A 55,807-nucleotide genomic window follows, 5' to 3' on the forward strand; every position below is an offset into this window, starting at 1 on the left:
GGACATGGTCATACAAATACTGACGCGCCTTGAACACCACTTCCTCGTCGAAATCCAGCTGGTTCGTACGCACGCATGGCCCGGCGTGCAGCACCGAGGACATGTTGTGGTACCAGCTTGGTCGCACGTCAGGCTCATCCCAATTCACGGCCCAGCCGTAGTCGGCCGGGTAGATATCGCTGGTCAGGCGTTCCTCATAGCCGTGCAGTTGATCAGGCCCGCAGAAGTGCATCTTGCCGGACAGCGCCGTGCGGTAGCCCAGGCGGCGCAGATAGTGGGCGTAGGTGGGGATATCGGCGGGGAAGTCAGCCGCGTTGTCATAGGCCCCAATACGGCTAGGGAGCTGACCACTGACAAGGGTGAAACGCGAGGGGGCGCACAGCGGGCTATTGCAGTAAGCCGAATCGAACACCACGGCCTGTGCAGCCAGACGAGTGAGATGAGGCATCTGTATGGGTGAGTCGGCGTAGATGGGCAGCAAGGGTGCTGCCATTTGATCGGCCATGATGAACAGGATATTAGGGCGTTTCATGCAAGCTCCCATCGTTGAAGGTTATGCGCAATGCTTGCCTACCACGATGCGGCGGTGCATAACGTGGGTAAAGCCCCTTTAGGGCAATGGGTGGGATTAGCCAGACTTATGTTTGAACACCTTGCTGGATTGTCGTTGGATACCTTACGCGTGTTCGAGGCGGCCGCCCGCTTGCGCAGCTTTACGGCAGCTGCCTTGGAGCTGGGCACCACGCAACCGGCAATCAGTCAGCAGGTAAAGCGCCTGGAGGCGCAACTGGGCGCGCGGCTGTTCGACCGCATCTACCGGGGCATCGAGCTGACCGAGGCGGGCCAAGTGTTGTTCGAGTACGCCAGCCAGGGGTTGCAAACCATGGACGATGGCGTGGCCCGCGCAAGCGGGCGCCATCAGCGTGAAGTACTTCAGGTGGCGACGGATTTTGCATTCGCTGCGTTCTGGTTGATACCCCGTCTGCAGCGCTTTCATGAAGCGTATCCACAGGTCGATGTAAGCCTGGTGACGGGTGAGCGAAGCCAAGCCATGTTGCGCCCGGACATTGACGTGGCGGTGCTATTCGGCGATGGGCGTTTTCATCAAGGCGAGAGCCGTTGGCTGTTCGATGAGGAGGTTTTCCCGGTATGCAGCCCTCGCCTTGTCCATGGCAAACCCTTGTCTGCCGCGGCTTTGCAGCGTTTGCCGCTGCTGCATCTCAAGGGTGAGCAGGCGAGCCGGTGGTTCGACTGGGCAGGTGTCTTTCGCGGGCTCGGGGTGACCAGCGCGCCGCCTGCGGGGCAGCTGCGGTTCGACAACTACACGTTGTTGATCCAGGCCGCCATCGCGGGCCAGGGCATGGCGATCGGCTGGCGGCATCTGGTGGATGGGCTGGTCGATCAAGGGTTGCTGTGCCGGCCGTTGGAGGGCACCTTGCGGTCGGCACGTGGGTATTACGCCGTATTGCCGCCGCGCAAGCGTCGCGGGGCGTTGATCGCACGCTTCGTGGATTGGCTTGAGCACGAGCGTTGCCTCTGAGATGCTGGGCCCGCTTGTGGCATGTTGTCAGAATCGACGCACATCAGGAGTAGCTGTGCAGAGAATCAAGGGTTATCACGCCCACGTGTACTACGACGCCTCCACCTTGGAGCAGGCGCGAGCCTTGTGCGAGGAGGCAGCCGCGCTGTTTCCGGTCACCATGGGGCGTATGCACACCAGGCCTGTTGGGCCGCATCCGGACTGGAGCTGTCAGTTGGCGTTCGAGCCTGAGCTTATTGGCGTGGTGCTGCCCTGGCTGGCGTTGCACCGCAGGGGGCTGGTGGTCTTTTTGCACCCGCTTACCGGAGATGAGCTGGCAGACCACCGCGATCATGCGATCTGGATGGGGGCGCTCCGGCCTCTGGACTTGTCGGGTTTTGGCGAAGGGCGTTAATTGAGCGATCCAATCTTAGGCGCGTTCTTGCCGGAGCGGCCGCGATGACTGCGAAGCAGCCCCAGGATTTCAGCTTCGCAGCTCATATTGCTGGGGCCGCTATGCGGCCCATCGCGGCACAAGGCCGCTCCTACAGGTATACGCATCCCTCAAGTTCGCCGCGATGGGCCGCGCAGCGGCCCTAGGATATCCGCGTTGCAACATGAGCTGCCGCTCAAGATAGCCTTGGGCAACCGAGCGACAACCATCCCTTAGCGCCGAGCGCCACGTACCCCTTCTGCCAAGGCCGAGCACAGGCTCAACACATCGTCTACCGCCTGACCGGGGTTCTGCGCGTGGGCAATTTTGTCGACCAGGGCTGAGCCTACCACCACACCGTCGGCGAGACGGGCGATGTTGGCCGCCTGCTCGGGGGTGCGAATGCCAAACCCGACGCTGATCGGCAAATCCGTATGGCGACGCAAGCGCGCAATGGCTTCGGTCACATGTTCTGTCGTCGCCGAGCCTGCGCCGGTCACACCGGCCACCGACACGTAGTAGACGAACCCGGAGCTGCGCTCCAGCACGCGGGGCAGGCGCGCGTCGTCGGTAGTCGGGGTGGTCAGGCGGATGAAGTCGATACCCGCAGCCTGGGCCGGGCTGGCCAGTTCGTCGTCATGCTCAGGCGGCAGGTCGACGATGATCAGGCCATCGACACCGGCTTCGTTGGCCTGGGCCACGAACGCTTCCACGCCAAAGCGGTGAATCGGGTTGTAGTAACCCATCAGCACGATCGGCGTGGTCTGGTCATCCTCTCGGAATTCGCGAACCATCTGCAGCGTCTTGGCCAAGGTCTGGCCAGCCTCGAGTGCACGCAGGGTGGCCAGCTGGATGGCCACGCCGTCGGCCATGGGGTCGGTGAACGGCATGCCCAGTTCGATCACGTCGGCACCTGCCGCCGGCAGGCCCTTGAGAATCTGGAGCGAGGCGTCATAGCCTGGATCACCTGCAGTGACGAAGGTGACCAGTGCTGCGCGGCCTTCGGTTTTCAGCTCGGCGAAACGTTGTTCAAGACGGCTCATGCCTGTTTCTCCTGGGCGGCCATGTGGTTCATGACGGTGTGCATATCCTTGTCTCCACGCCCCGACAGGCAGATCACCATCAGGTGGTCCTTGGGCAAGGACGGGGCGCGCTTGATGGCTTCGGCCAGCGCATGGGCGCTTTCCAGCGCGGGAATGATGCCTTCGAGCCGGCAGGATGCGTGGAAGGCATCTAGGGCCTCGTCATCGGTGATGCTGACATATTCGACCCGCTTCACTTCGTGTAGATAAGCGTGCTCGGGGCCGATGCCCGGATAGTCCAGGCCTGCTGAGATCGAATGGGCATCGGTGATCTGGCCGTCGGCGTCCTGCAGCAAGTAGGTACGGTTGCCGTGCAGTACCCCAGGCACTCCGCCGTTCAAGCTGGCAGCGTGCTTGTCGGTCTGCACGCCGTGCCCGCCCGCCTCTACACCGATGATCTGAACGCTCTGATCTTCGAGAAACTCGTGGAACAGGCCCATGGCATTGGACCCGCCACCCACGCAGGCCACCAGGCTGTCCGGCAGTCGGCCTTCCTTTTCCTGCATCTGGGCGCGGGTTTCCTTGCCGATGATCGACTGGAAGTCCCGAACCATGGCTGGGTAGGGGTGCGGGCCGGCTACGGTGCCGATCAGGTAGAACGTGTCGTCGACATTGGTGACCCAGTCGCGCAGGGCCTCGTTCATGGCATCTTTCAAGGTGCCGGTACCAGCGGTGACCGGCACGATTTCAGCGCCCAGCAGTTTCATGCGGAACACGTTGGCCTGCTGCCGCTCGATGTCGGTAGCGCCCATGTAGATCACGCAAGGCAACCCGAAACGCGCCGCCACGGTGGCGGTAGCGACGCCATGCATGCCGGCACCGGTTTCGGCGATCAGGCGCTTTTTGCCCATGCGCTTGGCCAGCAGTACCTGGCCGATGCAGTTGTTCACCTTGTGCGCGCCGGTGTGGTTGAGCTCCTCGCGCTTGAAGTAGATCTTGGCACCACCGCAGTGCTCGGTCAGGCGCTCGGCGAAATACAACGGGTTGGGACGGCCAATGTAGTCGCGTTGGAAGTAAGCCAGTTCTTCGAGAAATGCAGGGTCTGCCTTGGCCGCTTCGTACTCACGGGCCAGGTCCAGTACCAGTGGCATCAGTGTTTCGGCCACGTAGCGGCCGCCGAACGAGCCGAACAGGCCATTGGCATCGGGGCCGGGGCGATATTGGGACTGGGTCATGAGACGCTCCAAGGCATAACGAATGAGTGATGGGCTTTACTGTAACCATGACCTGCTCCGATGAAAACCGATAAGATTGCGCTGACCTGTCAGGAAAACTCACACGTAATGGCCAGTGATCTCCCGCCCCTCAATGCCTTGCGCGCCTTCGAGGCGACTGCCCGGCTCAACAGCGTCAGCCAAGCAGCTGAAGCGCTGTACGTGACCCATGGCGCAGTTAGCCGGCAAATCAAAGCGCTGGAAGCGCACCTTGGCGTTGCCCTGTTCGCCAAGGATGGGCGAGGTGTGAAACTCACAGATGCTGGCGTCAGGTTGCGTGACGTCAGTGGTGAGGTCTTTGATCGGCTGCGCGGGGTATGCCGGGAGCTGGTCCGCGAAGTGGAGCACGCACCTTTTGTGCTTGGCTGTTCCGGGAGCTTGCTGGCGCGTTGGTTCATCCCGCGTCTGGGGCGCTTGAATGCCGACTTGCCTGAGCTTCGCCTGCATCTTTCTGCCGGTGAGGGCGACCTTGACCCGCGTCGCCCCGGGCTGGATGCGTTACTGGTGTACGCCGAACCGCCGTGGCCAGCGGACATGCAGGTTCACGTACTGGCGCAGGAACGTATTGGGCCAGTCGTCAGCCCGCACTTCGAGGGCACTGGGCGCCTGCGCAAGACGGCGGTCAGCCAGCTATTGGAAGAATCCTTGCTGCACACCACGTCGCGCCCGCAAGCCTGGCCTACATGGGCGTTGGCCAACGGCCTCGATGCCCAGGCGCTGAAATATGGGCAGTCGTTCGAGCACCTGTATTACTTGTTGGAAGCGGCAGTCGCAGGATTGGGGGTGGCCATCGCGCCTGAGCCATTGGTGGCCGATGACTTGCGTGCAGGGCGCCTGATTGCGCCATGGGGCTTTAGCGCAACGCCTGCAGCGTTGGCACTGTGGGTGCCACGGCGCGCCGCAGATGGGCGCGCCGAGCAGCTGGCGCAGTGGTTACGCGCCGAGTTGGCCGGGCAGAGCGCTTAGTTGCGCTTGCACAGCAGGTAGGCAGCCAGCAGGCCCAGTGCGCCTACGGCCACGCCAGCGGTGGTGTAGGGGTGTTCCTGGGCGTAATCGCGGGTAGCGATGCTGGTCTTGACCGTGCGGTCTTTGACTTCTTCGTAGGCGTCGCTCAGTAGGCTGCGCGAGTGCTTCAGGGCCGTCTCGGCATTGCTGCGGATAGCCTTGAGGGACTTCTGGGATTCCTCGGACGCGTCGTTCTTGAGGCTTTCCAGGCTTTTCAGGAGGCTCTCGATCTCGGCTTCCATGCTTTCCAGTGATGTTTTACGCAGCGAGTTGCGGGGCATGTTGACTCTCCTTCGCGTTATGGGCTCTAGAGATTGCGACTATCAAGCGAAGCGAAAGTGCGATCGAACTTTCTGCCGCTGCGCCTGCTCGCAGGTAAACCAGCACTGCGCTGCTAGGCTCAACGTTATCGCCATCCAAGGAGTCAACACATGTCCGATCACCACACGTACAAAATGCTCGAACTGGTAGGTTCTTCCACCACCGGTATCGAGGATGCCATTCAGAATGCCCTGGCCGAAGCCTCCAAAAGCGTGCAGATGATGGAGTGGTTCGAAGTCGTCAGCACCCGTGGTCACATTCGTGACAACAAGGTCGAGCACTTCCAGGTGACCCTGAAGGTCGGCTTCCGTATCACCAACAGCTGATACAGTTCCGGGCTGGATGTGCCTGGCGCGATGGGGTAAGACTTAGACGAGGCGCCTGATGGGCGCCTTTTGCGATTTCATCTGCACAAGGAAAGCAAGTGATGAACAAAGTGGTTCTGGCGTTGGGCCTGATGACCCTGGCGGGCGGCGCGATGGCTGCCGGCAAGCCGTGTGAAGAGCTGAAAGCGGAAATCGCTGCCAAGCTCGATGCCAAGGGCGTGCAAAACTACACGCTGACGGTCGTGGACAAGGGCGATCCCGCCGGCAAGGTGGTGGGCAGTTGTGAGGGCGGTACCAAGGAAATCGTTTACAGCCGCAACTAAGGGCCACCGAACCCTGCGGGTTGACCGCGGGGTTCGGGCATATGACCGGTTGCCAGGCTATCGGTCACCCGTCAAGACGCCGAGTCAGCCCGGTCCGCTCCACGGGGCACCCTGCTCGACAGCTAGGCTTGCTGCAGTGCCTGAGCCAGCAACTCGTAGGAGCGTATCCGGTCTGCGTGCTCGTACAGATCGCAGGTAAAGATCAGTTCATCGGCCCCTGTCTGCTCCAGCAGCACCTCGACCTTGGCGCGGACCTTATCAGGGCTTCCGATCATCGCCAGCCCCATGAAGCTGCCCACCGCGTCGCGCTCATGGGGCAACCACAAGCCGTTCATGGTTTCTACCGGAGGCTTCTGCATCAGGCTCTGGCCGCGAATCAAGGCCAGGATGCGTTGATAGACCGACGTGGCCAAGTACTCGGCCTTCTCGTCGGTCTCGGCCACTACCATGGGAATGCCGAGCATGACGTAAGGCTTGTCCAGCGTGGTGGATGGCTTGAAGTGATTGCGATAGACCCGAATCGCCTCATGCATGTAGCGCGGCGCAAAATGCGATGCGAAGGCATAGGGCATGCCACGCATGCCAGCGAGCTGGGCGCTGAACAGGCTGGAGCCCAGCAACCAGATAGGCACATCGGTGTCGTGCCCCGGCACGGCAATCACTTTCTGGTCATCGGTGCGTGGGCCCAGGTAGCGCGACAACTCTTCGACGTCATCCGGGAAATCGTCCGCACTGCCGGCTCGGTCGCGGCGCAGTGCATGGGCGGTCATCTGGTCGGACCCTGGTGCGCGGCCCAGGCCCAAGTCGATACGACCGGGGTACAGGCTGGCCAGGGTGCCAAATTGCTCGGCCACCACGAGCGGCGCGTGGTTGGGCAGCATGACGCCTCCGGAACCTACCCTGATACGCGATGTACCCCCCGCTAGGTAGCCGATCAGTACCGAGGTGGCCGAGCTGGCGATGCCGTCCATGTTGTGGTGCTCGGCTACCCAGAAGCGGTTGTAACCGAAGCGCTCGACATGCTGCGCCAGGTCCAGCGAATTGCGCAGCGATTGCGCGGGCCCTTGGTCGGCGCGCACTGGCACCAAGTCAAGGGTGGATATTTTCAGATTTCGCAACTGCGTCATGAAGCCTCCGCAATGATGGTTGGCCTGAGGCCTTTTGACTCTGTATGGGCGCAATCGTTGGATTCAATGTCCCCTGTCGGATTGAGCTGAACTCTCATCAGGCTACCAGCCTCTAAATCGATAGGTATTTAACCAATGACCGGGAGGCATCATGAAGAAGACAGCATCGGCAATCTGGGAAGGTGGTCTCAAGGACGGCAAGGGCCAGATCTCCACGGAAAGCGGCGCGCTCAAGAACAACCCTTATGGGTTCAACACCCGTTTCGAAGACACGCCGGGCACCAACCCAGAAGAACTGATCGGCGCCGCCCACGCTGGGTGCTTCTCGATGGCGCTGTCGATGATGCTGGGCGAAGCCAAGCTGACGCCCGAGCGTATCGACACTAAAGCCGAAGTCACCCTGGACAAGCAGGACGATGGTTTTGCCATCACTGCGGTGCACCTGGTGCTGAGCGCCAAAGTACCAGGGGCGAGCGAAGAACAGTTCCTGGAAATCGCCAACAAGGCCAAGCAGGGCTGCCCCGTGTCCAAGGTGCTCAACGCCAACATTACCCTGGATGCCAAGCTGGTGAGCTGATCGCTCCAGCCGTGGGCGGTTTGCGGTAATCTGAAAACCCGGCAGCCTCGCTGCCTTTACTGGAGCCGCCCATGATTCGCATCGCTACCGCTTTACTGGTCTCTCTGGTGACAACTTCGGCACTGGCAGCAATCAAGCCATGCGAGGAGTTGAAGGCAGAAATCGAGGCCAAGATCCAGGCCCAGGGTGTGCCGTCCTATACCCTGGAAATCGTGCCCAACAGCGAAGTGCAGGACCCCAACATGGTGGTCGGCAGCTGTGATGGAGGTGCCCGCAAGATCATTTATCAGAAGAATGATCAGTAAGCCTGGCAACCGCTGGGACCCGGAGGGGGCCTAGGGTATGCAGAAGACCCTGCTAGGTTCGTTGACGACCACGGTCCTGGCTGAGTCATACAACAGCACCTGCGGTTCCATTACCGGCGCCCTTGCCTCAAGCCTATAACGCTCGCCCGCCTCGAAGTGATCGTAACGCACCGTCAGGTAGCATGTACGGTCCCTGGGGTCGGTAGAGAACCCGCCCGCGTAGATCTCATAGTCGAAACGTACGATCAGTTCGTGCTTGCCGGGCGTCACCTGAAAATAACGGCCGTCGTCCAGGCGTTTGCCATCGAGGCGGTCGGCCATGATGACTCTGCCGGGTGTCATGGTGTAAAGGTCTACCCAGGCCTGTTTAGGGTCCTTGGGCGGTAAGGGGCTAGCACAAGCTCCCAGTGCACTGAGGGCGATCAGCATCATGGGCTGGCGCATGGCAGGTTTTCCACTTGCAGTGAATACCTGACAAGCATAGCGCTGTTTTGGATGCTTCACGTGCGCTGGCAGCCTGCCGGTTCACCCTGGCTGACCAGGTTCTGTTGCTGATCATAGAGCTTGATCCAGGGACGGAAGCCGATGCTGCCAGCCTGCAACTGGTAACGCTCGCCAGCATCGAAGCCCTTGAAGGCCACCTTGACCTGGCAATCACGCCACAGCGGGGCGTCAACGGGGCCGATGTTACTGGGCGCCACCGGGAATTGATAGCGCACGGTCAGCTCATGGTCGCCGGGCGGTATTTGGAAATAACGGTTGTCGTCCCAGTCCCTTGCATCGACTTTTACCGCGTCCAGGGAGGTTTGCTCGCCTGGTTCAAGGTCGACCCACGCTTGAGAGGGGTCGGGGTCAGGCAATGTCGAACAGGCCGTTGTCAGCAGCAATGAACCGGCGACCCACAATGCGCGCATGGCGAAACTCCCCTTCGGCGAGATAATCTTTAGGCGAATGGGGTTGAGCGAATCAGACGGTAGACGATGCTTGGAACAGTGCTTGTGCAACGCTCAGACCCTGGGGCACTCGACCGTGTTTTCACCCGGTTTGTTCCGCTACTGCTCGTCGCGCTGCTCAACGGTTGCAGCAGCGCTGGCTACTATGGCCAGCTGGCAGTCGGCCAGTGGGAGCTGCTGCAGGCGCGTCGGCCCCTGACGAAGGTGATGGCCGACCCTGCCACGTCCGAGCCGTTGCGCGCTCGGCTGGCGTACGCCCTGCAGGCACGGACATTCGCCACCCGGCAACTGAAATTACCCGACAACCGAAGCTACACGACGTACGCCGATTTGGGCCGCCCGTACGTTGTATGGAATGTATTCGCCACCCCCGAGTTGTCGCTGCAGCCGGTCACCCACTGTTTTCCCATTGCAGGGTGCGTGGCCTACCGTGGCTACTACCGTCAGGGCGCAGCACGGGGTGCAGCGGCGTTGATGCGCCAGCAGCACCTTGACGTCTATGTGGGCGGGGTAGAAACCTATTCGACCCTGGGCTGGTTCGATGACCCGATCCTGTCATCGATGATGGGCTGGGGTGAAGAGCGTCTGGCCACGCTGATCTTTCATGAGCTGGCTCATCAACGTGTCTACGTGCAGGACGATACGGCCTTCAACGAGTCGTTCGCGTCGTTCGTCGAACAGCAAGGCACGCGGCAATGGCGGCTGAGCCGTGGGCTGGCGGCCACCGGCGAAGACCATGGCCCCCAGCGCGAGCAGTTCATCCGCCTGGTGCTGGCCATGCGGGCACGGCTACAGGCGATTTATGCGGCGCCCACCGATGATGAAACCAAGCGCTTGGCCAAGCGGGCCGAGTTCGAGCGGCTACGGCGCGATTACCGTTTGCTGCGCGATGGCCCCTGGAGAGGCGATGCGCGTTACGACGCCTGGGTATATGGGCCAATGAACAATGCGAAATTGCTGCCATTCGGGCTGTACGATCAGTGGGTGCCGGCTTTTTCGGCTTTATTTCGCCAGGCCGAAGGTGACTGGGAGCGATTCTATGAGCGCGTCGGGCAACTGGCGTCATTGCCCATCGGAGCGCGCACTGCAGCCCTGCAAGGGTTGATGCCCAAGGGCTAGCCCGCGCTAGCCGGTTGCCCGTCCCTTCAGCGCGATTGCATGCTGAACGCCTCGTGCAGCTCGGCCAGGGACGCGAAATGAAACGCCGGCGCTTCTGCCATCAGTTCCTCGCGGCTTCCGAACCCATACCCAACTGCCACGGCCTGCACGCCGTTACTGCGGGCACCGATCAGGTCATGCTTGCGATCGCCGATCATGAGCGTGTGCGCCGGGTCCAGCCCTTCTTCGTCCAGCAGGTGGCGAATCAGCTCGACCTTGTTGGTTCGCGTACCGTCCAGCTCGCTGCCGTAGATCATTTTGAAATGTTGATCGAAGGCGAAGTGGCGGGCGATTTCGCGCGCGAATTCCCACGGCTTTGAAGTCGCTATGTAGAGCGTGCGGCCTTGGCCATTGAGGGTTTCGAGCAGCTGCGGCACCCCGTCGAACACGAGGTTTTCGTACAGGCCCGTGACGCGAAAGCGCTCACGGTAGAAGTTGACGGCCTCCCAGGCCTTGGCTTCGTCAAAACCGTAGAACTGCATGAACGCCTGCAACAGCGGTGGGCCGATGAAATGTTCAAGGCGAGAGAGGTCTGGCTCGTCGATACCCAGCTTCGCCAAGGCGTACTGGATGGAACGGGTGATACCCAGGCGTGGATCGGTCAGGGTGCCGTCGAGGTCGAACAGGATGTTTTGCTGGTGCATAGGGAAGGTGTCCGCTTGGTTGCTGCGCCGCATGCTGGCGGGCGAGCCGATGCCCGCATGGCTGAGTCAGAGCCCGATACCGGCAGCTGCGCGGCCGGCGGGCTGTGGAAAAACGATCAGTCCGGCTGATCGAAGCCCTCGGCCAGGTGCTGGTCCTTGAGCTTCACGTAGTTGCCGGCGCTGTAGGCGAAGAAGGCACGTTCCTGGTCGTTCAACAACCGGACCTGCCTGACCGGGCTGCCCATGTACAGGTAGCCGCTGACCAGGCGCTTGCCCGGTGGCACCAGGCTTGCGGCGCCAATGATCACCTCGTCCTCGACGATGGCGCCGTCCATGACGGTACTGCCCATGCCGACCAGGATGCGGTTGCCCAGTGTGCAGCCGTGCAGCATGACCTTGTGCCCGATGGTGACTTCGTCACCGATGATCAGCGCAAAGCCATCCGGGTTGAACAGGCTGGCGTGGGTGATGTGCAGTACGCTGGCGTCCTGCACACTGGTGCGCGCGCCGATACGGATGCGGTGCATGTCGCCACGCACTACCACCAATGGCCAGACCGAACTGTCTTCGCCGATCTCGACATCGCCCAGTACCACCGCCGAGCGGTCGACGAAGGCCCGCGCTCCGAGCTTGGGACGGTGTTGCTGGAAGCTTCGAATGGCCATGATAGTGTTCCTCATGTGTGCCGATAGGCTGGCTGCCTGCTGCGGTCGGCGTCGATTGTAATTAAGATGGGGCTGTGTTTCTTCTGCCAAGGTATCCAAACCGTGACTGCGAACAACCCGCTTCTGCAATCCCACGATCTGCCGCCCTTCTCGCAAATTCGTGCAGAGCACGTGCTGCCGGCGATCGAAGCGATCCTGGCCGACAACCGTAAAGCTATTGCCAGGATTCTTGAAGAACAAGGCGCAGCGCCTACATGGGCAGGCCTGGTGCTGGCCATGGACGAACTGAACGACCGCCTCGGGGCCGCCTGGAGCCCGGTGAGCCACCTCAATGCAGTGTGCAACAGCCCAGAGCTGCGTGAAGCCTACGAGGCCTGCCTGCCAGCGCTGAGCGCCTACTCTACGGAGCTTGGGCAGAACCGTGCGTTGTTCGATGCCTACCAGGCACTGGCTGCAAGCCCCGAGGCTGCCACGTTCGATGTGGCGCAAAAGACCATCCTTGAACATGCGTTGCGTGACTTCCGCCTGTCGGGCATCGACCTGCCTGCCGCAAAGCAGCAGCGCTACGCCGAGGTGCAGAGCAAGCTCAGCGAGCTGGGCAGCCGGTTCTCCAACCAGCTGTTGGATGCCACCCAGGCGTGGAGCAAGCACGTCACCGACGAAACCGCGCTCGACGGCCTGCCGGACTCGGCCAAGGCCCAGATGGCCGCCGCTGCCACCGCCAAGGGCCTCGATGGCTGGCTGATCACCCTCGAATTCCCCAGCTACTATGCGGTGATGACCTACGCCAGCGACCGCGCGCTGCGCGAAGAGCTGTATGCAGCCTACTGCACCCGCGCGTCGGACCAGGGCCCGAACGCGGGGCAGTTCGACAACGGTCCGGTGATGCAGCAGATTCTCGATCTGCGCCAGGAGCTTGCCCAATTGCTGGGCTACGAGAACTACGCCGAGCTGAGCCTGGCGACCAAGATGGCCGAGTCCACCGACCAGGTGTTGAGCTTCCTGCGCGATCTGGCCAAGCGCTCCAAGCCCTTCGCCGCCCGCGACCTGGCCCAGCTCAAGGCCTATGCTGCCGAGCAAGGTTGTCCGGAGCTGGCCAGTTGGGATGCCGGGTACTTTGGTGAGAAGCTGCGAGAGCAGCGCTACAGTGTGTCCCAGGAAGCACTGCGCGCCTACTTCCCCATCGACAAGGTACTGGGTGGCCTGTTCGGCATCGTGCAGCGCCTGTACGGCATCGAGATCAACGAGCTCAAGCAGTTCGACGCCTGGCATCCGGATGTACGCCTGTTCGAGATCAAGGAGAACGGCCAGCATGTAGGGCGCTTCTTCTTCGACCTCTATGCCCGCGCCAACAAGCGTGGCGGTGCATGGATGGACGGGGCGCGTGACCGTCGCGTAACGGCGCAAGGCCAACTGCAAAGCCCGGTGGCCAACCTGGTGTGCAACTTCACCCCTGCCGCGCCGGGCAAACCTGCCCTGCTGACCCATGACGAGGTCACGACGCTGTTCCATGAGTTCGGCCACGGCTTGCACCACCTGTTGACCCGCATCGATCACGCCGGGGTGTCTGGTATCAACGGCGTGGCATGGGATGCGGTAGAGCTGCCCAGCCAGTTCATGGAGAACTGGTGCTGGGAGCCCGAAGGCCTTGCCTTGATTTCCGGCCATTACGAAACCGGCGAGGCGCTGCCGCAGGACCTGCTGGACAAGATGCTGGCGGCGAAGAACTTCCAGTCCGGCATGATGATGGTGCGTCAGCTCGAGTTCTCGCTGTTCGACTTCGAACTCCACGCCAGCCACGGTGACGGCCGTACGGTGCTGCAAGTGCTCGAAGGGGTGCGCGATGGAGTGTCGGTCATGCGCCCACCGGCCTATAACCGCTTCCCGAACAGCTTTGCGCACATCTTTGCGGGCGGTTACGCAGCAGGCTACTACAGCTACAAATGGGCTGAAGTGTTGTCGGCCGATGCCTTTTCGCGGTTCGAGGAAGAAGGCGTGTTCAATGCCGAAACAGGTCGGGCGTTCCGTGAAGCGGTGCTGGCTCGAGGCGGCTCTCGTGCGCCGATGGTGTTGTTCGTCGACTTCCGCGGGCGCGAGCCGTCCATTGACGCCTTGCTGCGCCACAGCGGCCTGGCCGAAGAATCGGCAGCATGAGCGAGGACGCCGTGAACAAGACCAAGAAGCGCTTCATCGCTGGCGCGGTATGCCCGGCATGCAGTGAAGCCGACAAGCTGATGATGTGGAACGAAGACGGCGTGCCGCACCGCGAGTGTGTGGCGTGCGGTTTTACGGACACGCTCAATGAGCAGGGCTTGTCGGTGCCCAGCGAACTGGGCACGCGGGTCAACCAACAAGCGCCCAAGCCGGCAGCGGCGAAGGTGCAGACCGTGCAGTTCTTTCCCAATCCGAAGCTGAAGAAACCGGCCGATTGACCGCTGCACCGCTCGGGCGCAAGGCCCGGGCGGTGGGGCTGGTGGTAATTAATCGCGACCTGCACGCTCACGCAGTCGCCCACGCTTGCCAGCTCCCATTATCGAGCAAGGTAAAGCGTGATGAGCAACCCGCTTCTGCAACATGGCAACGTGCCCGTTGACTACCCCTCCATCACGGTCCAAAGCATGCAGAATGCGTTCGACCAGGTCCTTGAGCTGTATGCACAAGGCATCGAGCGCGTGATCAACAGCCAGCCATCAATGCCAACATGGGATGACCTGGTGTTGGCCATGGATGATCTGGACGCTCAGTTGTACGCAGTGCTTTATGGGGTAATGCCATTTCTGGGCAAAGGTCAGGCCTGGAGTGACCCTATCCTGGCGTTTCACATTGCTGCCAGCTCCGCGTTGGACTCAAGGTTATGCAACGAGCAGCTTCAGTCGCTGTATGAACAGCTGGCGTACAGCGATATCGGCCGTAACCTCGATAGCCGCCAGCGGGCAACATTGCGCTGGCACGTGGAAAGGTTTCGCGTCAGTGGCGCTTCGCTGCCCAAGAGTGACAAGGCGCGGTTACTCGACTTGCAACGCCAGATAACCGAGCTTGAAGAACGGTATCTGCTCAATCTCGATCATCCGGACGTGGTCGTCGATGATATCACTCAGCTGCGCGGTCTATCCCAACGCAGTCTCGACGAGTTGAACGAACGGGCAAGGCAGCGTGGCAGTAACGGGTGGTCCATACCCTGCGAAAGCTGGGCTGCCGAGCGTGTGCTGGAAGAGGCCGAGCTAGGTGCTATCCGTGAGCAGGTGTACCGGGCTTTCCATGGACGTGGCGTCAATACCGGTTCGTCACCAGATAATGGTCAGGTGCTGCAGCAACTGGCACTTCTGCGCCATGAACGAGCGACGCTGTTGGCGTTTTCCGATCACATGAACCTGAGCTTGGCGCGCAAAAGTGCAGGTTCGCCAGGCCAGGTTCGTGCATTCCTGCAAAGTTTGGCTGCTGGCATGAAACCCCTGGTGCAGCAGTGGCGCTCAGACCTTGAGCGTGACGCACAGAAATTGGGTCTGGATGACATGCAGCCCTGGGACCTACGCTTTGCCCAAAAGCAACTGCGAGACGCGGCCAAGATAGTGTCGAAGGAGGCGCTGCGCGAATTTTTCCCAATGGCTGCCGTGATCGACGCGCTGATCCAGCTGGCCAGGCGGCTCTTTGGCCTGGAGTTGAGGGCCACCCCTGCCCCTGTATGGGCACCCTCAGTTCTGGCTTTTGAGGCATTCCAGCACAACGCACGCATTGGCTTGCTCTATCTCGATGCTGTACAGCATGCCGGTAAGCAGGCAGATGCGGTGTTCACAACCTATGTGCGTAACCGCCGGGTCGACGCGGAAGGGATTTACCAGCAAGCGGTGGTGATGGTCTTCAGTGATGTGCCCGAAGGTAGCGCAGGCGCACAGCCATTGTTGGATCACCTCGCGCTGCGCAAGCTGTACCACGAGTTTGGCCATGCGTTACATCACCTTCTGGTGCGTACCGACAACCAGGTTCAGTCGGGCGTGATCGAACTCGGTACGGACGGGACGGAGCTATTTGGCAAGCTTTTCGAACGTTGGGTGTGGAACGCCGCCTATCTCGTCAGCATTTCCTCCCACCATTCGGACGGGCATCAGATTGATAGGGAGCAGGTCGAGCAGTGCATCGAGCGCTACAAGCGCGAAGCCATCGGCGAAGCCGCGCTTGAGCTGAGCAAGGCCTTGTTCGATGTGGACCTGCACACGAACCCAGGTGACGGGAAAACCGTTCGCCAGCGATTCGCTCAATCGCGCGAACACTGTGGTTATTGGCCCCTGCACGCCCATGAGCACCCGGCCCACACCTTCGACCACCTGGTTACCGGCTATGACGCCGGCTATTACGCCTATCTCTGGGCAGATGTATGCGCCGTGGATATCTTTACCCGCTTCGAGCAAACGGGGGTACTTGATCGTGCACTTGGACAGGTGCTGTTCGAGTCACTTATCGCCCCAGGGGCATCGCGCCCATTGCGTGAAGGGGTGAGACAGTTTCTAGGCCGTGAGATCAGCCTGCACCCTTACCTGCAGTGGCTTCAGGCTGCCGGATGATCGGGCTGGCAATTACCCGGTCCGCCCTTTACTGTACATGTGTACAGTAAAGGGTTTAGCCATGTCATATCCACCTCCATTGAAGGGCCGCGGCACTGCGCATAATCCGCATAATCGCTTCGGCCCTACCCACTCATCGTATGAGGATGATGGCTGGTATCAAGATGTGCCGATCACGCAAGGGACCGAAGTGCGGATCGAGACGGCCAAGACCGTGATCAGCCGCAATACCTCGCCCGACCTGCCCTTCGACCGGTCGATGAACCCTTATCGCGGTTGCGAGCACGGGTGCATCTATTGCTATGCACGCCCTTCCCACGCCTATTGGGACCTGTCGCCGGGTCTGGATTTCGAAACCAAGCTGATCGCCAAGACCAATGCGGCCGATGTGCTGGCACAACAGCTGAGCAAACCTGGGTACGTGTGTGCGCCGATCAATCTGGGGGCCAACACCGACCCTTATCAGCCGATAGAGCGCGAACACTTGCTGACCCGGCGTTTGCTGGAGGTGCTGCTGAAATTTCGCCACCCAGTGACCATCGTCACCAAGGGCGCTTTGATTCTGCGTGACCTTGACTTGTTGACCGAAATGGCCAGCTTGCGCCTTGTGCGCGTGATGATCAGCCATACCACCCTTGATGCTGGCCTTAAACGTGTGCTGGAGCCCCGTGCCGCTTCGCCTGCTGCGCGCTTGCGGACCATACGCCTGCTGCGCGATGCCGGCGTACCTGTAGGTGTGCTGTGTTCGCCGATCATTCCCATGATCAACGACTGTGAACTGGAGCAGTTGCTGGAGTCGGCGCAAGAGGCCGGGGCGCAAAGCGCGGCCTACATGATGCTTCGCTTACCGCTGGAGGTGGCCCCTCTGTTCGAGCAGTGGTTGCACGATCACTATCCGCAGCGCGCAGCCCATGTGATGAGCCTGATTCGGCAAAGCCGGGGCGGAGCGCTTTATGACAGCCGCTTCGGTGTTCGTATGCGGGGTGAAGGTGTTTTTGCCCAGCTGTTGGCGCAGCGTTTCGACAAGACTGTACGCAAGCTGAACTTGGAAGAACGTGAATCTTTACAACTCGATTGCTCATTGTTCAGCCTGCCAGGCAGGCAGCTGCAATTGCTTTGAACCAATTAGCGTATATGTTGTCTTTCGCGAAAATTGATATCTAAATGCCATTATTGGATAGCCCGCGTATATCAACTCATGACTGACGGCTGTGATGTCTATGAAGTGGGCAACTGTGAACTGGGCCACAAAAAAATGTTTTGGTTAATTGTGAATTGCCTCTCATTTTTTGTGAAAGACGATCATTCGATGGTAGTGGCGATTAGCTGCCAGCATTACTGGCGCTCATGGTAGAGACCAGCTACGGCGCGGGTTTCACGTAGGAGCGTGTAGCCAATTCGAAGAACGCTCGTACCAATTTTGTAGGAAAAGGCTTACATGCTTGTAAGATATCCACCATTTCGTTAGCAATTGTTGCTCGGGTAACCTCCGCGCCATTGTGGATCGTCTCACGCAACTTGAAAGCATCTGGTCAGCCTGGGTGGATATTCGAGCGAAGAGCTTTTTGCCCGTTATCAGTAATTGAAGACCTGTAACACGCGCTCGGTTGAATACCGTGTGACAGGGTCAGCGTTTAATTCATGGACGAACAGTGTGGATATTGCAGAAACTGCCAGCCTGAAAGATCGCGCCAAGAAAAAACTTGAACGCGATGCCGGCCCGCTCATTATCGATGCGCTCAACCACCCGCAGACCGTCGAGTTGATGTGTAACGGCGACGGCAAGCTTTGGCTCGAACAATTGGGCCAACCGATGAGGCACATTGGCGATCTGCGTCCGGCGCAGGCCGAGTCCATCATCAAGACCGTGGCTGGCTTCCATGGCAAGGAAGTGACCCGCAGCAAACCGCTGCTCGAAGGCGAATGGCCCCTGGACGGGTCGCGCTTCGCAGGCCAGCTTCCGCCGGTGGTGCGCGCCGCCACGTTTGCGATCCGAAAAAAGGCGGTCGCCATCTACACCCTGGACCAGTATGTGGAGTCGGCGATCATGACGCCGGCCCAGTGCGATGCCATCAAGCGGGCCATCCGTGATCACCGCAATATCCTCGTTATCGGTGGTACGGGTACCGGCAAGACCACCTTGGTCAACGCGGTCATCAACGAGATGGTCATCGAATTTCCCAGTGAGCGCGTATTCATCATCGAGGACACCGGTGAGATTCAGTGCGCGGCCAAGAACTTCGTGCAGTACCACACCACCGTCGACGTGAGCATGACCCACCTGCTCAAGACCTCCCTGCGTATGCGCCCTGACCGCATCCTGGTCGGTGAGGTGCGTGGCGAAGAGGCACTCGACCTGATCGATGCCTGGAACACCGGCCACCCTGGCGGCGCCGCCACGCTGCATGCCAACAGCGCCAGTGAAGGGCTGACCCGTCTCAAATCCCTGGTTTCCCGCAACAAGTCGGCTCCGGCCGACATCGAGCCGCTGATTGGCGAAGCGGTTCACGTCGTCATCTCCATCGCCAGAACCCCAGAAGGCCGCCGCATCCAGGAAATCCTCGAGGTTTCCGGGTACGAAAACGGCCGTTACATCATGCGCAACCTCTAGGAAAACATCGCACATGCAAGCCAACATTTCTCTGTCCCGCATCAATGCCCAAACGTTTGGCTACCTGGCGCTCTGCCTGTTGATGCTCTACGTAATGGTCACCCCGGAAAATGCCTTCGCCTCTACCGCCGGTAGCGGCACCCTGCCTTACGAGAGCTGGTTGGAATCTCTGCGCAAATCGGTAACCGGCCCAGTTGCCTTCGCCTTGTCGATCATTGGCATCGTGGTAGCGGGCGGCGTATTGATCTTCGGCGGCGACCTGAACGGCTTCTTCCGCACCCTCATTTTCCTGGTGCTGGTGATGGCCCTGATCGTTGGTGCCAACAACATCATGAGCAGCTTCTTTGGTACTAGCGCAGAGCTGGCGCAATTGCTGCCACTGCCTCAGCACACCCTGGTACAGGGTCAGGTCTGAGCCATGGCACTGCGCACGATTCCCATTCGGCGAGCCGGTAACCGGGACAACCTGTTCATGGGAGGTGACCGTGAGCTGGTGATGTTCTCCGGCCTGTTGGCCTTCGCGTTGATCTTCAGTGCCCAAGAACTGCGCGCCACGGTAGTCGGGCTAGTGCTGTGGTTCGCTGCGCTGTTCATTCTGCGGGTGATGGCAAAGGCCGACGCGAAGATGCGCCCGGTATACCTGCGCCATCGACGCTACAAGTCTTATTACCCGGCGCGTAGCACTCCGTTCAGGGACAACCCTCCAAGTCAGGGAAATCAATACAAATGATCGAAGGTATTGCGTATGCCATCGCAGCCCTCGGTGCGTTGCTGGTCCTACTGCTGGTCCAGCGTCTCCTGCAGGTCGATGCCGAGCTGAAGCTGAAAAAGCACCGCTCCAAAGATGCCGGGCTGTCGGACTTGCTGAACCATGCCGCGTTGGTCGACGACGGCGTGATCGTTGGTAAGAACGGCGCCTTCATGGCAGCGTGGCTGTATCGTGGCGATGATAATGCCAGCAGCACCGACGCCCAGCGCGAGCTGGTATCGCTGCGTATCAACCAGGCGCTCGCTGGGCTGGGTAGCGGCTGGATGATCCACGTCGATGCTGTTCGGCGTCCGGCGGTCAATTATTCCAGCAAGGGTTTTTCGCACTTCCCGGATCGGCTTACTGAAGCGATGGACCAGGAACGTCGCAGCTTCTTCGAATCTCTGGGTTCATTGTATGAAGGCTACTTCGTTCTCACATTGACGTTCTTCCCGCCGATGCTGGCGCAACAGAAATTCGTCGAGCTCATGTTCGATGACGACACGCCGCCGCCCGATCACAAGGCGCGCACACGCAACCTCATCGAACAATTCAAGCGTGACTGCGTAAGCGTTGAAGGCAGCTTGTCATCAGTGTTGAAGATGACCCGTCTAAAAGCCAATGCGCTGGTCACCGAAGAAGGTGCACAGATCACGCATGACGACTTGCTCAGCTGGGTACAGTTCTGTGTGACGGGTATCAGTCAGCCTGTGCAACTGCCGAGCAACCCCATGTACTTGGATGCTGTCATCGGCGGTAAGGAAATGTGGGGGGGTGTTGTGCCGAAGATCGGCCGAAACTTCATCCAGGTCGTAGCCATTGAAGGCTTCCCGCTCGAATCCGCACCCGGCATTCTCTCAGCATTGGCCGAACTGCCATGCGAGTACCGTTGGTCCAGCCGTTTTATCTTCATGGATACGCACGAAGCGGTCCAGCACCTTGAGAAGTACCGTAAGAAGTGGAAGCAGAAGGTGCGCGGTTTCTTCGACCAGGTGTTCAATACCAACAACGGCAACATCGACCAAGATGCCATGTCGATGGTGCAAGATGCCGCTGACGCAATCGCCGAGGTAAACAGCGGGCTGGTCGCTCAAGGCTACTACACCAGCGTCGTTGTTCTGATGGACGAAGATCGGCAACAACTGGAAGAGTCGGCGCGTAGCGTTGAGAAAGCCATTGAGCGTCTGGGCTTTGCTGCACGTATCGAAACGATCAATACCTTGGATGCCTATCTGGGCAGCTTGCCTGGTCACGGCGTGGAAAACGTTCGTCGCCCCTTGATGAACACCCTGAACCTGGCTGACATGCTGCCTACCAGCAGCATCTGGACGGGCAGTGCCGAGGCGCCTTGCCCGCTTTACCCACCACTGTCGCCAGCACTGATGCACTGTGTGACCAGTGGAGCCACGCCGTTCCGTCTGAACCTGCATGTACGTGACCTGGGTCACACCTTCATGTTCGGGCCAACCGGTGCCGGTAAGTCTACACACCTGGCTTTGATCGCCGCGCAGCTGCGTCGCTACCAAGGTATGTCGATCTTTGCCTTCGACAAAGGCATGTCGATGTATCCGCTGGCAGCCGGTATCCGCGCTGAAAGCGGTGGCCAGTCGGGTCGTCATTTCACGGTTGCGGCCGATGACGAGCGTTTGGCCTTCTGCCCGCTGCAGTTTCTGGAGACAAAGGGCGATCGCGCTTGGGCCATGGAGTGGATGGATACGATTCTGGCGCTAAACGGCCTGGAAACGACTGCTGCTCAGCGTAACGAAATAGGCCACGCGGTGATGAGCATGTACCGCGATGGCTCGCGTACCCTTTCGGAATTCTGCTTGGTCGTCCAGGACGAGACCGTTCGGGAAACGCTGCGTCAGTACACCGTTGACGGGACCATGGGGCACCTGCTCGACGCCGAGGAAGACGGGTTGGCGCTGTCCGACTTCACCGTCTTCGAGATCGAAGAACTGATGAACCTGGGTGACAAGTACGCTCTGCCCGTGCTGCTGTATCTGTTCCGCCGTATCGAACGCGCGCTCAAGGGGCAGCCGGCGGTGATCATTCTCGACGAAGCCTGGCTGATGCTTGGCCACCCCGCTTTCCGCGAGAAAATCCGCGAGTGGCTCAAGGTATTGCGTAAGGCCAACTGCCTGGTACTGATGGCTACTCAGAGCCTGTCGGACGCCGCCAACTCCGGCATTCTCGACGTCATCGTCGAATCGACGGCTACCAAGATCTTCCTCCCTAACGTCTACGCACGCGACGAGGAAACCTCGTTGCTGTATCGGCGCATGGGCCTGAACGCCCGGCAGATCGAAATCCTCGCCACCGCCGTGCCTAAGCGTCAGTACTACTACGTATCGGAAAACGGCCGCCGGCTATATGACCTTGCCTTGGGCCCGCTTGCCCTGGCCTTCGTCGGTGCCTCCGACAAAGAGTCGGTTGCCGCCATCAAGCGACTGGAAGCCAAGTATGGCGACGGTTGGGTAGACGAATGGCTGGCCGCCCGTGGCCTCAGACTGAATGATTATGGAGTGGCCGCATGAGCTTCGCTGAACGCATGAAAGCGATGGTGCGCAAACGCCCCGCTGAACCTTCCGATAGCACCTCGAGAATTCCATCGCCGCAAGGTGCGGTATTGGACAACCCTTACCTGACCGCCCGCCGTACCTGGAATGACCATGTCGGCAGCGTCGTGACCTCGCGTCTGATGTGGCAGGTGGTTGCCATCCTGTCGATGATGATTGCGCTGGCCTGTGTGGGCGGGCTGATTCATATTGGCAGCCAGTCCAAGTTCGTGCCCTACGTGGTCGAAGTGGACAAGCTTGGACAGCCATTGGCGGTAGCGCCGGCGCAGGTGGCGCAGCCAGTCGATCAGCGCGTTGTGAAATCGCAGGTTGCCAGCTTCATTGCCGATGCGCGCACCGTCACCCCGGATGTGGCGCTATTGCGCAAGTCGATTTTCCGCATTTATGCGCTGTTGGGGCAGAACGATCCGGCTACGCAGAAGATGAACGAATGGCTCAACGGCACCAAGGAGTCCAGCCCCTTCGTGCGCGCTGCCGAGGAAACCGTCAGCGTTGATATCCGCTCGGTCATGCAGCAGACCCCGGAAACATGGCAGGTGGACTGGGAAGAAGTCACTCGCGATCGACAGGGCCTGGTCAAGAGCAAGGCCAACTGGCGTGCCCTGGTGACCACCTATACCGCCGAACCCACAACTCAAACCAGCGAAGAGCAACTGCGGATGAACCCGATCGGGACCTATGTGCGCGACTTCTCCTGGTCTAAGCAACTCTGAAGGACCGACCATGAACCGTTATCTTTGCGCTTTGCTCGCCGCCGCACTGCCTGCGTTCGTTCAGGCCGCGCCCGGCACCAGTCAGGCCGACCTGTACTTCTCGGACGCCAACCCCACCTTGACCCCGCAGGAAAAGGCCGCCCTGGCCATTTCCCAGCGTTGGCAGCAGGCCAGTGCCACCGGCATCAAGCCGGTCGACGGTGGGGATGGCACTGCCCGCTTCATCTTCGGTGCCCAGCAGCCGAGCATCGTCTGCGCCGTGTTGCAGGTGTGCGACATCGCCCTGCAGGCCGGTGAGCAGGTCAACTCGATCAACCTGGGCGACACCGCCCGCTGGACGGTCGAGCCGGCCATCACCGGTGTTGGCCCGAGCGAAGTGCAGCACCTGATCATCAAGCCCATGGACGTGGGGCTGGAAACGTCGCTGGTGGTTACCACCAACCGCCGCACCTACCACTTCAAACTCCGCTCGCACCGCACCCAGTACATGCCGCAGGTGGCCTTCACCTATCCGGAAGAGGCGCTGGCGAAGTGGAACATGATCAAGCAGCGCGAAACCACCGAGCGCAAGCGCGCGACCATCCCCGAAACCGGCGAATACTTGGGTAACCTGAGCTTCGACTACACCGTCGAGGGCGACACTGCCTGGAAACCCGTGCGGGTCTACAACGATGGCAGCAAGACGATCATCCAGATGCCGCAGACCGTGGCTCAGACCGAGGCCCCGTCGCTGATGGTGGTGCGCAAGGACGGCGGCTGGTTCCGGGATGACGAAACCGTGATGGTCAACTACCGCGTTCAGGGCGATCGCTACATCGTCGACACTGTTTTTGACAAGGCCATCCTGATTGCCGGCGTGGGCAAGTCCCAGGACCGCGTCACCATCCAGCGGGGTAAATGAGCATGCGCGTTTGTCTAGCACTGTTCGCCACCTTGTGGCTGGCCGCCTGCGCCAACGGGCCTTATGGCAACTTCGCCGAGCGCACATCGCCTGCGGTCAACCAGCAGCTGGCGCAGGCCACCGTTCGCCAGTTGGCGGTGGTGCACCCGCCGGCCAGCACCCGCTTGCGTTTTGCCCAGGAAACCCGTGATGGTTTTGGCACTGCCCTGTTGAGCACCCTGCGGGCGTCCGGCTATTCCGTGCAGGAGTTCGACCCCAAGGCCCAGCCAGCGCCTGCCGCGCGCGGCGTGGTACCTGCGCTGCCGCTGAACTACGTGGTCGACACCCCCAAGGACACCCAGCTGCTGCGGGTGATTCTGCGGGTCGGCCCAGAAACCCTGAGCCGTGCCTATGGCGTGCAGAACGATCGCCTGCTGGCCGCTGGCGCCTGGGTTCGCAAGGAGTGACATGGGATGAGTAAAGCTAACGATGCCATGTCCCCGGACGCCTCCCCCGGCAAGTTGAACCGCAGCAGCGGTGTGCGGCGTGTGAACAACTGGCCGATGTACATCATCGGCGGTGCCGCTGCCATTTTCCTGTTGATCATGATTCTTGTGGCAGCAGATCGGGCGGACAAGCAACACGACCCCGAGGACAAGAAGGCGGAGAAGACCGGTAACAGTAGTCTGTTCGCCAATCAGATCAGCGGAATGGATTCGGACGGGATCATCCCCAGCAAGGCCGAGCCACCAGCGGTACCTTCACTGAGCAATACACCTGTGCAAGAGGCGCCTGAGCGGCTTCAGGTTGTGCGTCCGGACAACCTCGATGCACCGCCCCTGCCCCCGCGTGGCGGGCAGCCGAGTGCCGACGCTGAGGAAGTGGAGCGCATTCGGCGCATGAAGGCGCAGCAGTTCCAGGAAGCAGTGATGGCCAAGAGTACGGTACGGGTCGACGCGTCTCGCAGCCCAGGCTCTTCAAATGCCCCCCAGGACCCGCAGGATGCATTGGCGCGTATCGCAGCTGCACAGCAGCGGCTGACAGAACAGTCGCGCAGCGACCCGAACGCAGCGTTCAAAGCACGTTTGGCTGAGATACGTCAGATGCGTAATGAAAACAGCGGAATTGGAGGCCAGGACGACTCACCCTTCCTCGTTAAATCCGAGAAAAGCTCAGGGAAAAGCCTGAGCCAATTCAACGCCCAAGGTGGTGAAGATCGCTGGGAACTGGATACCAAACTCGAGGCCCCACGCACTCCTTATACGCTGCGCGCCGGGTTTGTCGTGCCAGCGGTCCTGATTTCTGGCATCAATTCGGATCTACCTGGCCAGATTACGGGCCAAGTCACGCAGAGTGTCTATGACACCCCCACCGGCAAGTATCTGCTGATCCCGCAAGGCTCGCGGTTGGTCGGTTCGTATTCTAGCGATGTGGCCTACGGACAGGCCCGTGTGCTGGTTGCCTGGCAGCGTATTGTCTTTCCAGATGGCAAGGCGATGGATATCGGTGCAATGCCAAGCGCCGACGGCCTAGGGTATGCCGGCATGTCGGACAAAGTGAACAATCATTATGTCCGTGTATTCGGCTCGGCATTCCTGATGTCTGGCGTTGTGGCAGGTATCAGCCTTAGCCAGGACCGCAATACCAACAGTGGTTTTGGTGGCGGCAATCAGCAACAGACCGCCAGCAGTGCGATGAGTGAGGCGCTTGGGCAGCAACTGGGTCAGGTGACCGCCCAGATGATTGCCAAGAACCTGAACATTGCGCCAACACTGGAGATTCGTCCCGGGTTCCGTTTCAACGTGATGGTGACCAAGGACATGGTGTTCTCCAAGCCTTATCAAGCGTTCGACTACTGATGAACCCAGGAGGAAAGATGAGGACTCTACATTATCTAAAGCCCGTGGCAGGCGTCATGGTTGGTCTAGGCCTTGCCATGCGGGCGGTCGCGGGTATCCCCGTGATTGATGGCTCAAACGCTATGTTGAACGAAATCACGTCCGGATCAACTTACGCGCAGATGCTTCAGCAGATTGATGAGTACAAGACGCAAGTTAAGCAATACACCACGCAGCTCGATCAATATCGAAACATGGTGCAGAACACTGCCAAGCCCATCGGCGAAGTGTGGGGGCAGGTTCAAGGCACCATTGATCGTGTCACGGAAATGACCGACACGCTGTCGTATTACAAACAGCAGGCTGGCGATCTCGATCGCTACCTGGCCAAATTCAAAGATATCAATTACTACAAGAACAGCCCTTGCTTCAATGGCGGTCGTTGCTCTGACGCTGATCGTGAGGAGCTATTCGAAAGCCAAGAGATTGCCAGTCAGAGCCAGAAGCAGGCCAACGATGCCGTTTTCAAAGGCATCGAGGAGCAGCAGGCAACGATCAAGCGTGACTCTGCCAGGCTGCAGGAACTCCAGAGCTTGGCCAACGATGCTGATGGGCAGATGAAGGCGCTCGGCTACGCGAACCAACTGGCTAGCCAGCAGGCTAACCAGCTCATGCAGATTCGATCTTTGATGATCACGCAACAAGGCGCAATTGCTGCGCAGCAACAGGCGGCCGCTAACAAAGAAGCGATGCAGGATGCTGCGAGTCGACGTCTTTGGACGATATCTAAACCCGATAGAAGCTTGGATAAAGGATTCACGCCATGAAACGTATACTGATCGCTACTCTGGTTACCACATTTGTTGCCCTGCTGAGTGGGTGCTGGGAGTCAAAGGACGAGCAGAAAGCCAAAGCCCAGCAGGAGGCAAGTGACAAGCTGTGGAATATTCCCAAGCCTGATCGTAGTAAAGATAAAGGATTCACGCCATGACAAGACCGGCCATCCGGTTAGCAATTATTGTAGGTGCACTGCTGCTATCAAGGATAGCGGCAGCTGCGCCCTCAGACACCGGTGGCGTCCTGAATGATGTCACAACTGAATTTTTAAAAAGTTCTGCGGAGTGGGCAGAGATCATCATGGTCTACGCCAAAAGACTATTCTGGACTTTGGCTGTGATTTCATTGGTTTGGACATTTGGCTTTATGGCCATGCGTAAGGCGGATATCGGTGAATTTTTTGCCGAGTTTATTCGTTTTATAGTGTTCACTGGTTTTTATCTGTGGTTGTTGACAAACGGTCCTGACTTCGCAATATCCATTGTCAGGTCATTTATGCGTATAGGTGCAGAAGCAGGCGGCGTCAAAGAGCTCAACCCGTCTACGCCCATTACCATTGGTTTCGAGATCGTAGGAAAGGCTGCAAAAAGTTTAAGTGTATTCAAGCCTGGCGATAGTTTAGCAATCGTACTCGTCTGTCTTATTATTCTGCTCTGCCTAGCTGCCGTCGCTGCCAATGTCTTGCTGGTGTTAGTGACTGCCTGGATCATGTCGTATGCCGGCATGTTTGTGCTAGGGTTCGGGGGTTCGCGTTGGACTTCAGATATCGCTATTGGCTATTTCAGATCAGTAGCCGGTATTGCATTAAAGCTGCTTACAATGACGCTGATGATAGGTATCGCTACATCGGTAATGGACAGACTTCTACAAAAAATGGATGAAGGAGCCTCCGTTGAGCAGCTACTGGTGCCCTGCATTGTCGCTTTTGTCTTGGCGCTTCTTATCCACACGCTCCCTAATATTATTGCCGGTTTGATCCCCGGTGGTGGTGGCGCCGCCAGCGCCGCAGGCTCGTTCAGTGCCGGAGCAATCGCTGGAGCCGGCATGCAAGCCGCCTCCACAGCTGCCAGGATGGCCAGTGCCACAGCTTCTGGCGGGATGTCGGCGGTTACCGGCATGGCCGGAATGGCGAAAGGCATGATGGGTGGCGCCCAGAGCATGTACTCGGCATTCAAGGGCATGTCATCGGCCACCTCGGGTGGTGCCGGTATGGTGTCTCAGCTGGGCAGCTTGATGGGTGGAGGCGGCAGCGGCGGTGGCAGTAACGCTGGCGGTGGAGGCTCCAGTCCACTCGGTGGCGCAATGGGACTGAGCTCGTTAGGTGGCGGTGTCGGTGGAGCCTCTGCCATGGCGAGCATGGCCTCCGCGATGGGGCAAGCATCTGGAGGCGGCTCGGGCGACTCAGGTGACTCGGGCGGCAGCGCAAGTGGAGGTGGCGAGCAAAGCGGCTCGTCACAGTCCGGTAGCGCAGAGCTTGGCGGTTCCTCTGGTGGTGGTGAGGGTAATGGTGGGGGTGATGGCGCAGGTGCTTCTTCCGCACCTGCCGAAGGGGGTAGAAGTGCCACAAGTGCTTCTTCTGCTGCGTCCAACGCTGGCGCAAGTTCGATGAGTCCCAGCATCGGCGCAGAAACTGCGACTTCTGGCGGTAAGCAGGGCGGTACAACCAGCGGAGGTACGCCAACGAGTAGTGGCGGCGCCGCTGCAACTTCGAGCAAGCAATCAGCTCCGTTGGACACGCGTTCTACTAGCCGCAGCTTTGATCCCTCTGCCGAGGTTGCCAGTTTTACAAAAAGTAAAAAGACATGAAATTAGGAGTGCAGTCATGAAAGCCAAGAAATTATTCCCGGCAGTCGCTCTGGCGGTCACCGCCTTGGTCAGTACTCCTACGTTTGCTGGTGATCCTTGTGCCACCGTCCTTTGCATGTTTGGCAAATTCAAAGGCGCCGGTGTCGTTGAAGGCTGCGAGGGTCCGGTAGCGGACTACTTCAATATCGTGAAGAAAAAGAAAGGCAAAATCAGGCTGGATAAGACCGCTGACGCAAGACAGTCTTTCCTTGACAGCTGCCCAGCAGCTGACTCGGATAAGACCAAAGAAATTAACAAGAAATTTGGCAAAGTGATCTAGGCCTACGCGCATGCCCATCGACGCCCCGCCTTCGCTCCCGCCACTTGAAGAGCCGATCGTATGCTCGGTCATGGCCGCCGTTAAGTACGAGCTGCCCGTGAATATCGTGCTCGCGGTGGCCGCTCAGGAAGGCGGAAAGCCGGGGCAATGGGTGCGCAACACCAATGGCACCTACGACGTAGGCCCCATGCAATTCAATACCAGCTACCTTCGCGAACTCGCCCGTTACGGCATCACTGCCCAGGATGTGGAGCAAGGTGGCTGCTATGCCTATGACCTGGCCGCCTGGCGCTTGCGCGGCCATGTGCGCAACGACCGTGGCGATTTGTGGACGCGGGTCGCCAACTACCACTCGCGTACCCCCGCGATCAATGCCCGCTATCGCCAGCAGGTGATGCGGCGTGCGGCCTGGTGGGCCGATTGGCTGGATGAGCGCTTCGCCACGCAGCAGATAGCACAAGCCGCCGTCTTGTCTGGCGCACCGGGCCAATCGCCTGTCGTTGCGGCGAACATCTCTTCTGGAGCGACGCCGGTCGTTGAAACGCAGCCAGCCGTGGCCCAGCCTAAGGCAGCGACCGCGTATGTGCCGCGAGGTCTGATAGTAGGCGGCAAGTGATGGATTCTGTAGCGGTGAAAGTACCCAAGCCGTGGGAGATAGAAGCCTTAGGATCTGAAGCATTTACCTTGATGAACATCAAGGTGATGGCCCTGAGCCGAAAAATACTCAGTATTCTTCAATCAACCAAGCGGCTGGCAGCGTATCACGTGATCAATGAGGCCTACCTGAGACTAAGGTAAAAAGCTGAGATGGAAAAAAACGAACATTTGAGTGTCACGGCTTCTGCCGCTGGAATTGACGCTACCCTACACCGCTGGCGTTGTCCAAAACGGAGCTTGCTCGTTCCCCTCGTTCTGGGTGCGTTACTGCTGCTGCAAGGCCTTTCTATGCCACTTCAAGCCAAGGAGCTTTTCATGAACGACAATCAGGAGCACTACCAGCCATACACACCGGGTATGAAGCTGCCAGAGGGTGTATTCCCACCCATGCAAGGATATACCCACGAGGACTTGATAGGCGCGGCCGCAGTCCGTGCGGAAACAGTGCTCAACAATGGTGGAATCGATCCGACGCTAGTCAAGGAATCGCTGTTTGCCATGGGGAAATACCTCAAGCAAGCTTTTGAAGCCCAGAATGTCGAGTACCAGATCTCCACGTGGTACCAAAAACCTTATGCGGATCCTGCAGATCGTGGTCGAAGCGTTGCCGACATGGCGGAGACTTTTGGCGCGCTTGCGGTACGCGCCACCACCGAATCGCTCAGAGGCTCTCCGTTACTAGATAAGGATTGGGAGTTCATTCGCGAATACATTAGCAATGCTGGTGATGGTGTTCATGATTTAATCGCCAGTTTGGAAAAATAGACCTCTAAATCGGGCTGCAAGTCGTCATCATTTTGAAAGGGACTTCGAACGTTATAGGGATATAAGATGGGCGACGCCAAGCGTATTACGATTTATTTCGATGGCACTGGAAATAATAAGGACTTGGGCGCTGCCAAGGGTATCCAAACCAACGTAGCGCGCCTTTTTGAGCTCGACACGGCCAAAGGCACCAACCTCGCCCGTAATTCGGGGCGTGCACCAAGACACTATGACACCCATGACCGATCAGGCGAATCCGAGAAGATTTATTTCGATGGAGTTGGCAGTCAGCGCCAGACATCCGGAAGGTCCATTATCGAGGGCGCCACCGGCCTTGGTGCTCAAGGACGGATTGACCAAGCTTACGATGTATTGGTCGCTTTTCATAATAAGTATCCGGATGATTCTATAAACGTTAATATCGTGGGGTTTAGCCGCGGCGCCTCTCAGGCAAGAAGCTTGGCTAACAAATTCATCCAGAATGGTGTGCCAAAACTTGATGAGCAAGGTAAGCGTACGGGTGAGTTTTTAATAGCCCCGGGTCAGGCTCACGTCAATAAATTAGGGATATTCGATACGGTGGCTACCGATGGGTTGCCCAATACGGATACTCATTTGGGTAAGAACTTGGAGATCAACAAAAATGTTGATTCGACGACCCATTTGGTGGCCATGAATGAATACCGTGACACGTTCAGATTGACCAGTGCGCTGCGCAGAGATGACAACGCGAATATTGAAGAAATCAGGTTTGCAGGTGCACACTCTCAGGTTGGCGGAGGCTATCGAAATGACGTGCTGGCAGCCGGTCCACTGGCACTAATGTATGAGCGCTTGGGTACTGCAGGCATTGAGCTAAACCCGATGCAACATGAAGATGTGCAGCGTGTTGCGCAATATAACGAGCTTATCGAAGATCCGCAAAACGTTCAGCGCGCGCTGATTGATTCACGCCTAAAACACGGCGACCGAGCGTTCGTACTGGGTGAAGACGGCACATTTAAAACTATCAATAATCGACCCTTTCCTTTGGAAAGGGGAACGTTGAATATTTTTGATCGTCAAAATCAGCCGTTTAAACATGAAGCCGCTGGCAGGCTGGTCATTTTTGAGCAGGGTGATCGGCTCAGCCGCAGCGCTCCATCTCGGCTATTTGAAGAACTGGGTACCAGCCTGAAGGAGCTTGGCAAAAACGTATTGGCTGCGGCTGCACGCTTTATCGGGATGGATACCCGGAGCGATGCTATCGAAGAAAGTAAGGATGTCTATGAGCTGCTTAAGACAGAGCGAGCAGTGACTGCGCAGGAGCAGATGTCGTTATTATCAAGTGAGCTCACTACTTCACGTCCTACTGCTGCGTACATCGAGAGCCTTGATTTGAAGCCTGTGCCGACCCCTCTGCGCAATGTGTTAGATCATCAACCGCTCTTGCAAGACCCGCAACGTGTCCAGTCTTTTAAAGTGATGGAGCAAAAAGCGGTTGATATGAATCCATCTGCCATCGTCAGTGCAGCCTCAGAGACTGAGCGTAAAGCGACCAGTGGGATGCTGATCGCCATGGACGACTATCACGTTCTTCAGAAAGTTGGTCAGTCAGAAAATTTTGTCATTCATGATCGGCGTGATCTAAAACCCAGTCAAACGATTGAAGTGGGCAGGAGCACTGCAATTTTGCATAGTAAAGGTAACGAGGATCGGCCGCTGAGGCCGTCGGTCATGGAGGGGATCACTCATGATTCACCAAGTTTCAAACGTCGTTGAGCAATAGGCATGCTGCTTGCGAGGCGCTAGGGCATTCGAACACTTGCACTAGTATGGCACTCTCAAAGGGTCAAAAAAATGGCCAGCCTTTAGAGCATTTTGAGATCAAAACATTATGGCGGGAGTCAACGATGAACCCTGTGAAACTACGACCTCGATGGCACTACCAACCCTCACGCATCGGCCTTGTGGCCCTTGCACTGACTACCAGTCTGGTAGCGCTGCTGATCAATTCCCCTGTTCACGCAAAGGAGCCAACCATGGCTGATAAAGACTACACCTACCACCCCTACACCCCTGGCATGAAGCTCCCCGACGGTGTCTTCCCGCCCATGGAGGGTTACACCCATGGTGACCTGATCGCAGCTGCTCAGGTCCGCGTTGAGGCGTACATGAAAGCGCACGATATCGACCCGACGCTGATACGTGAGTCGTTGATCGCACTGGCGGCGCGCATGAATGAAAAGTTCGAACGTGAAGGCGTCGAATACCAAGTGTCGAGCTGGTATCAGAAACCCTACGACGATCCTGCCGCACGAGCGCGCAGTGTCGAGGCGATGAGCGAAGAGTACGGTTCTGCGACCGTCGAAGCGGCCGCAGAATCGATGGACGGTTCGCCATTACTGCATCAGGGCAGGGAGTTCTACAAAGGTTACATCGGGGCGGCAGGTGATGCAGTTCGTGATCTCATCATCACGCTGAACAAACGAGACGCCTGACCGCGTACCGGCGTGGTATGCACGCCGGCTCGCGACCACTCAAGCCTTACAACTGCATAGGGACGTGACATGAGCGACGCTCTGCGATTTTCGGTCTTTTTTGATGGCACCGGGAATAACAAAGACCTGGACCAACCTAAAGGCATGCACACGAACGTGGCTCGCCTGTACGACCTGGATAATGCCCAAGGTACCAACTTGGCCAGAAACTCCGGTCACGCGCCCGCTCAGTACGACAGTACCTTGCGTACGGGACAGTCCGAGAAGGTGTACTTCGACGGCGTCGGCAGTCAGGCACAGACGTCCGTTCGCTCGGCACTGGAAGGTGGGACGGGCCTGGGCGGGCAGGAGCGGGTTGAGCAGGCGTACAACGCCATCGTGGCGTTCCATAACAAATACCCGGATCAGAAAGTCGATGTAAACATCGTCGGTTTCAGCCGTGGTGCTGCCCAGTCGCGTGCCTTGGCCAACGAGTTCATCGATCGTGGTGTGCCCAAGCTCGATGACCAAGGCAAAAGCACGGGCGAATACCTGATTCCTCCCGGACAAGCTCACGTTCACAAGTTGGCGATCTTCGATACCGTTGCTTCCTATGGGAACGCCTTGTCCGACGAGCACTTGGGCAAGAACCTGGAAATCAGCAAGAACGTCGACTCCACCACTCATCTGGTGGCCAGTAACGAATACCGCGGTACGTTCCGGTTGACCAGTGCGCTGCGCAATGATGACAACTCCAAGATCGAGGAAGTGAAGTACCCTGGCGCGCATTCGCAGGTTGGGGGTGGGTATAGAAATGATGACCTGGCGGCGGGGCCACTTGCCCACATGTACAACAGCCTTCAGGACGCAGGCTTCGATCTTAAGCCCATGTTGCCAGAGGATCTTCAACGCGTCGGCCGCTACAACGACATCATCAAGGACCCTGCAAAGGTTCAGGAAGCGTTGATCGATTCCCGGCTCACGGCTGGCAACGAGGCGTTCAAGCAAGGTGAGGACGGTTCATACTCCGTGCTGGACAATACGCCGTTCATCGGTGAGCGAGGCACGGTATTGAGTTCCAACCGCCAGACTCGGCCGTTCGATCACGAGACCAATGGTCGAGGCGTGATTTTTGAAAACGACGACTCGCTGAGCAAAACGCGGATCCAGCGTGGCGTGGAGACGGTCGGGACATGGTTCGAGAAAGCGGGCGATCAACTCAAGAACCGGGCTGCGGAATTCGTGGGTAAGCGTCCCGAAGTCAGTCAAACTGTCGACAAGATGGGCGACGACCTCTTCGATAAGCAGCTCAAGCAGTTGAATGCGCAGTCCACGGCGCAGAGCCAAGCCATGAAGGCTGCAATGACGCAGTCCAGGCCCGACCAGGCCTACATCTCTAGCCTGAACCTGCAACCTGTTCCCATACCCGGTCAGAAAAATCGCCCGGGCGAGGAAGACACTCAGGCCCGCCAACGTAGTGAATCCCACAAGGCAATGGAGGAAAAGGCTAAGTCGCTAAACCCTGGGGCCAGCATTCGCGACGCTGGGCAAGAGGGCCGCTCTGCCACCAGTGGCATGGTCGTGGACATGGATGATCACCACATCTTGCAGAAGGTGGGGCGCTCCGATCAGTTCGTGATTCACGACCGTCGTGATGTGGACCCCAATCGTAATTTCCAGATTGGTAAAAGCACGGCCATCGTCAACGAGAAGGGGCTTGGCGAGGTCGCGCGCGACATGACACCCAAACTCTCCCTCGAAACAGGACTGGGCCAGGCGATGCGCAGATGACACTCACCAGCACGCATTGCACCCCCGCCCCTGCCGATCAGGTAGCAGCCCCGGGCATTCGATTCCAGACCGGTGCGCTCGAAGCGTTGAAGTGGCTGGCATTGCTGTTGATGACCGGCGATCACGTGAACAAGTACCTGTTCAACGAGACGCTTCCCTACCTGTTCGAAGCTGGCCGTATCGCGATGCCGCTGTTCGTGATGGTGCTGAGCTACAACCTGGCGCGCCCAACGGCTTGGCCCAATGGCGGCCACCGGCGTACCGCCTGGCGCCTGCTGGGCTTCGGCGTGCTCGCCACGCCGCCGTTCATCGCCTTGGGCGGGCTGTGGTGGTATGGCTACTACCCCTTGAACATCCTCTTCACCCTGCTGGTGATTACGCTCACCCTGGCCGCCTGCGAGCGCGCCTTGGCAGGCCAACGCTGGGCGTGGTTCGTGGCGCTGATGGTATGCGTGCTGGGTGGCGCACTGGTGGAGTTCTGGTGGCCGGCGGTGCTGCTGGGGCTGTGTACAACCTGGTTCGTCCGCCGTCCCAATCCGATAGCCGCATTGGGCGCAGTGCTCTCGTTGGCATCGCTTACCTATATCAATGGCAATGCCTGGGCCATGGCTGCCCTGCCCCTCGTGCTGCTGGCGCGCGGCCTGTCACTGAACGTGCCGCGGTGGCGCTGGCTGTTCTATGCCTATTACCCCCTGCACCTTGCGGCGCTTTGGCTGATCCGTATCCCCATGGCCAAGGCCGGCTACCTGTTCCTGATTTGAGGAGTGCTTGATGAAAATGCCCACCCCCATCAACCCGCCGGCCGATGATGCCGGCCAAGGGATCGAGGCGCAGGTCCAGGCATTGGCAGCCGAGCAGGCTGCACTGCTGCAGGGCAGTTCGGTGCAGGCCCGCTATGATCAGGCCCTTGGCGAACTGGTGGAGCAGAAAGCCGATCAGGCGGGTGCGCTGGAACAGCGGCTGGAGAACATGCTCGATCGCCAGCAAGCGCAATTGCAGCAGAACATGGCTTCACGCCCAGGCATGATCGCCCTGCCCTCCACGCGTGCTGCCTGGGAACAGGCGAACCAGCGCTGCCAGGCACGCCTGCAACAGTTGCAGGCACGCCTGGAGCGGGTGCAGGACCTGCACCATGGCATGGGTCTGTACTCCCCTCGTATCGAGGAAATGGCAGCGCGCCAGTTACGAGCCCAGCAACCTGAGCTGGTCGAGCAATGGAGCCTGCAACGCCAGGCTGAGCGCAGCTTGACCGAAACACAGCGCCGCAGCCTCACCCAAGAGCTGAGCCGTGGCCGGACACCATCGCCATGATTCCAGCCCTTTTTCCCACTCACTTCATCCTTTCCGGAGCCCATCCATGAAGCACAACAACGCCGTTGGGCCGCAAATTCGCGGCGAGAGACGCGGCGGCGCCAGCCGTTGGCAAGCTTTGCTGGCGCTGGCGTTTCTGCTCGCCGGGTTGGCCACTGCCACGCAATATTTCGCCTATCTGTTCAACTATCACGCCGCCCTTGGGCCTAACCTCAACGGGGTCTATGCCCCTTGGATGATCCTGGTGTGGGCCGCTCGCTGGTCGACCGAACAGCAGGACGCGCTGATGACCGCAGGCTCCGTCGGAGTACTGGTCACAGGGGTTGGCCTGATTGCCGTGGTGGTGGTGCGCATGATCACCAACAACAGTGTCCAGGCCAACGCCTTCCTGCACGGTTCGGCGCGCTGGGGTGGGCACAAGGACATCCAGAGCGCGGGTTTGCTGGCCGATGAAGGCGTGTACGTCGGCGCCTGGCTCGATAAGCGCAACAAGCTGCATTACCTGCGTCACAACGGGCCGGAACACATCCTCACCTTTGCCCCCACGCGCAGTGGTAAGGGCGTGGGGCTGGTGATTCCTACCTTGCTGTCGTGGAAGCACAGCGCTGTGATCACGGACCTCAAGGGTGAGCTGTGGGCGTTGACCGCAGGGTGGCGCCAGCAGCATGCGGGCAACCGTGTGCTGCGTTTCGAACCGGCGACCGCCAATGGCTGCGTGGGTTGGAACCCGCTGGAAGAGATTCGCCTGGGCACCGAGTTCGAGGTGGGGGATGTACAGAACCTGGCCACGCTGATCGTCGACCCTGACGGCAAGGGCCTGAACGACCATTGGCAGAAGACTTCGCAGGCCATGCTGGTCGGCTGCATCCTGCACCTGTGCTACCGCGCCCAGGATGAAGGGGGCGTGGCCAGCCTGCCGATGCTCGATGCCATGCTGGCCGATCCGTCCCGGCCCATTGCGGAGCTGTGGGAAGAGATGACCCATTACGGTCACCTGGACGGCGAAAACCACCCGCTGGTGGGCTCTGCCGCGCGTGACATGCTCGATCGGCCGGCCGAGGAAGCCGGCTCGGTGCTCTCTACCGCCAAATCCTACCTGTCGCTGTTCCGCGACCCGATCGTGGCCCGCAACGTGGCGCGCTCGGAGTTCAAGATCCGCGACCTGATGAACCACGATGACCCGGTCAGCCTGTTCATCATCACCCAGCCCAACGACAAGGCGCGCCTGCGCCCGCTGGTGCGAATTCTGGTGAACATGATCGTGCGGCTGCTGGCCGACAAGATGGACTTCGAGGACGGCCGGCCCAAGGTCCACTACAAGCACCGCCTGTTGATGATGCTCGATGAGTTCCCAAGCCTGGGCAAGCTGGACATCATGCAGGAGTCGTTGGCGTTCGTGGCCGGCTACGGCATCAAGTGCTACCTGATCATCCAGGACTTGTCGCAGTTGCAGGAATTCTACGGGCAGAACGAGAGCATCACCTCCAACTGCCATATCCAGAACGCCTACCCGCCTAACCGCGTGGAAACCGCCGAGCATCTGTCCAAGCTGACAGGCCAGACCACCATCGTGAAAGAGCAGATCACCACCAGCGGGCGCCGCTCCAGTGCGTTGCTCGGGCAGGTTTCGCGCACTATTCAGGAGGTCCAGCGCCCCTTGCTCACCACCGACGAAGCCCTGCGCATGCCTGGCCCGCGCAAGGACAGCCAGGGCAACATTCAGGAAGCCGGCGACATGGTGGTGTACTGTGCAGGTTACCCGGCGTTCTACGGCAAGCAGCCGTTGTACTTCCAGGACCCGATCTTCCTGGCCCGCGCCAAGGTGCCTGCGCCGCGCGAGAGCGATCGCACCATCGACCTGCGGGACACTGCGACCCCGGCATGAAACGACCGCTGAGCGTGGCTGCCGCCGTGGCGATCCTGTGTTTCCTGCTGTTGCCCCTGGCGCTGCACTGCGGCGCCAGGATCAACGTGACCAGTAGTTTCCCGCCCGGTATCTATTGGGTAGTCGACAAGACGCCGGCCAAAGGCGACCTGGTGATGTTCTGCCCGCCCGAGCAACCTCTGTTCGATCTGGCCCACAGCCGTGGCTACCTGGGCAGCGGATCATGCCCTGGCGGCTACATGCACATGCTCAAGCGCCTTGTGGCCGTGGCGGACGACGAGGTGGACTTTGCCGAGACGGGCGTGCGGGTCAATGGTCAGTTGCAGGTGCGCAGCCAGCCGCTGGCCAAGGACCCCAGTGGGCGGAGCATGCCACGCCCGCCTCAGGCTCACCTGCGCCTGGCGGACAGCGAGGTGCTTCTGCTCTCCGACTACAGCAGCTTGTCGTTCGACGGTCGCTATTTCGGGGTCTTGCCGCGCAAGCAGGTGAACGAAGTGGTCAGGCCTTGGCTGGTATGGCAGCGCGAGCCACGTTGAGCGCTGGGGGTTTAATCCCCAGCCTCACTAATCCAAGCAAATAATTGCAGTCATGGTACTTGGCAATTGATGCTTTTTTGCTACTATTGAAGCACCCTCCTGATCATCTGGAACGCCCGTTCTAGAGCCTCCGAATTAAGTTTCAGTTAAGTTTTCCCGGCTAGCGTAGGAAATCAGTCCACACCGACTGTGATTTATGCTCAATGCCTGTCATCTAAATCCCAGCATTGCCAGAATCTTTCACCGGTAAAATGGATTTGCCTACTCACCGTCAAGAGGATGAATCATGCCCGTAAAGGACCCATCCAAGGTCGTGCCGCAGGTCCCTGCGGAAAGCGCCGATGCCGCCCTGAAGCACATTGTCGACGGCTTCCTGCGCTTTCATCATGATGTTTTTCCTGAGCAGCAAGAGCTGTTCAAGAAACTCGCCACGGCGCAAACGCCGCGCGCCATGTTCATTACCTGCGCCGACTCGCGCATCGTGCCGGAGCTGATCACGCAGAGCTCGCCGGGCGATCTGTTCGTCACCCGCAACGTCGGTAACGTGGTCCCCCCTTATGGACAGATGAACGGCGGCGTTTCCAGCGCCATCGAGTACGCCGTCATGGCGTTGAAAGTGCATCACATCATCGTCTGCGGCCACTCCGACTGCGGCGCCATGCGCGCCGTGCTCAACCCGCAGTCGCTGGCCAAGATGCCGACCGTCAGCGCATGGCTGCGTCATGCCGAAGTAGCCCGCACCGTGGTAGAGAACAACTGCTCGTGCGAAACCGAGCATGAGAACATGCAGGTGCTGACCAAGGAAAACGTCATCGCCCAGCTGCATCACCTGCGTACGCACCCCTCCGTCGCCTCGCGTCTTGCCGCGGGTGAGCTGTATATCCATGGCTGGGTGTACGACATCGAGACCAGCAAGATCGAAGCCTACGACGCCTTGAGCGACAGCTTCCTGCCGCTGTCGGCAGACCAGCCAGTGCCCTGCGCCACGCCGAGAGGCCGCTACTAAGCGACCCGACCACCGCTGAACCTTGATGGCCGGCTACACCCCGTTGGGGTGTGGCGTGGCCGTCTGCTGCCCTGAATTCCCTGACTGGTGTGCCGGCTGCTGCGCTGGCGGCCTGCTGCTGCGCGCCTGTCGGGGCTAAACGTGCCCACGGCCAGAGGAATGGCCGTGCGATAGAGAAAGGAGTATTACGGTGAACATTACACAGCTGAAAGCGGCCCTGCCGCGTGAGTTGCTGGCCTCGGTAGTGGTCTTTCTGGTGGCCCTGCCCTTGTGCATGGGCATTGCGATCGCCTCCGGCATGCCGCCGGCCAAGGGGCTGATCACCGGTATCATCGGCGGCATTGTCGTCGGTTTTCTCGCCGGCTCCCCGTTGCAGGTCAGCGGACCGGCAGCTGGGCTGGCGGTGCTGGTCTTCGAACTGGTGCGCCAGCACGGCATGGCCATGCTCGGGCCGATTCTGCTTCTGGCAGGCTTGCTGCAGTTGCTGGCCGGGCGCCTGCGCCTGGGCTGCTGGTTCCGAGTAACGGCGCCGGCGGTGGTGTACGGCATGCTGGCGGGTATCGGGGTACTGATCGTGCTGTCGCAAGTCCATGTGATGTTCGACACCGCGCCTCAACCGTCGGGCATGCAGAACCTGCTGGCGTTCCCGGCAACCGTCGCTGGGGCGTTGCCGCTGGAAAGCGCAGGCATGGGTTGGCAGGCCGGTGCATTGGGGTTGGGCACCATGCTCATCATGTGGGGCTGGGAGCGATTGCGGCCACAACGCTTGCGCTTCATTCCGGGAGCGTTGCTGGGCGTGACAGCCCTGACTGCCATCAGCCTGTGGCTGGCGCTGCCGGTGAACCGCGTAGAGGTACCGGCGGACTTGTCCGAGGCCATCGACTGGATTCGCTTCGATGACCTGATGAAACTGACTGACCCTGGCCTGCTGGTGGCGGCCTTTGCACTGGCATTCATCGCCAGCGCCGAAACCTTGTTGTCTGCCGCAGCGGTGGACCGCATGCACAGTGGCCAGCGTTCGGATTTCGACCGGGAACTGTCGGCCCAAGGCATCGGCAACATGCTGTGCGGGATACTGGGCGCGCTACCCATGACCGGCGTGATCGTGCGTAGCTCGGCCAACGTTCAGGCCGGCGCACAAACCCGGGCTTCGGCGATTCTGCATGGCGTGTGGCTGTTGGCGTTCGTGGTCGTGCTCAGCAGCATCCTGCAGCAGATTCCGATTGCGAGCCTGGCCGGTGTGCTGGTGTTTACCGGGATAAAACTGATCGATCTCAAAGCCTTCAGGGGCCTTGGGCGTTATGGCCGGATGCCGATGTTCACCTATGCGGCTACCGCCCTGGCGATCATCTTCACCGACCTGCTCACGGGCGTCTTGTTGGGCTTTGCTCTGACGTTGCTCAAGCTCGCCTTCAAGGCCGCACGCCTCAAGATCAGCCTGGTGGACCTGCCCAAGGCCGGGCACATGGAACTTCGCCTGAGCGGCGCGGCAACCTTTCTCAAGGTGCCGGCGCTGACCAAGGTGCTAGACGGCGTACCCGCCGGCACCACGTTGCATGTGCCGCTGGGCAATCTCAGCTATAGCGACCACGCGTGTCTGGAATTGCTCGAAGACTGGAGCCGCAGCAATGCGGCCAGTGGTTCCAAGCTTCGAGTCGAGCACAAGCGCTTGAAACGACGGGTGGAAGGACGGTTACGCACCACGTCCGGCGTGGGCGCCTGACCTCGGGCTATGGCCCAGGCTGGCCATCGCACGATTGGCCAGCCCGGCCATGCTCAGGCCGGCTGGCCGAGCTCCACGCCCAGCTGACGTGACAGGCAGGGCCAACGCTTCCAGGCCGCGCCGGTTTCGGGGCTGCTCAGTTTTTCACGGTAGGCTTCCACAGATTCTGCGGCGAAGCTCTCGTCGTCGAGCATTTCATCGACCGAGTGGTGCACCACTTCATCGAGCTGATTGGCAAACGCCTCGCCGATCAGCTGGTGAGCGATCAGGTTGGCAACGGTGGTATCGACGGGGATGAGTGGCTGCTGGAAGTGCCGGATATACAGGTCGTTGACCTCCTCCACCAGGCGATGGGCCAGGTAGGCCTCGTCCAGCAGGCAGTCCAGGCCGACATGCCCTTGCATAACGCTAGGCGGCTGCAGGAAGTAGGCCTCGGCAATCTTCAGTACGGGCTTGATCTGCGACTCAATACCGGCTTCACGCGCCACCTCGTGGGCCGCTTCAAGCAGTTCCGGCACTTGATCGATGTAGGCACCCACAAAGCGCGCCAACGTGTCCTGAGCACCCTGCTCCGGCAATTGGATGGAAGGGTGCAGGTGCGGCAGTTGCAGCGCGAGGCGTTTTTTCAGCTGGCCGGTCTGGCCTTCATGTTGGTGGGCTTGATTCACCTGCTCGCGTACAGCAGCGATGTTCATGACAACTCCAAGGACAAATCGTTTCAAACGGAAGACACTAACTTAGCTGGATATTCAATTAAGTTAAGATCCATTTGTTATAAACGGATCCGATGCCTGTCGTATCCAGCATATATGGCGCTTCCTGCGTGACTGTTCCCCTTCAATTACACCGATTTAGAGCCATTGGGCTGTTGATGAAGTTCATTTCATGAAAACCGGGTGCACTGTGCTAATCGTCCCGCACAGCCCATTAAGACCAATGCAAACCGTGGCGCCGCGCCGCATGCGTAGCACGCCGGCATGGCGTACCCTAGCGCCTACCTTGTGCGCTGTTCATTGCAGTTATCGTCGACCTCAACCTGTTATCGAGCCCATGACCCGAACCCAGAAAGCCGTCTTCCTCATCGCTGCCCTGATCGTCGTGATCATGGGCCTGATCCTCAACAATGTGCTCAACGCCAAGCGCCCACCGAGCGCTACCGAGCTCATCGATGCCGGCATCATCCTGCTGCCGCAAAGCCGGACGGTGGCTGACGTGACCATGACCAACCAGAACGGCCAGCCGGTGCAGCTGGATGAGTTGAAAGGCAAGTGGTCGCTGTTGTTCTTTGGCTATACCTACTGCCCAGATATCTGCCCCACCACGTTGGCGCAGCTGCGACAGGTAAAGAGTGAACTGCCCAAGCAGGCGCTGGACCGCTTGCAGGTGGTATTGGTGAGCGTGGACCCCAACCGCGACACGCCGAACCAGCTCAAGCAATACCTGGGTTACTTCGACAAGGACTTCGTGGGGTTGGCCGGTTCCGTGGAAGATACCCAGAAGCTGGCCAATGCGCTTAGCATCCCCTTCATCCCTGCCGACACCAGCAAGCCCGGTTACACCGTGGACCACAGTGGCAACCTGGCAATCGTCGGCCCGGACGGCCGTCAGCGTGGCTTCATTCGTGCGCCGTTCGACAGCAAGAAGTTGGTGGCCCGCCTGCCCGGTCTGGTCCGGGGCGACTGAGCATCTGTCAGGGCCCTGCGCGGGACCTGGCCTCTGGAGCGATAGCACAGGCGCATGACCCCCGTGCTTGCGTCACGCTCCAAATGGCAACCTCACCCTGGGCCGCTTGGCGACCCAGGGTGCAGGCTCAGAACGCGGGTACTACAGCGCCTTTGTATTTCTCGGTGATGAACTGCTTCACCTCGGGCGAATGCAGGGCGGCTGCCAGCTTCTTCATGTCTTCACTGTCCTTGTTGTCCGGACGCGCGACGAGGATATTCACGTAAGGCGAATCGCTGCCCTCAATGGCCAGCGCATCCTTTTCCGGGTTCAACTTGGCTTCCAGCGCATAGTTGGTGTTGATCAGGGCGGCATCGACCTGGGTCAGCACGCGCGGGATGGTGGCCGCTTCTAGTTCGCGGAACTTGATGTTCTTCGGGTTCTCGGCAACGTCTTTCACGGTGGAGAGGATGTTGCTGTTGTCCTTGAGCTTGATGACGCCGGCCTTGTCCAGCAGCAGCAGGGCACGGCCACCGTTGGTGGCATCGTTGGGGATGACCACGGTAGCGCCGGATGGGAGTTCGTCGAGCTTCTTGATCTTTGTGGAATAAACGCCCAGCGGTTCGATGTGCACGCCAGTCACGTTCACCAGATCGGTACCCTTGGCCTTGTTGAACTCATCGAGGTAAGGCTGGTGCTGGAAGAAGTTGGCGTCGAGGCGCTTTTCCGCCACCTGCACGTTTGGCTGGATGTAGTCGGTGAATTCCTTCACCTTCAGCTCTACCCCTTCCTTGGCCAGCAGCGGCTTGACCACGTTGAGGATCTCGGCGTGGGGTACCGGCGTAGCAGCGACGGTCAGGGTATCGGCCTGGGCCGAGAAGGCCGCGATGGCGGCAGCGACAGCAAGCAGCTTCTTCATTGATCACTCCTTGTGAGGGCCGCGACGGCCCCCGAACGGGTCGGCCGAGCCGACCCCATTGGGGTTACTTACGGGAAAAATGCACAACCAGCCGGTCGCCGACACTTTGCAGGACCTGCACCAGCACCAGCAACAGCACCACGGTCACGACCATGACGTCAGTCTGGAAACGCTGGTAGCCGAAACGAATCGCCAGGTCCCCCAGACCACCCGCACCCACGACACCGGCCATCGCGGTATAGGAAACCAGCGTGATGGCCGTGACGGTGATCGCGGCGAAGATCCCTGGCCGGGCCTCGGGCAACAGGGCGCTGGTGATGATCTGGCGCGTGGTGGCACCCATGGACTGTGTGGCTTCGATGATGCCGCGATCCACTTCGCGCAGAGCGGTTTCGACCAGGCGGGCGAAGAATGGCGTGGCACCCACTACCAAGGGCGGAATCGCACCCGCCACGCCCAGCGACGTGCCGGTGATCAGCACGGTGATGGGGATCATCACGATCAACAGGATGATGAACGGCAGCGAACGCAGCACGTTGACCACTAGCGACAGCAAGGCGTACACGCCCTTTTGTTCGAACATCTGGCGCGGACCGCACAGAAACAGCAGCACGCCCAGCGGTAGGCCCAGCAGCACGGTGAAGAACAGCGAGCCGAACAGCATGATCAGGGTATCGACGGTTGCCAGCCAGATTTCGGCCCAGTCGACGTTGGCAAAGAAACTCAAGGCGTCCATCAACGCAGTACCTCCATATGAACATCCGCGGCCTTGAAGCGGGCAAAGGCCGCTTGCATGTCGCCGCCAATCAGGGCGAGCGTGAGCTGACCGTAGGGGACGTCCTTGATGCGATCGATACGCCCGGCAAGGATGCTGTAGTCCACGCCGGTCTCACGGGCAACGGTACCCAGCAGCGGCGCGTAGGTGGCTTCGCCCTGGAAGGTCAGGCGTACGATGCGGCCTGGCACATGGGCGAAGTCGTCGCGCTGTTCGCCTTCATCGACGTGCTCGTCTTCCTGCACGAAGCGCTTGGTGGTGGGGTGCTGCGGGTGCAGGAACACATCCGCCACCGAGCCTTGCTCGACGATCTGACCGGCGTCCATCACTGCTACCCGGTCGCAGACGCGGCGGATCACGTCCATTTCGTGGGTAATCAGCACGATGGTGAGTTTCAGCTCCCGGTTGATCTCGGCCAGTAGCTGCAGTACCGAGGCGGTGGTCTGCGGGTCCAGGGCGCTGGTCGCCTCATCACACAACAGGATCTTCGGGTTGGTCGACAAGGCACGGGCAATGCCGACGCGCTGCTTCTGACCGCCCGACAACTGTGCAGGGTACTTGCGAGCATGGTCCGACAGACCGACCCGGGCCAGAAGCTCGACCACGCGTTTGTCAATCTCGGCGCGCGACAATTGGCCAGCAAGGGTGAGCGGCAGAGCGACGTTGTCTGCAACGGTCTTGGAAGCCAGCAGGTTGAAATGCTGGAAAATCATGCCGACCTGTTGGCGAAAGCCGCGCAATTGGGTGGCATTGAATGCGGTCACTTCTTCACCGTCGACAATGATCTTGCCGCCGGAAGGCTCTTCCAGGCGATTGATCAGGCGCAGCATGGTGCTCTTGCCGGCCCCGGAATGGCCGATCAGGCCGAACACCTGGCCATCCTCGATCGTCAGGGTCGTGGGATTCAGTGCGGGAATTTCTCTACCGGCAACGCGGTAAGTCTTGTGTACCTGTTGGAACTCGATCACGTAGCGAACCTTGTGGGGCGCATGGAAATTGATTCAGCGGTGGGCTGGGGGCCGCATTTTAGCCTTTTATAACCGCTGTTCTTAGCATTTATTTTGCCTCTGACCAATCTGAACGCTATATGGCGACAGCTGGTCATCCCGATGGAACGCTCGCGCCTCTGCCCGAGTCACTAGCTGGACAAGCCCGATCGGGCGCCTGAAGACTGATGAGGAAAGCCAACCATGCCCAGCAAGAACAAGGATGCGCCGAAGCACAGCGAGGCCGCAGGTACCCAGACCCCGGATCGGGCCAATACCAATGCCAAGCTGCAGAGCCTGGAAGCAGACCGCAGCGATGCCACCGGGCAGGCGCTGCGCACCAACCAGGGTGTGCGCATCTCGGACAACCAGAACACCTTGAAGGCCGGCGACCGCGGCCCCTCGCTGCTTGAAGACTTCATCATGCGCGAGAAGATCACCCATTTTGACCATGAGCGCATCCCGGAGCGTATCGTCCACGCACGAGGCACCGGTGCCCACGGTTATTTCCAGAGCTATGGCTGCCACGCCGAACTGACCAAGGCCGGCTTCCTGCAAGACCCGGAAAAGATCACCCCGGTATTCGTACGCTTCTCCACCGTACAGGGGCCGCGCGGCTCTGGTGACACGGTACGTGACGTGCGCGGCTTTGCCGTGAAGTTCTACACCGATGAAGGCAACTTCGACCTGGTCGGCAACAACATGCCGGTGTTCTTCATCCAAGACGCGATCAAGTTCCCGGACTTCGTACACGCCGTCAAGCCCGAGCCGCACAATGAGATCCCTACCGGCGGTTCGGCTCACGACACCTTCTGGGACTTCGTCTCGCTGGTGCCTGAATCGGCGCACATGGTCGTCTGGGCCATGTCCGACCGTGCCATTCCGCGCAGCCTGCGCATGATGGAAGGCTTCGGCGTGCACACCTTCCGCCTGGTCAACGCCGAAGGCGTGGCCCACTTCGTCAAGTTCCACTGGAAGCCCAGCGAGGGCGTGCACTCCGTACTGTGGGACGAGGCGCAAAAGCTGGCGGGCAAGGACACCGACTATCACCGCCGTGACCTATGGGAAGCCATCGAAACCGGCGATTACCCGGAATGGGAACTGGGCGTGCAGATCGTGCCTGAGGCCGACGAGCACAAGTTCGACTTCGACCTGCTGGACCCGACCAAGATCATCCCCGAAGAGCTGGTACCGGTCACGCCACTGGGCAAGATGGTGCTCAACCGCAACCCGGACAACTTCTTCTCCGAGGTCGAGCAGATTGCATTCTGCCCAGGCCACATCGTGCCGGGCATCGACTTTACCAATGACCCGTTGCTGCAAGGTCGCCTGTTCTCCTACACCGATACCCAGATCAGCCGCCTGGGTGGCCCGAACTTCCACCAGATCCCGATCAATCGCCCGGTCGCGCCGAACCACAACAACCAGCGCGACGCGATGCACCAGCATATCGTGCACAAGGGCCGCGCCGCCTACGAGCCCAATTCCATCGATGGTGGCTGGCCGAAGGAAACCCCGCCCGGCCCCCGCGATGGTGGTTTCGAGACCTATCAGGAACGCGTCGATGCGCACAAGATTCGCCAGCGCAGCGATTCGTTCGGTGACCACTTCTCCCAGGCGCGCCTGTTCTTCCAGAGCATGAGCCCGACCGAACAGCAGCACATCATCAAGGCCTACAGCTTCGAATTGGGCAAGGTCGAGCGTGAGCACATCCGCGCCCGCCAGGTGAATGAAATTCTCGCCAACATCGACCTGAAGCTGGCAGCCGCCGTGGCCGAAAACCTAGGCCTGCCAGCCCCTAAAGCCGGTACCGTCAAGGTCAAGGGCAGCCAGCTGGCCAAATCGCCAGCCTTAAGCCAGATGAACCACCCGGGCAAGGTTGGGATCAAGGGTCGCAAGATCGCTGTACTGATCGCCAACGGCGTAGATGCTGCCAGTGTCGACAAGATGGTCAAGGCTCTGGAAGCGCAGAGTGCTCGCCCCATGCTGCTGGGCCCGACCTCCGCGCCTGTGAAGGCCGCCGACGGTACGCAACTGCCGGTGGATGCATCGATGGAAGGTATGCCGTCGATCATGTTCGATGGCATCGTCGTACCCGCTGGCAAGGCATCCACCGATGCCATGGCGGCCAGTGGCCTGGCCAAGCACTTCCTGCTTGAGGGCTACAAGCACCTCAAGGCGATGGTGCTGACTCAGGAACTGCTGGCAACGTTGGGTCTGAAGGAAGACAAAGGTCTGCTGACCGGCGACGACCAGAAGGCCATGGACGCGTTCGTCAAGGCAGTGGAAGGGCATCGCGTGTGGGAGCGTGAAGCGGCTGCCGAAGCGGTTCCTGCTTAAATCCCGGTGTATCAGGGGCTGCCTCGCAGCCCCTGTTCACTGGCTTAGCGCTGGTGGGGAACCAGCACCACCTGAGCAGGCAGCGCGCGCTGGATATCGTGCTTCTGTTTCAGCTCGAAGGTGCTGTCGATCTTGCGAACACGCTTGGCCAATAATGTCTTCAGCCACGGCGCATCCGCGCTGCGTGGCACCTGGAACACCACATCGCAACCATAGTTGACCACGTCGGCGGCAATGTCATCGAGTTGCTGGCGCATGGCTTGGATGTTGGTGGTTTCCAACGCAATGACCGTGCTGGGCGCACTGGGGTCGATCACCCGAGCCCTGGGCTTGGCTTCGGCAGCCTTGAGTGCGGCTTCGGCCTTGGCCAGCTCGGCCTTGCGCGCTTGTGAAACGGCATCACCGCCAGTAACCGCCGGAGCCTGTGGCATGAGTGCGCGCGCGCGCGCCAAGGCTGTGACCGCCGCGTTCACGTCACCCTTCTGCAGCATGATCTGACTGCGTTGCAGGTAAGCTTCGGCCAGCTCGCGCTGGTATTGTTCGATGCGGCCGTCGCCAGGCGACTGCGCTTGCAGGGAGACCAGTTGGTCTTCTGCGGTGGCCAGCTCGTTGCTGGCGATATTTTGTTGCAATTGCTGCCATGCATCAGGCTGGGCAGGCGTGTTGGCCTGTTCGACCGGTGCTTGGGAGCACGCGGCGAGGAACAGGGAAAATACGCCAACAAGCAGACAACGGGAGGCAAACGGCTTCATTCCTGCGGCTCTCTATTTGCGCAAAAAGCGAGCAAGTCTACACCCAGGTGCGCACGCTCGAAAACTGGTCTTACAGACCCTTAACTGCGCCGAAGGTTGCAAGGCAGGCCTTGTAAGCCTTTCGCTCACCGTTTGGGCAGGGCCAGACTCAGCAAGAATAGCACCGCAGCGCACACCACAATGGATGGGCCGGCAGGGGTGTCCTTGAACCATGACAAAGCCAGCCCGCCGCAGACCGCGACTACGCCTATGACGCTGGCGCCTACAGCCATCTGCTCCGGAGAGCGCGCATGCCGTTGCACAGCTGCCGCCGGAATGATCAATAAAGAAGTGATCAGCAAGACGCCGACGATCTTCATGGCCACCGCAATGACCACGGCAATGAGCAGCATCAGCGCCATGCGCAAGGTTGAAACCGGTAGCCCTTCGACCGTTGCCAGTTCTTCGTGGACGGTGACGGCGAGCAAAGGGCGCCACAAGACGGCGATCAGTACGAGTACCAGGGCGCTACCGCCCAAGATCCAGGCAAGATCGGTCGGGCTGATGGCCAGCAGATCCCCGAACAGGTAAGCCATCAGGTCGATGCGCACGTCGTGCATGAAGCTCAGCACCACCAGACCCAGGGACAAGGTACTGGGCGCCAGGATGCCCAGTAGCGTGTCGGATGCCAGAGGCTGGCGTTGCTGCAAGGTCACCAGCAGAATCGCCAGCAACAGGCAGCCCACGGTGACGGCCAACGTGGGGCTGACATCCAGCACGAAGCCCAGGGCCACGCCCAGCAAGGCGGCATGGGACAGGGTGTCGCCAAAATAGGCCATGCGCCGCCAGACGACGAACGAGCCAAGAGGGCCAGCTACCAGCGCGAGGGACAGACCAGCGAGCAGGGCGTAGAGAAGAAAATCAGCCATGCTTGCAGTGCGCTCCGTGGACATGGGGGGATGGGGCGACCACCGAACCGTGCAGGTCGTGGCTGTGGTCATGATGATGGTGATAAATGGCCAGGCTCGGTGCGGTCTGGCCGAACAGTTCGACGAATGCCGGGTCACCGCTGACCTGCTCGGGATGACCGCAGCAGCACACATGGCGGTTCAGGCACACCACTTGGTCGGTCGCACTCATGACCAGATGCAGGTCGTGGGAAACCATCAACACGCCGCAACCCAGGCGGTCACGCAGTCGGGTGATGAGGTTGTAAAGCTCGGTCTGCCCTACCACGTCAACGCCTTGGACCGGCTCGTCCAGCACCAGCAACTGCGGCTCTCGCAGCAGTGCACGGGCCAGCAGCACGCGTTGCATTTCACCCCCGGACACAGTCTGGATCGGGCTGTCGATCACGTGCTCGGCGCCGACCTGCTGAAGCGCTGACAGGGCCGCCACGCGATCCACGCCGGGCACCAGTCGCAGAAAGCGCAGCACCGACAATGGCAGCGTGGCGTCGACCTGGATTTTTTGCGGCATGTAGCCAATGCGCAGCCGGGGTTTGCGCCATACCGAGCCGCGGTGTGGCTTTAGCAGCCCCAGCACGGCGCGGACCAATGTGGTCTTGCCCGCCCCATTGGGCCCGATCAGGGTGACGATCTGGCCCGGCGCGACTGCCAGGTCAATGCTGTCGAGCACGGCCTCGCCGCCATAGGTGACGCCGACCTGCTCCAGCCGGATCAGCGCGTCGCTCATGCCGCGTCCTTGCAGTTGCTGCACACGCCCACGACTTCGACGGTCTGGTTCTCGACCGTAAAACCCACGTGCCTGGCGCTGCCGACGATGGCATCGCTGATACTCGCCTGCTCCAGTTCAATGGCGATATGGCACAGCCGGCAAATCAGAAACTGCCCCTGGTGCGAATGCTCGGGATGGCTACAACCGATGAAGGCGTTCAGCGAGGCGATGCGGTGCACGAGGCCGTTTTCCAGGAGGAAGTCCAGCGCGCGGTACACCGTGGGCGGCGCCGCGCGACGACCATCCTGTTCGCTGAGCACCGCCAGGATGTCGTAGGCGCCCAGCGGTTTGTGGCTCTGCCACACCAGTTCCAGTACCCGGCGACGCAGCGCCGTCAGGCGCAGACCCTGACGGGCGCACAAGGCGTCGGCTTCGGCCAGGGCGCTGTGCACGCAATGGGAATGGTCATGGGGACGGTTGGCCAGCGGCGTAATGGACATGGGCAGCGACGATTCTGGATGGAGACGTTATTATGTTACCTGTTTCTGACGATTCGAGTACCTACCGTGGCCCGATTCCTTACCCTGTTTGTCGCTTTCATCGCATTTTCCGCCCACGCCGACGTGCGTGTGCTGACCAGCATCAAGCCACTGCAACAGATCGCCGCTGCTGTGCAGGACGGTGTCGGCAGCCCTGAAGTGCTGTTGCCGCCAGGCGCCTCGCCTCATCATTACGCATTGCGTCCCTCGGACGTGCGCAGGGTCGCGGATGCGGATTTGCTGTACTGGATCGGCCCGGACATGGAAGGCTTCCTGCCAAGGGTGCTGGGTAACCGCAGCAAGCCGACCGTCGCGGTACAGTCGCTGCCGGGCATGAAGCTGCGTCACTTCGGTGAAGACAGCCATTCCCATGACGAAGACCATGACGACCATGACCATGACCACCGCCCGGGCAGCCTCGATGCGCACTTGTGGTTGTCTTCGGTGAACGCCCGGGTGATCGCTGGAAAGATGGCCGCCGATCTCGCCAGCGCGGACCCTGCCAATGCCGACCGCTACAAGCGTAACCTGGCGGCGTTCACCCAACGCCTGGACGCGCTCGACGCCCGTATCAAGGCACGGGTAGCAGGCGTGGCCGGCAAGCCGTACTTCGTGTTCCACGAGGCCTTCGATTATTTCGAAGCTGAATATGGCCTCAAGCACACTGGCGTGTTCAGTGTGGCCTCCGAAGTGCAGCCCGGCGCTCAACACGTGGCCGCCATGCGCAAGCGGCTGCAGGAAGTGGGCAAGACGTGTGTCTTCAGCGAGCCGCCCTTGCGCCCTCGGCTGGCCGAAACCCTGACAGCCGGTTTGCCGGTGCGCCTGGCCGAGCTCGATGCGCTTGGCGGCACCGATCCGGTAAATGCGCAAGGCTACGAGCGCTTGCTCGACAAGCTAGGAAGCGACCTGGCGAGCTGCCTGGAGCAGTTGTAATGGTATGAGGTGGCGGCATGCCTGGGTTGAGCGCCGCCTGGGCAGCGCCTGATTCCCATGGGCAGACGCAGGGCCTGCCGACAGGGTTCGGGTCAGAGGGCGAACGGCAGCTTCACGGCCACCTGCTGGCGCTGCGCCAGGCGCACTTCGAATTCGCTTGGGTCGTGGATCATCACGTCCATGCCGGCGAAGGACTCTGCCGCGATCAGGCGAGACAGCCAGAACCGCACGCAGGCAACGCGCAACATCTGCGGCCAGAGTTCAGCTTCGGCTGCCGTGAATGGCCGCAATGCGGCGTAGGCGGCAAGCAAAGCCTGGGCGCGGGGTACATCGATGCCGGCCTGTGCATCCAGGCACCAGTCGTTCAGGGTAATGGCTATGTCGTACAGCATCGGCCCCGAGCAGGCATTGTAGAAGTCGATGACCCCAGACAAGTGGGTGCCTTCGAACATCACGTTGTCGCGGAACAGGTCGGCATGCAGGTTGGCCCGGGGCAATGCCAGGATCTGCGCCTGGTAGGCGGCGATTTCATCCAGCGCCGGTTGCAGCAGGCTGGCTTGGTCGGCGTTCAGGCGCGGCAGCAGTTCGGCCCCGGCGGCCAGCATCCACTCAAGGCCTCGGTCCGTGCGGCGCTCGATGATGTGTTCGTGGGTGGCCAGGTGAATGTGTGCCAGCAGTTCACCGACCTGGGCACAATGCTGGGCATTGGGCGCCTTGATATGTTTGCCCGAGAGCCTGGGTTGCAGCAGCGCCGGCTTGCCGCACAGTTCGCGCAGGCCATGGCCGTTACGGTCACGAATGGCGTAGGGCACTGGCATCCGGGCCGTGTGCAGGGTATCGAGCAACTCGATGAAGAACGGCATGTCCTCGCTGGGCCCACGCTCGATCAGCGTCAGCACGAACTCCCCCTGTTCGAGGCTGACGAAGAAATTGCTGTTCTCGGTGCCGGCGGCGATACCCTGGAAATCGAGCAGACGACCCAGCTCGTAAGGTGCCAGAAAGGTTTCCAGCTCAGGCCGGGTCACGGGGGTGAAGACTGACATGATGAAAGATTGCCCATGCAGGCACTTCTGGCCGAAGTGCCGGGTTGATGTGAACGGTGCGCGTCAGATTACCACTCGAAGATCTTCCAGGACGGAATCAGCATGTCCGGCTGGTCGGAACGAATGAAATTGCCATCGGAGCCATCGGCGCGTACCAGAAAGTAAGGCTTGCCATGTTTGGGCGTGATCTTGATCGCATACAGGAAGCCGTTTTGGCGATATTCCTGGATGGTCTTGTCGCCTTCCGTGCGAATGGTCACCTCGGGATCGGCCGAGGGCGCGTCATCCGCCGCCAAGGTGACGACGGGCAGACCTGCCATTAGGCAGAGCAGTAACAGGCGATTGAGTGTACGCATGATAACCTAGTCCCTTTGTCGTCAATGATTCTGGCTATTCTAGCGCCGGACCCGTCGAAAAGGTTGATTCTGCTCATGAGCCAAGCGCCCCTCGTCCTCGTGGACGGTTCCTCCTACCTTTATCGCGCCTTCCATGCCCTGCCCCCGCTGACCACGTCCAAGGGTATGCCGACCGGTGCGGTGAAGGGTGTGCTCAACATGCTCAAGAGCCTGCGCAGGCAGTACCCGGACAGCTTGTTCGCCGTGGTGTTCGACGCCAAGGGCGGCACGTTCCGCGACACCCTGTTCGCCGACTACAAGGCCAACCGCCCCAGCATGCCGGACGATCTGCGGGTGCAGATCGAGCCGCTGCATGCCAGCGTCAAGGCCATGGGCTACCCACTGTTGTGCGTCGAAGGCGTCGAGGCTGACGATGTCATCGGTACCTTGGCCCGTAGCAGCGCGGCGCTGAACCGCCCGGTCATCATTTCTACCGGCGACAAGGACATGGCGCAGCTGGTCGACGGGCACATTACCCTGGTCAATACCATGACCGGTAGCGTGCTGGACGTGGCTGGCGTGCACGAGAAATTTGGGGTCGGCCCCGAGCACATCATCGACTTCCTGGCGCTGATGGGCGACAAGGTCGATAACATCCCAGGTGTGCCAGGCGTGGGCGAAAAGACTGCCGTCGGGCTGTTGACCGGGATCGGCGGGGGGCTCAGCGACCTGTACGCGAACCTGGACAAGGTGCCTGCGCTGCCTATCCGTGGCGCCAAGAGCCTGCCCGCCAAGCTTGAAGAGCACCGGGATGCGGCTTTCATGTCCTACGAGCTGGCTACCATCAAGATCGACGTGCCGCTGGACATCGAAGTCGATGCACTGGTGTGCGGCGAACCGGACCGCGAGGCGCTGCTGGCGCTGTACACCGAAATGGAGTTCAAGAGCTGGATTGCCGACCTGCAGCGCGATGCGGCTCGGGAGGGGGACCAACTGCCCCCGGTGGAGGCCCCGGCGGCCATGGTCGAAGCCCGCTATGAAACCATCCTTGATCAAGAACGCTTCGACGCCTGGCTCGAGAAGCTGCGCCAGGCACCGCTGTTCGCGTTCGATACCGAAACCACCGGCCTTGATGCCCAGCGCGCCCAGCTGGTAGGGATTTCCTTTGCCGTCGAGCCCCATGAAGCGGCCTACGTCCCTTTGATGCACGACTACGAAGGCGCCCCTGTCCAGTTGGATCGTGAGGCCGTCCTGCTTGCGCTCAAGCCCCTGCTGGAGGATCCGGCAAAAGCCAAGGTGGGCCAGAACGCCAAGTACGACATCAACATCCTTGCCAACGGTTCGCCCGCGATCCAGGTGCGGGGTGTGGCCTATGACACCATGCTCGAATCGTACGTGTTCAACTCGACGGGCACGCGGCACGACATGGACAGCCTGGCGCAAAAGTACCTTGGGCACACCACCATCGCTTTCGAGGACATTGCGGGCAAAGGTGCCAAGCAGCTGACCTTCAATAAGATTCATCTGGACAAGGCTGGCCCCTATGCGGCCGAAGATGCCGACATCACCCTGCGCCTGCACCAGGCGTTGCAGGCGCACATGGCCAAGACGCCCAGTGTGCAGCCGGTGCTCATGGACATCGAAATGCCGCTGGTGCCGGTGCTGGCCAAGATCGAGCGCCAGGGCGCGTTGGTCGATGCGGCGCTGTTGCACGTCCAGAGCGGCGAGCTGGGTGTGAAGATGGCCGAGCTGGAGCAGCGGGCCTTCGAACTGGCGGGGGAGGAATTCAACCTGGGTTCGCCCAAGCAGCTGGGCGCGATCCTGTACGACAAGCTGGGCATGCCGGTGATCAGCAAGACGGCCAAGGGCCAGCCATCGACGGCAGAAGCCGTGCTGGACGAGCTGGCCGAGCAAGGGTATCCACTGCCTGAAGTGCTGATGCAGTACCGCAGCCTGAGCAAGCTCAAGAGCACCTACACCGACAAGCTGCCAGGGCAGATCAACCCGCGCACGGGTCGCATCCACACGTCGTACCAGCAGGCAGTGGCGGCCACTGGCCGTCTTTCGTCCAGTGACCCGAACCTGCAGAACATTCCGATCCGTACGGCCGAAGGCCGGCGAATCCGCCAGGCCTTCATCGCAAGCCCTGGCTACAAGCTGCTGGCCGCCGACTACTCCCAGATCGAGCTGCGCATCATGGCGCACCTGGCCAAGGACGAAGGCTTGCTGCACGCCTTCCAAAACGATCTGGACGTGCACCGTGCGACGGCAGCGGAAGTATTCGGCGTCGCGCTCGAACAGGTTACCCATGACCAGCGGCGCAGCGCCAAGGCGATCAACTTCGGGCTTATCTACGGCATGAGCGCTTTTGGCCTGGCCAAGCAGATCGGGGTGGACCGCAAGCAGTCCCAGGACTACATCGATCGTTACTTCACCCGCTATCCAGGGGTGCTGGCCTACATGGAGCGTACCCGTGCCCAGGCCGCAGAGCAGGGGTTCGTGGAAACCTTGTTCGGTCGCAGGCTCTATCTGCCTGATATCAACGCCAAGAACCCAGCCTTGCGCCGGGGAGCCGAGCGCACGGCGATCAACGCGCCGATGCAAGGCACGGCCGCCGATATCATCAAGCGCGCCATGGTCAACGTGGACAACTGGCTGACCGAAAGCGCACTGGATGCGCGGGTGATCCTGCAGGTGCACGACGAACTTGTGCTCGAGGTGCGCGAAGACCTCGTGGACCTGGTGAAAGATGAAATTCGAAAGCATATGAGCCAGGCGGCGCAGCTGGATGTGCCGCTGCTGGTCGAGGCCGGTGTAGGCGCGAACTGGGACGAAGCCCACTGATTGCACGGGGCAAAGGGGCGTTGTGTGGCGATTTTTCGTTACAGGCGCCCCGGCCTGTGTCCAGCTGTTTCATGAAACTGCGGCAAATAGTTCCAGGCCCCAGGAACTAAAGCAGTGAACTGCAACTCAGAGTACCTGAATGGCTGGTGAAGCCGTTCGATGCTCCTATGTTGTGTTAAGTGTTGGCAGATATCCGGACCCCGCCCTAGCGGTCCGGGCTTGGACCCCGAACTTCCCCCTCCCCATACGAAGTCCGGGGTTTTTTTTGCCTGAAATTTGCCTGATGCGGGCCTTCGCCCTCAGGCGGCAGGCTTGTCTTCGAGCTCCATCCAGTCGGCCAGCACGCGG

At 60.1% G+C, this 55,807-nt stretch carries 59 protein-coding genes (2 of these 59 cut by a window edge); 39 read left to right on the forward strand and 20 right to left on the reverse strand.

Annotation, left to right across the window (positions count from 1 at the left end; all coding sequences use genetic code 11):
• On the reverse strand, positions 1-532 hold the beginning of the coding sequence (betC, locus tag FS777_RS05110) for a choline-sulfatase (RefSeq protein ID WP_145254173.1). Its footprint begins 986 nt before the window's first position; 532 of the gene's 1,518 nt are visible here — the first part of the coding sequence; it begins with the start codon at positions 530-532; the stop codon falls past the left edge of the window.
• A gap of 108 nt (positions 533-640) precedes the next feature.
• Between betC and FS777_RS05115 the strand changes: the two genes are divergently transcribed.
• Both FS777_RS05115 and FS777_RS05120 read left to right on the forward strand, forming a co-directional pair.
• On the forward strand, positions 641-1,540 hold the full coding sequence (locus tag FS777_RS05115) for a LysR family transcriptional regulator (protein WP_145254176.1): 900 nt from the start codon (positions 641-643) through the stop codon (positions 1,538-1,540).
• 55 nt (positions 1,541-1,595) lie between these two features.
• Entirely contained in the window at positions 1,596-1,934 is a 339-nt protein-coding gene (locus tag FS777_RS05120) for a DOPA 4,5-dioxygenase family protein (RefSeq protein WP_058603643.1), read from the forward strand.
• Between the two features lie 251 nt (positions 1,935-2,185).
• Here FS777_RS05120 and trpA read toward each other — a convergent pair whose 3' ends face one another.
• Both trpA and trpB read right to left on the reverse strand, forming a co-directional pair.
• On the reverse strand, positions 2,186-2,995 hold the full coding sequence (gene trpA, locus FS777_RS05125; protein WP_058638748.1) for a tryptophan synthase subunit alpha: 810 nt from the start codon (positions 2,993-2,995) through the stop codon (positions 2,186-2,188).
• Positions 2,992-4,209 carry a tryptophan synthase subunit beta gene (gene trpB / locus FS777_RS05130; RefSeq protein WP_145254179.1) on the reverse strand — a complete coding sequence of 406 codons (1,218 nt, stop codon included), beginning with the start codon at positions 4,207-4,209 and terminating at the stop codon, positions 2,992-2,994. Before trpB ends, trpA begins: the two co-directional genes overlap by 4 nt.
• Positions 4,210-4,317: 108 nt before the next feature.
• Here trpB and FS777_RS05135 point away from each other — a divergent pair, with 108 nt between their 5' ends.
• Positions 4,318-5,214 carry a LysR family transcriptional regulator gene (locus tag FS777_RS05135; RefSeq protein ID WP_145254182.1) on the forward strand — a complete coding sequence of 299 codons (897 nt, stop codon included), beginning with the start codon at positions 4,318-4,320 and terminating at the stop codon, positions 5,212-5,214.
• Here the strand turns inward: FS777_RS05135 and FS777_RS05140 are convergent.
• Positions 5,211-5,534: a YqjD family protein gene (locus tag FS777_RS05140; RefSeq protein WP_023532474.1), complete on the reverse strand. Its 324-nt coding sequence runs from the start codon at positions 5,532-5,534 to the stop codon at positions 5,211-5,213. The two genes, FS777_RS05135 and FS777_RS05140, sit on opposite strands and share 4 nt — an antisense overlap.
• 150 nt (positions 5,535-5,684) lie before the next feature.
• On the opposite strand from FS777_RS05140, the gene FS777_RS05145 reads away from it, so the two are divergent.
• Together FS777_RS05145 and FS777_RS05150 are read left to right on the forward strand one after the other, a co-directional pair.
• Positions 5,685-5,900 (forward strand): dodecin, encoded by a 216-nt coding sequence (locus FS777_RS05145; RefSeq protein WP_023532741.1) that lies wholly within the window; start codon positions 5,685-5,687, stop codon positions 5,898-5,900.
• Positions 5,901-6,001: 101 nt separating this feature from the next.
• Positions 6,002-6,223, forward strand: coding sequence for a DUF1161 domain-containing protein (locus FS777_RS05150; protein ID WP_023532365.1), 222 nt, complete (start codon positions 6,002-6,004; stop codon positions 6,221-6,223).
• A 122-nt stretch (positions 6,224-6,345) separates the two neighbouring features.
• Here the strand turns inward: FS777_RS05150 and FS777_RS05155 are convergent, their stop codons facing one another.
• A complete protein-coding gene (locus tag FS777_RS05155; protein WP_058638747.1) occupies positions 6,346-7,350 on the reverse strand; it encodes an LLM class flavin-dependent oxidoreductase in 1,005 nt (334 codons plus the stop codon).
• Between the two features lie 151 nt (positions 7,351-7,501).
• Here FS777_RS05155 and FS777_RS05160 point away from each other — a divergent pair, with 151 nt between their 5' ends.
• Entirely contained in the window at positions 7,502-7,927 is a 426-nt protein-coding gene (locus FS777_RS05160; RefSeq protein WP_058603648.1) for an OsmC family protein, read from the forward strand.
• Between the two features lie 71 nt (positions 7,928-7,998).
• Complete coding sequence (locus tag FS777_RS05165) at positions 7,999-8,232, forward strand: DUF1161 domain-containing protein (protein WP_058603649.1); 234 nt, start codon at positions 7,999-8,001, stop codon at positions 8,230-8,232.
• 30 nt (positions 8,233-8,262) lie between these two features.
• Here the strand turns inward: FS777_RS05165 and FS777_RS05170 are convergent, their stop codons facing one another.
• Both FS777_RS05170 and FS777_RS05175 read right to left on the reverse strand, forming a co-directional pair.
• Complete coding sequence (locus tag FS777_RS05170) at positions 8,263-8,676, reverse strand: hypothetical protein (RefSeq protein WP_023532343.1); 414 nt, start codon at positions 8,674-8,676, stop codon at positions 8,263-8,265.
• 56 nt (positions 8,677-8,732) lie between these two features.
• Positions 8,733-9,146 (reverse strand): hypothetical protein, encoded by a 414-nt coding sequence (locus FS777_RS05175; RefSeq protein ID WP_145254185.1) that lies wholly within the window; start codon positions 9,144-9,146, stop codon positions 8,733-8,735.
• A gap of 84 nt (positions 9,147-9,230) precedes the next feature.
• Here FS777_RS05175 and FS777_RS05180 point away from each other — a divergent pair, with 84 nt between their 5' ends.
• Entirely contained in the window at positions 9,231-10,304 is a 1,074-nt protein-coding gene (locus FS777_RS05180) for an aminopeptidase (RefSeq protein ID WP_145254188.1), read from the forward strand.
• Positions 10,305-10,330: 26 nt separating this feature from the next.
• Here the strand turns inward: FS777_RS05180 and FS777_RS05185 are convergent, their stop codons facing one another.
• Both FS777_RS05185 and FS777_RS05190 read right to left on the reverse strand, forming a co-directional pair.
• The gene (locus FS777_RS05185) at positions 10,331-10,987 is read right to left on the reverse strand and encodes an HAD family hydrolase (RefSeq protein ID WP_145254191.1); all 657 of its coding nucleotides are present in this window, start codon (positions 10,985-10,987) and stop codon (positions 10,331-10,333) included.
• A 116-nt stretch (positions 10,988-11,103) separates the two neighbouring features.
• Positions 11,104-11,652 (reverse strand): gamma carbonic anhydrase family protein, encoded by a 549-nt coding sequence (locus tag FS777_RS05190; RefSeq protein WP_058638743.1) that lies wholly within the window; start codon positions 11,650-11,652, stop codon positions 11,104-11,106.
• A gap of 66 nt (positions 11,653-11,718) precedes the next feature.
• Between FS777_RS05190 and prlC the strand changes: the two genes are divergently transcribed.
• The 27 genes from prlC to FS777_RS05320 all read left to right on the forward strand — a co-directional run bounded on the left by prlC (position 11,719) and on the right by FS777_RS05320 (position 40,675).
• Positions 11,719-13,806 (forward strand): oligopeptidase A, encoded by a 2,088-nt coding sequence (gene prlC / locus FS777_RS05195; protein WP_145254194.1) that lies wholly within the window; start codon positions 11,719-11,721, stop codon positions 13,804-13,806.
• A complete protein-coding gene (locus tag FS777_RS05200; RefSeq protein ID WP_078477768.1) occupies positions 13,803-14,084 on the forward strand; it encodes a YheV family putative zinc ribbon protein in 282 nt (93 codons plus the stop codon). The genes prlC and FS777_RS05200 overlap by 4 nt, the downstream gene beginning before the upstream one ends.
• Before the next feature lie 120 nt (positions 14,085-14,204).
• On the forward strand, positions 14,205-16,211 hold the full coding sequence (locus FS777_RS05205; protein ID WP_145254197.1) for a M3 family metallopeptidase: 2,007 nt from the start codon (positions 14,205-14,207) through the stop codon (positions 16,209-16,211).
• Between the two features lie 61 nt (positions 16,212-16,272).
• Complete coding sequence (locus FS777_RS05210) at positions 16,273-17,331, forward strand: PA0069 family radical SAM protein (protein WP_145254211.1); 1,059 nt, start codon at positions 16,273-16,275, stop codon at positions 17,329-17,331.
• Positions 17,332-17,871: 540 nt separating this feature from the next.
• A complete protein-coding gene (gene trbB / locus FS777_RS05215; protein ID WP_306107092.1) occupies positions 17,872-18,822 on the forward strand; it encodes a P-type conjugative transfer ATPase TrbB in 951 nt (316 codons plus the stop codon).
• Between the two features lie 13 nt (positions 18,823-18,835).
• A complete protein-coding gene (trbC, locus tag FS777_RS05220; protein WP_058638738.1) occupies positions 18,836-19,237 on the forward strand; it encodes a conjugal transfer system pilin TrbC in 402 nt (133 codons plus the stop codon).
• Between the two features lie 3 nt (positions 19,238-19,240).
• The gene (locus tag FS777_RS05225; RefSeq protein ID WP_058638737.1) at positions 19,241-19,552 is read left to right on the forward strand and encodes a conjugal transfer protein TrbD; all 312 of its coding nucleotides are present in this window, start codon (positions 19,241-19,243) and stop codon (positions 19,550-19,552) included.
• Positions 19,549-22,107, forward strand: coding sequence for a VirB4 family type IV secretion/conjugal transfer ATPase (locus FS777_RS05230; protein ID WP_058638736.1), 2,559 nt, complete (start codon positions 19,549-19,551; stop codon positions 22,105-22,107). Before FS777_RS05225 ends, FS777_RS05230 begins: the two co-directional genes overlap by 4 nt.
• The gene (locus tag FS777_RS05235; RefSeq protein WP_058638735.1) at positions 22,104-22,862 is read left to right on the forward strand and encodes a VirB8/TrbF family protein; all 759 of its coding nucleotides are present in this window, start codon (positions 22,104-22,106) and stop codon (positions 22,860-22,862) included. The genes FS777_RS05230 and FS777_RS05235 overlap by 4 nt, the downstream gene beginning before the upstream one ends.
• A gap of 10 nt (positions 22,863-22,872) precedes the next feature.
• Positions 22,873-23,763: a P-type conjugative transfer protein TrbG gene (trbG, locus tag FS777_RS05240; RefSeq protein WP_058638734.1), complete on the forward strand. Its 891-nt coding sequence runs from the start codon at positions 22,873-22,875 to the stop codon at positions 23,761-23,763.
• A gap of 2 nt (positions 23,764-23,765) precedes the next feature.
• Complete coding sequence (locus FS777_RS05245; RefSeq protein WP_256675154.1) at positions 23,766-24,209, forward strand: conjugal transfer protein TrbH; 444 nt, start codon at positions 23,766-23,768, stop codon at positions 24,207-24,209.
• A gap of 81 nt (positions 24,210-24,290) precedes the next feature.
• Positions 24,291-25,601: a TrbI/VirB10 family protein gene (locus FS777_RS05250; protein ID WP_256675155.1), complete on the forward strand. Its 1,311-nt coding sequence runs from the start codon at positions 24,291-24,293 to the stop codon at positions 25,599-25,601.
• A 17-nt stretch (positions 25,602-25,618) separates the two neighbouring features.
• Positions 25,619-26,407, forward strand: a complete 789-nt coding sequence (gene trbJ, locus FS777_RS05255) for a P-type conjugative transfer protein TrbJ (protein ID WP_058638731.1) — start codon at positions 25,619-25,621, stop codon at positions 26,405-26,407.
• Positions 26,404-26,571 (forward strand): hypothetical protein, encoded by a 168-nt coding sequence (locus FS777_RS21365; RefSeq protein WP_153302475.1) that lies wholly within the window; start codon positions 26,404-26,406, stop codon positions 26,569-26,571. The genes trbJ and FS777_RS21365 overlap by 4 nt, the downstream gene beginning before the upstream one ends.
• Positions 26,568-28,223 (forward strand): P-type conjugative transfer protein TrbL, encoded by a 1,656-nt coding sequence (gene trbL, locus FS777_RS05260; RefSeq protein WP_058638730.1) that lies wholly within the window; start codon positions 26,568-26,570, stop codon positions 28,221-28,223. Before FS777_RS21365 ends, trbL begins: the two co-directional genes overlap by 4 nt.
• A gap of 16 nt (positions 28,224-28,239) precedes the next feature.
• On the forward strand, positions 28,240-28,542 hold the full coding sequence (locus tag FS777_RS05265; protein ID WP_058638729.1) for a TrbM/KikA/MpfK family conjugal transfer protein: 303 nt from the start codon (positions 28,240-28,242) through the stop codon (positions 28,540-28,542).
• Between the two features lie 10 nt (positions 28,543-28,552).
• Positions 28,553-29,158 (forward strand): hypothetical protein, encoded by a 606-nt coding sequence (locus tag FS777_RS05270; RefSeq protein ID WP_058638728.1) that lies wholly within the window; start codon positions 28,553-28,555, stop codon positions 29,156-29,158.
• A 356-nt stretch (positions 29,159-29,514) separates the two neighbouring features.
• Entirely contained in the window at positions 29,515-29,964 is a 450-nt protein-coding gene (locus tag FS777_RS05275; RefSeq protein ID WP_058638726.1) for a hypothetical protein, read from the forward strand.
• A gap of 66 nt (positions 29,965-30,030) precedes the next feature.
• Positions 30,031-31,725, forward strand: coding sequence for a DUF2235 domain-containing protein (locus tag FS777_RS05280; RefSeq protein WP_145254220.1), 1,695 nt, complete (start codon positions 30,031-30,033; stop codon positions 31,723-31,725).
• A gap of 260 nt (positions 31,726-31,985) precedes the next feature.
• Positions 31,986-32,444, forward strand: coding sequence for a hypothetical protein (locus FS777_RS05285; RefSeq protein WP_058638724.1), 459 nt, complete (start codon positions 31,986-31,988; stop codon positions 32,442-32,444).
• 69 nt (positions 32,445-32,513) lie between these two features.
• A complete protein-coding gene (locus FS777_RS05290; protein ID WP_145254223.1) occupies positions 32,514-34,214 on the forward strand; it encodes a DUF2235 domain-containing protein in 1,701 nt (566 codons plus the stop codon).
• Positions 34,211-34,975, forward strand: a complete 765-nt coding sequence (locus FS777_RS05295) for a TraX family protein (protein ID WP_058638722.1) — start codon at positions 34,211-34,213, stop codon at positions 34,973-34,975. The genes FS777_RS05290 and FS777_RS05295 overlap by 4 nt, the downstream gene beginning before the upstream one ends.
• Positions 34,976-34,985: 10 nt before the next feature.
• Positions 34,986-35,525, forward strand: coding sequence for an IncP plasmid survival protein KfrC family protein (locus tag FS777_RS05300; protein ID WP_058638721.1), 540 nt, complete (start codon positions 34,986-34,988; stop codon positions 35,523-35,525).
• A gap of 46 nt (positions 35,526-35,571) precedes the next feature.
• Positions 35,572-37,410, forward strand: a complete 1,839-nt coding sequence (locus FS777_RS05305) for a type IV secretory system conjugative DNA transfer family protein (RefSeq protein WP_145254226.1) — start codon at positions 35,572-35,574, stop codon at positions 37,408-37,410.
• Positions 37,407-37,946, forward strand: coding sequence for a conjugative transfer signal peptidase TraF (gene traF, locus FS777_RS05310; protein ID WP_058603672.1), 540 nt, complete (start codon positions 37,407-37,409; stop codon positions 37,944-37,946). Before FS777_RS05305 ends, traF begins: the two co-directional genes overlap by 4 nt.
• A 286-nt stretch (positions 37,947-38,232) precedes the next feature.
• Positions 38,233-38,952: a carbonic anhydrase gene (locus tag FS777_RS05315; protein WP_058603673.1), complete on the forward strand. Its 720-nt coding sequence runs from the start codon at positions 38,233-38,235 to the stop codon at positions 38,950-38,952.
• A 190-nt stretch (positions 38,953-39,142) separates the two neighbouring features.
• Positions 39,143-40,675, forward strand: coding sequence for a SulP family inorganic anion transporter (locus FS777_RS05320; RefSeq protein WP_145254229.1), 1,533 nt, complete (start codon positions 39,143-39,145; stop codon positions 40,673-40,675).
• Between the two features lie 53 nt (positions 40,676-40,728).
• Here FS777_RS05320 and FS777_RS05325 read toward each other — a convergent pair whose 3' ends face one another.
• Complete coding sequence (locus FS777_RS05325; RefSeq protein WP_058638719.1) at positions 40,729-41,370, reverse strand: hypothetical protein; 642 nt, start codon at positions 41,368-41,370, stop codon at positions 40,729-40,731.
• A gap of 355 nt (positions 41,371-41,725) precedes the next feature.
• On the opposite strand from FS777_RS05325, the gene FS777_RS05330 reads away from it, so the two are divergent.
• Positions 41,726-42,358, forward strand: coding sequence for an SCO family protein (locus FS777_RS05330; RefSeq protein WP_058638718.1), 633 nt, complete (start codon positions 41,726-41,728; stop codon positions 42,356-42,358).
• Positions 42,359-42,485: 127 nt separating this feature from the next.
• On the opposite strand, the gene FS777_RS05335 is transcribed toward FS777_RS05330, so the two are convergent.
• The 3 genes from FS777_RS05335 to FS777_RS05345 all read right to left on the reverse strand — a co-directional run bounded on the left by FS777_RS05335 (position 42,486) and on the right by FS777_RS05345 (position 44,999).
• Positions 42,486-43,256: a MetQ/NlpA family ABC transporter substrate-binding protein gene (locus FS777_RS05335; RefSeq protein WP_058638717.1), complete on the reverse strand. Its 771-nt coding sequence runs from the start codon at positions 43,254-43,256 to the stop codon at positions 42,486-42,488.
• A 64-nt stretch (positions 43,257-43,320) separates the two neighbouring features.
• Positions 43,321-43,992, reverse strand: a complete 672-nt coding sequence (locus FS777_RS05340) for a methionine ABC transporter permease (protein ID WP_058603678.1) — start codon at positions 43,990-43,992, stop codon at positions 43,321-43,323.
• Positions 43,992-44,999: a methionine ABC transporter ATP-binding protein gene (locus tag FS777_RS05345; RefSeq protein WP_058638716.1), complete on the reverse strand. Its 1,008-nt coding sequence runs from the start codon at positions 44,997-44,999 to the stop codon at positions 43,992-43,994. The genes FS777_RS05340 and FS777_RS05345 overlap by 1 nt, the downstream gene beginning before the upstream one ends.
• A 222-nt stretch (positions 45,000-45,221) precedes the next feature.
• Here FS777_RS05345 and katE point away from each other — a divergent pair, with 222 nt between their 5' ends.
• Complete coding sequence (katE, locus tag FS777_RS05350) at positions 45,222-47,357, forward strand: catalase HPII (protein WP_058638715.1); 2,136 nt, start codon at positions 45,222-45,224, stop codon at positions 47,355-47,357.
• Between the two features lie 44 nt (positions 47,358-47,401).
• On the opposite strand, the gene FS777_RS05355 is transcribed toward katE, so the two are convergent.
• The 4 genes from FS777_RS05355 to zur form a co-directional block, all read right to left on the reverse strand.
• Entirely contained in the window at positions 47,402-48,109 is a 708-nt protein-coding gene (locus FS777_RS05355; RefSeq protein WP_058638714.1) for a PA5502 family lipoprotein, read from the reverse strand.
• A gap of 125 nt (positions 48,110-48,234) precedes the next feature.
• Entirely contained in the window at positions 48,235-49,017 is a 783-nt protein-coding gene (gene znuB / locus FS777_RS05360; protein WP_145254231.1) for a zinc ABC transporter permease subunit ZnuB, read from the reverse strand.
• Positions 49,010-49,783 (reverse strand): zinc ABC transporter ATP-binding protein ZnuC, encoded by a 774-nt coding sequence (gene znuC / locus FS777_RS05365; protein ID WP_145254234.1) that lies wholly within the window; start codon positions 49,781-49,783, stop codon positions 49,010-49,012. Before znuC ends, znuB begins: the two co-directional genes overlap by 8 nt.
• Positions 49,780-50,265 (reverse strand): zinc uptake transcriptional repressor Zur, encoded by a 486-nt coding sequence (gene zur, locus FS777_RS05370; RefSeq protein WP_058603684.1) that lies wholly within the window; start codon positions 50,263-50,265, stop codon positions 49,780-49,782. The genes znuC and zur overlap by 4 nt, the downstream gene beginning before the upstream one ends.
• Positions 50,266-50,283: 18 nt before the next feature.
• Here zur and FS777_RS05375 point away from each other — a divergent pair, with 18 nt between their 5' ends.
• Positions 50,284-51,237: a zinc ABC transporter substrate-binding protein gene (locus FS777_RS05375; protein ID WP_230379073.1), complete on the forward strand. Its 954-nt coding sequence runs from the start codon at positions 50,284-50,286 to the stop codon at positions 51,235-51,237.
• Positions 51,238-51,329: 92 nt separating this feature from the next.
• On the opposite strand, the gene FS777_RS05380 is transcribed toward FS777_RS05375, so the two are convergent.
• Together FS777_RS05380 and FS777_RS05385 are read right to left on the reverse strand one after the other, a co-directional pair.
• Entirely contained in the window at positions 51,330-52,280 is a 951-nt protein-coding gene (locus FS777_RS05380) for a homoserine kinase (RefSeq protein ID WP_145254237.1), read from the reverse strand.
• A 68-nt stretch (positions 52,281-52,348) separates the two neighbouring features.
• The gene (locus FS777_RS05385) at positions 52,349-52,636 is read right to left on the reverse strand and encodes a DUF2782 domain-containing protein (protein WP_027913237.1); all 288 of its coding nucleotides are present in this window, start codon (positions 52,634-52,636) and stop codon (positions 52,349-52,351) included.
• A gap of 75 nt (positions 52,637-52,711) precedes the next feature.
• Here FS777_RS05385 and polA point away from each other — a divergent pair, with 75 nt between their 5' ends.
• Complete coding sequence (polA, locus tag FS777_RS05390; RefSeq protein WP_058638710.1) at positions 52,712-55,459, forward strand: DNA polymerase I; 2,748 nt, start codon at positions 52,712-52,714, stop codon at positions 55,457-55,459.
• Positions 55,460-55,758: 299 nt separating this feature from the next.
• Here the strand turns inward: polA and yihA are convergent, their stop codons facing one another.
• Positions 55,759-55,807, reverse strand: partial view of a ribosome biogenesis GTP-binding protein YihA/YsxC gene (yihA, locus tag FS777_RS05395; protein ID WP_058638709.1) — the 3' end only. 584 nt of this gene lie beyond the right edge of the window; 49 of the gene's 633 nt are visible here — the last part of the coding sequence; its start codon lies off the right edge, out of view; it ends in the stop codon at positions 55,759-55,761.

The sequence above is a fragment of the Pseudomonas sp. DE0157 genome (genome assembly GCF_007678615.1).
Taxonomy (GTDB): Bacteria; Pseudomonadota; Gammaproteobacteria; order Pseudomonadales; family Pseudomonadaceae; genus Aquipseudomonas; species Aquipseudomonas parafulva_B.

Bases quoted from the DNA above. Each gene is read 5' to 3' on its own strand.
- FS777_RS05285 (WP_058638724.1), top strand. From the start codon at position 31,986: ATGGCTGATAAAGACTACACCTACCACCCCTACACCCCTGGCATGAAG.
- FS777_RS05175 (WP_145254185.1), bottom strand. From the start codon at position 9,146: ATGCGCGCATTGTGGGTCGCCGGTTCATTGCTGCTGACAACGGCCTGT.
- FS777_RS05115 (WP_145254176.1), top strand. From the start codon at position 641: ATGTTTGAACACCTTGCTGGATTGTCGTTGGATACCTTACGCGTGTTC.
- FS777_RS05245 (WP_256675154.1), top strand. From the start codon at position 23,766: ATGCGCGTTTGTCTAGCACTGTTCGCCACCTTGTGGCTGGCCGCCTGC.
- FS777_RS05375 (WP_230379073.1), top strand. From the start codon at position 50,284: ATGGAGACGTTATTATGTTACCTGTTTCTGACGATTCGAGTACCTACC.
- FS777_RS05335 (WP_058638717.1), bottom strand. From the start codon at position 43,256: ATGAAGAAGCTGCTTGCTGTCGCTGCCGCCATCGCGGCCTTCTCGGCC.
- FS777_RS05190 (WP_058638743.1), bottom strand. From the start codon at position 11,652: ATGGCCATTCGAAGCTTCCAGCAACACCGTCCCAAGCTCGGAGCGCGG.
- FS777_RS05185 (WP_145254191.1), bottom strand. From the start codon at position 10,987: ATGCACCAGCAAAACATCCTGTTCGACCTCGACGGCACCCTGACCGAT.
- trbL (WP_058638730.1), top strand. From the start codon at position 26,568: ATGACAAGACCGGCCATCCGGTTAGCAATTATTGTAGGTGCACTGCTG.
- FS777_RS05135 (WP_145254182.1), top strand. From the start codon at position 4,318: ATGGCCAGTGATCTCCCGCCCCTCAATGCCTTGCGCGCCTTCGAGGCG.
- znuC (WP_145254234.1), bottom strand. From the start codon at position 49,783: ATGAGCGACGCGCTGATCCGGCTGGAGCAGGTCGGCGTCACCTATGGC.
- katE (WP_058638715.1), top strand. From the start codon at position 45,222: ATGCCCAGCAAGAACAAGGATGCGCCGAAGCACAGCGAGGCCGCAGGT.
- FS777_RS05385 (WP_027913237.1), bottom strand. From the start codon at position 52,636: ATGCGTACACTCAATCGCCTGTTACTGCTCTGCCTAATGGCAGGTCTG.
- FS777_RS05275 (WP_058638726.1), top strand. From the start codon at position 29,515: ATGAACGACAATCAGGAGCACTACCAGCCATACACACCGGGTATGAAG.
- prlC (WP_145254194.1), top strand. From the start codon at position 11,719: ATGGGGCTGTGTTTCTTCTGCCAAGGTATCCAAACCGTGACTGCGAAC.
- FS777_RS05235 (WP_058638735.1), top strand. From the start codon at position 22,104: ATGAGCTTCGCTGAACGCATGAAAGCGATGGTGCGCAAACGCCCCGCT.
- FS777_RS21365 (WP_153302475.1), top strand. From the start codon at position 26,404: ATGAAACGTATACTGATCGCTACTCTGGTTACCACATTTGTTGCCCTG.
- FS777_RS05305 (WP_145254226.1), top strand. From the start codon at position 35,572: ATGAAGCACAACAACGCCGTTGGGCCGCAAATTCGCGGCGAGAGACGC.
- FS777_RS05290 (WP_145254223.1), top strand. From the start codon at position 32,514: ATGAGCGACGCTCTGCGATTTTCGGTCTTTTTTGATGGCACCGGGAAT.
- trbJ (WP_058638731.1), top strand. From the start codon at position 25,619: ATGAGGACTCTACATTATCTAAAGCCCGTGGCAGGCGTCATGGTTGGT.
- FS777_RS05300 (WP_058638721.1), top strand. From the start codon at position 34,986: ATGAAAATGCCCACCCCCATCAACCCGCCGGCCGATGATGCCGGCCAA.
- FS777_RS05160 (WP_058603648.1), top strand. From the start codon at position 7,502: ATGAAGAAGACAGCATCGGCAATCTGGGAAGGTGGTCTCAAGGACGGC.
- FS777_RS05325 (WP_058638719.1), bottom strand. From the start codon at position 41,370: ATGAACATCGCTGCTGTACGCGAGCAGGTGAATCAAGCCCACCAACAT.
- polA (WP_058638710.1), top strand. From the start codon at position 52,712: ATGAGCCAAGCGCCCCTCGTCCTCGTGGACGGTTCCTCCTACCTTTAT.
- trbC (WP_058638738.1), top strand. From the start codon at position 18,836: ATGCAAGCCAACATTTCTCTGTCCCGCATCAATGCCCAAACGTTTGGC.
- FS777_RS05330 (WP_058638718.1), top strand. From the start codon at position 41,726: ATGACCCGAACCCAGAAAGCCGTCTTCCTCATCGCTGCCCTGATCGTC.
- trpA (WP_058638748.1), bottom strand. From the start codon at position 2,995: ATGAGCCGTCTTGAACAACGTTTCGCCGAGCTGAAAACCGAAGGCCGC.
- FS777_RS05145 (WP_023532741.1), top strand. From the start codon at position 5,685: ATGTCCGATCACCACACGTACAAAATGCTCGAACTGGTAGGTTCTTCC.
- znuB (WP_145254231.1), bottom strand. From the start codon at position 49,017: ATGGCTGATTTTCTTCTCTACGCCCTGCTCGCTGGTCTGTCCCTCGCG.
- FS777_RS05340 (WP_058603678.1), bottom strand. From the start codon at position 43,992: ATGGACGCCTTGAGTTTCTTTGCCAACGTCGACTGGGCCGAAATCTGG.
- FS777_RS05230 (WP_058638736.1), top strand. From the start codon at position 19,549: ATGATCGAAGGTATTGCGTATGCCATCGCAGCCCTCGGTGCGTTGCTG.
- FS777_RS05355 (WP_058638714.1), bottom strand. From the start codon at position 48,109: ATGAAGCCGTTTGCCTCCCGTTGTCTGCTTGTTGGCGTATTTTCCCTG.
- FS777_RS05140 (WP_023532474.1), bottom strand. From the start codon at position 5,534: ATGCCCCGCAACTCGCTGCGTAAAACATCACTGGAAAGCATGGAAGCC.
- traF (WP_058603672.1), top strand. From the start codon at position 37,407: ATGAAACGACCGCTGAGCGTGGCTGCCGCCGTGGCGATCCTGTGTTTC.
- zur (WP_058603684.1), bottom strand. From the start codon at position 50,265: ATGTCCATTACGCCGCTGGCCAACCGTCCCCATGACCATTCCCATTGC.
- FS777_RS05165 (WP_058603649.1), top strand. From the start codon at position 7,999: ATGATTCGCATCGCTACCGCTTTACTGGTCTCTCTGGTGACAACTTCG.
- FS777_RS05170 (WP_023532343.1), bottom strand. From the start codon at position 8,676: ATGCGCCAGCCCATGATGCTGATCGCCCTCAGTGCACTGGGAGCTTGT.
- FS777_RS05315 (WP_058603673.1), top strand. From the start codon at position 38,233: ATGCCCGTAAAGGACCCATCCAAGGTCGTGCCGCAGGTCCCTGCGGAA.
- trbG (WP_058638734.1), top strand. From the start codon at position 22,873: ATGAACCGTTATCTTTGCGCTTTGCTCGCCGCCGCACTGCCTGCGTTC.
- FS777_RS05210 (WP_145254211.1), top strand. From the start codon at position 16,273: ATGTCATATCCACCTCCATTGAAGGGCCGCGGCACTGCGCATAATCCG.
- FS777_RS05280 (WP_145254220.1), top strand. From the start codon at position 30,031: ATGGGCGACGCCAAGCGTATTACGATTTATTTCGATGGCACTGGAAAT.
- trpB (WP_145254179.1), bottom strand. From the start codon at position 4,209: ATGACCCAGTCCCAATATCGCCCCGGCCCCGATGCCAATGGCCTGTTC.
- FS777_RS05150 (WP_023532365.1), top strand. From the start codon at position 6,002: ATGAACAAAGTGGTTCTGGCGTTGGGCCTGATGACCCTGGCGGGCGGC.
- FS777_RS05380 (WP_145254237.1), bottom strand. From the start codon at position 52,280: ATGTCAGTCTTCACCCCCGTGACCCGGCCTGAGCTGGAAACCTTTCTG.
- FS777_RS05205 (WP_145254197.1), top strand. From the start codon at position 14,205: ATGAGCAACCCGCTTCTGCAACATGGCAACGTGCCCGTTGACTACCCC.
- FS777_RS05270 (WP_058638728.1), top strand. From the start codon at position 28,553: ATGCCCATCGACGCCCCGCCTTCGCTCCCGCCACTTGAAGAGCCGATC.
- FS777_RS05265 (WP_058638729.1), top strand. From the start codon at position 28,240: ATGAAAGCCAAGAAATTATTCCCGGCAGTCGCTCTGGCGGTCACCGCC.
- FS777_RS05295 (WP_058638722.1), top strand. From the start codon at position 34,211: ATGACACTCACCAGCACGCATTGCACCCCCGCCCCTGCCGATCAGGTA.
- FS777_RS05225 (WP_058638737.1), top strand. From the start codon at position 19,241: ATGGCACTGCGCACGATTCCCATTCGGCGAGCCGGTAACCGGGACAAC.
- FS777_RS05200 (WP_078477768.1), top strand. From the start codon at position 13,803: ATGAGCGAGGACGCCGTGAACAAGACCAAGAAGCGCTTCATCGCTGGC.
- FS777_RS05155 (WP_058638747.1), bottom strand. From the start codon at position 7,350: ATGACGCAGTTGCGAAATCTGAAAATATCCACCCTTGACTTGGTGCCA.